The sequence below is a fragment of the Chryseomicrobium imtechense genome (assembly GCF_041475995.1).
GTDB classification, from domain to species: domain Bacteria; phylum Bacillota; class Bacilli; order Bacillales_A; family Planococcaceae; genus Chryseomicrobium; species Chryseomicrobium aureum.
On record NZ_JBGOBM010000009.1, the window covers coordinates 1 to 56475 of the forward strand.

Annotated in this window: 59 protein-coding genes and 1 riboswitch (1 of these 60 only partly in view); of the genes, 26 read left to right on the plus strand and 33 right to left on the minus strand. The window is 41.6% G+C overall.

Translation table 11 applies throughout. The features are described 5' to 3' along the window. Positions 1-308: 308 nt before the first annotated feature. Positions 309-1172 (minus strand): nucleotidyltransferase-like protein, encoded by an 864-nt coding sequence (locus AB5N96_RS09500; protein WP_204591332.1) that lies wholly within the window; start codon positions 1170-1172, stop codon positions 309-311. A gap of 117 nt (positions 1173-1289) precedes the next feature. Between AB5N96_RS09500 and AB5N96_RS09505 the strand changes: the two genes are divergently transcribed. Next, positions 1290-1637 carry a YgzB family protein gene (locus AB5N96_RS09505; protein ID WP_204591329.1) on the plus strand — a complete coding sequence of 116 codons (348 nt, stop codon included), beginning with the start codon at positions 1290-1292 and terminating at the stop codon, positions 1635-1637. A 57-nt stretch (positions 1638-1694) separates the two neighbouring features. Here the strand turns inward: AB5N96_RS09505 and perR are convergent, their stop codons facing one another. The 3 genes from perR to bcp all read right to left on the minus strand — a co-directional run bounded on the left by perR (position 1695) and on the right by bcp (position 3640). Next, positions 1695-2117, minus strand: coding sequence for a peroxide-responsive transcriptional repressor PerR (gene perR / locus AB5N96_RS09510; protein ID WP_499705379.1), 423 nt, complete (start codon positions 2115-2117; stop codon positions 1695-1697). Between the two features lie 99 nt (positions 2118-2216). Then, positions 2217-3155, minus strand: a complete 939-nt coding sequence (locus AB5N96_RS09515) for a D-2-hydroxyacid dehydrogenase (protein ID WP_392455955.1) — start codon at positions 3153-3155, stop codon at positions 2217-2219. Then, positions 3152-3640, minus strand: coding sequence for a thioredoxin-dependent thiol peroxidase (gene bcp, locus AB5N96_RS09520; RefSeq protein WP_204591323.1), 489 nt, complete (start codon positions 3638-3640; stop codon positions 3152-3154). Before bcp ends, AB5N96_RS09515 begins: the two co-directional genes overlap by 4 nt. A 99-nt stretch (positions 3641-3739) precedes the next feature. Between bcp and AB5N96_RS09525 the strand changes: the two genes are divergently transcribed. Both AB5N96_RS09525 and AB5N96_RS09530 read left to right on the plus strand, forming a co-directional pair. Then, positions 3740-5032, plus strand: coding sequence for a glutamate-1-semialdehyde 2,1-aminomutase (locus AB5N96_RS09525; protein WP_392455953.1), 1293 nt, complete (start codon positions 3740-3742; stop codon positions 5030-5032). A gap of 17 nt (positions 5033-5049) precedes the next feature. Next, a complete protein-coding gene (locus tag AB5N96_RS09530; RefSeq protein WP_204591319.1) occupies positions 5050-6123 on the plus strand; it encodes an aromatic acid exporter family protein in 1074 nt (357 codons plus the stop codon). 26 nt (positions 6124-6149) lie between these two features. Here AB5N96_RS09530 and nikC read toward each other — a convergent pair whose 3' ends face one another. The 8 genes from nikC to mutY form a co-directional block, all read right to left on the minus strand. After that, positions 6150-7001, minus strand: a complete 852-nt coding sequence (nikC, locus tag AB5N96_RS09535) for a nickel transporter permease (RefSeq protein ID WP_420837251.1) — start codon at positions 6999-7001, stop codon at positions 6150-6152. Between the two features lie 66 nt (positions 7002-7067). Next, the gene (locus AB5N96_RS09540) at positions 7068-8072 is read right to left on the minus strand and encodes an ABC transporter permease subunit (RefSeq protein WP_204591314.1); all 1005 of its coding nucleotides are present in this window, start codon (positions 8070-8072) and stop codon (positions 7068-7070) included. An 80-nt stretch (positions 8073-8152) separates the two neighbouring features. Then, positions 8153-9790, minus strand: a complete 1638-nt coding sequence (locus AB5N96_RS09545; RefSeq protein ID WP_204591312.1) for an ABC transporter substrate-binding protein — start codon at positions 9788-9790, stop codon at positions 8153-8155. Next, on the minus strand, positions 9780-10793 hold the full coding sequence (locus AB5N96_RS09550; RefSeq protein ID WP_204591310.1) for an ABC transporter ATP-binding protein: 1014 nt from the start codon (positions 10791-10793) through the stop codon (positions 9780-9782). The genes AB5N96_RS09545 and AB5N96_RS09550 overlap by 11 nt, the downstream gene beginning before the upstream one ends. Beyond that, the gene (locus tag AB5N96_RS09555) at positions 10768-11787 is read right to left on the minus strand and encodes an ABC transporter ATP-binding protein (RefSeq protein ID WP_204591308.1); all 1020 of its coding nucleotides are present in this window, start codon (positions 11785-11787) and stop codon (positions 10768-10770) included. Before AB5N96_RS09555 ends, AB5N96_RS09550 begins: the two co-directional genes overlap by 26 nt. A gap of 191 nt (positions 11788-11978) precedes the next feature. After that, positions 11979-13724: an ABC transporter ATP-binding protein gene (locus AB5N96_RS09560; RefSeq protein WP_204591306.1), complete on the minus strand. Its 1746-nt coding sequence runs from the start codon at positions 13722-13724 to the stop codon at positions 11979-11981. Positions 13725-13779: 55 nt separating this feature from the next. Further along, positions 13780-14325: a nucleoside tri-diphosphate phosphatase gene (gene ntdP / locus AB5N96_RS09565; RefSeq protein WP_204591304.1), complete on the minus strand. Its 546-nt coding sequence runs from the start codon at positions 14323-14325 to the stop codon at positions 13780-13782. Between the two features lie 119 nt (positions 14326-14444). Beyond that, a complete protein-coding gene (gene mutY / locus AB5N96_RS09570; RefSeq protein ID WP_204591302.1) occupies positions 14445-15476 on the minus strand; it encodes an A/G-specific adenine glycosylase in 1032 nt (343 codons plus the stop codon). Positions 15477-15595: 119 nt separating this feature from the next. On the opposite strand from mutY, the gene AB5N96_RS09575 reads away from it, so the two are divergent. Then, on the plus strand, positions 15596-16582 hold the full coding sequence (locus tag AB5N96_RS09575) for a metal-dependent hydrolase (protein WP_204591300.1): 987 nt from the start codon (positions 15596-15598) through the stop codon (positions 16580-16582). 26 nt (positions 16583-16608) lie between these two features. Here the strand turns inward: AB5N96_RS09575 and AB5N96_RS09580 are convergent, their stop codons facing one another. Continuing rightward, positions 16609-16926: a YfhH family protein gene (locus tag AB5N96_RS09580; RefSeq protein WP_204591298.1), complete on the minus strand. Its 318-nt coding sequence runs from the start codon at positions 16924-16926 to the stop codon at positions 16609-16611. After that, complete coding sequence (recX, locus tag AB5N96_RS09585) at positions 16919-17725, minus strand: recombination regulator RecX (protein ID WP_499705381.1); 807 nt, start codon at positions 17723-17725, stop codon at positions 16919-16921. Before recX ends, AB5N96_RS09580 begins: the two co-directional genes overlap by 8 nt. A 78-nt stretch (positions 17726-17803) precedes the next feature. On the opposite strand from recX, the gene AB5N96_RS09590 reads away from it, so the two are divergent. The 4 genes from AB5N96_RS09590 to rlmD all read left to right on the plus strand — a co-directional run bounded on the left by AB5N96_RS09590 (position 17804) and on the right by rlmD (position 20523). Further along, positions 17804-18703 (plus strand): TIGR01777 family oxidoreductase, encoded by a 900-nt coding sequence (locus tag AB5N96_RS09590; protein ID WP_204591294.1) that lies wholly within the window; start codon positions 17804-17806, stop codon positions 18701-18703. A gap of 80 nt (positions 18704-18783) precedes the next feature. Beyond that, the gene (locus AB5N96_RS09595; protein WP_338032474.1) at positions 18784-18885 is read left to right on the plus strand and encodes a polysaccharide deacetylase family protein; all 102 of its coding nucleotides are present in this window, start codon (positions 18784-18786) and stop codon (positions 18883-18885) included. Beyond that, positions 18873-19103 (plus strand): polysaccharide deacetylase family protein, encoded by a 231-nt coding sequence (locus tag AB5N96_RS09600; protein ID WP_239584967.1) that lies wholly within the window; start codon positions 18873-18875, stop codon positions 19101-19103. The genes AB5N96_RS09595 and AB5N96_RS09600 overlap by 13 nt, the downstream gene beginning before the upstream one ends. 49 nt (positions 19104-19152) lie before the next feature. Then, on the plus strand, positions 19153-20523 hold the full coding sequence (gene rlmD, locus AB5N96_RS09605; RefSeq protein ID WP_204591292.1) for a 23S rRNA (uracil(1939)-C(5))-methyltransferase RlmD: 1371 nt from the start codon (positions 19153-19155) through the stop codon (positions 20521-20523). A 221-nt stretch (positions 20524-20744) separates the two neighbouring features. On the opposite strand, the gene AB5N96_RS09610 is transcribed toward rlmD, so the two are convergent. Next, a complete protein-coding gene (locus AB5N96_RS09610) occupies positions 20745-21902 on the minus strand; it encodes an MFS transporter (protein WP_392455940.1) in 1158 nt (385 codons plus the stop codon). A gap of 362 nt (positions 21903-22264) precedes the next feature. Here AB5N96_RS09610 and AB5N96_RS09615 point away from each other — a divergent pair, with 362 nt between their 5' ends. The 3 genes from AB5N96_RS09615 (at position 22265) to AB5N96_RS09625 (ending at position 26026) form a co-directional block, all read left to right on the plus strand. Continuing rightward, the gene (locus AB5N96_RS09615) at positions 22265-22450 is read left to right on the plus strand and encodes an SE1561 family protein (RefSeq protein WP_204591288.1); all 186 of its coding nucleotides are present in this window, start codon (positions 22265-22267) and stop codon (positions 22448-22450) included. 73 nt (positions 22451-22523) lie between these two features. Further along, complete coding sequence (locus AB5N96_RS09620; RefSeq protein ID WP_204591286.1) at positions 22524-24053, plus strand: fumarate hydratase; 1530 nt, start codon at positions 22524-22526, stop codon at positions 24051-24053. A gap of 101 nt (positions 24054-24154) precedes the next feature. Beyond that, complete coding sequence (locus AB5N96_RS09625; RefSeq protein ID WP_204591284.1) at positions 24155-26026, plus strand: heavy metal translocating P-type ATPase; 1872 nt, start codon at positions 24155-24157, stop codon at positions 26024-26026. Positions 26027-26084: 58 nt separating this feature from the next. On the opposite strand, the gene AB5N96_RS09630 is transcribed toward AB5N96_RS09625, so the two are convergent. Continuing rightward, positions 26085-27050, minus strand: a complete 966-nt coding sequence (locus AB5N96_RS09630) for a YihY/virulence factor BrkB family protein (RefSeq protein WP_204591282.1) — start codon at positions 27048-27050, stop codon at positions 26085-26087. Positions 27051-27070: 20 nt separating this feature from the next. Beyond that, entirely contained in the window at positions 27071-27526 is a 456-nt protein-coding gene (locus tag AB5N96_RS09635) for a YtxH domain-containing protein (protein WP_204591280.1), read from the minus strand. A gap of 196 nt (positions 27527-27722) precedes the next feature. Here AB5N96_RS09635 and AB5N96_RS09640 point away from each other — a divergent pair, with 196 nt between their 5' ends. Together AB5N96_RS09640 and AB5N96_RS09645 are read left to right on the plus strand one after the other, a co-directional pair. Then, complete coding sequence (locus tag AB5N96_RS09640) at positions 27723-29075, plus strand: alanine/glycine:cation symporter family protein (RefSeq protein ID WP_204591278.1); 1353 nt, start codon at positions 27723-27725, stop codon at positions 29073-29075. Between the two features lie 62 nt (positions 29076-29137). After that, the gene (locus AB5N96_RS09645; protein WP_204591276.1) at positions 29138-29359 is read left to right on the plus strand and encodes a DUF1128 domain-containing protein; all 222 of its coding nucleotides are present in this window, start codon (positions 29138-29140) and stop codon (positions 29357-29359) included. Positions 29360-29391: 32 nt separating this feature from the next. On the opposite strand, the gene AB5N96_RS09650 is transcribed toward AB5N96_RS09645, so the two are convergent. Both AB5N96_RS09650 and AB5N96_RS09655 read right to left on the minus strand, forming a co-directional pair. Continuing rightward, the gene (locus AB5N96_RS09650) at positions 29392-30303 is read right to left on the minus strand and encodes a pseudouridine-5'-phosphate glycosidase (RefSeq protein WP_499705382.1); all 912 of its coding nucleotides are present in this window, start codon (positions 30301-30303) and stop codon (positions 29392-29394) included. Next, positions 30300-31397: a PfkB family carbohydrate kinase gene (locus tag AB5N96_RS09655; RefSeq protein WP_204591274.1), complete on the minus strand. Its 1098-nt coding sequence runs from the start codon at positions 31395-31397 to the stop codon at positions 30300-30302. The genes AB5N96_RS09650 and AB5N96_RS09655 overlap by 4 nt, the downstream gene beginning before the upstream one ends. Positions 31398-31554: 157 nt before the next feature. On the opposite strand from AB5N96_RS09655, the gene AB5N96_RS09660 reads away from it, so the two are divergent. The 4 genes from AB5N96_RS09660 (at position 31555) to AB5N96_RS09675 (ending at position 34869) form a co-directional block, all read left to right on the plus strand. Continuing rightward, complete coding sequence (locus AB5N96_RS09660; RefSeq protein WP_499705383.1) at positions 31555-32784, plus strand: aminopeptidase; 1230 nt, start codon at positions 31555-31557, stop codon at positions 32782-32784. A 79-nt stretch (positions 32785-32863) separates the two neighbouring features. Next, a complete protein-coding gene (locus AB5N96_RS09665) occupies positions 32864-33001 on the plus strand; it encodes a hypothetical protein (protein WP_204591273.1) in 138 nt (45 codons plus the stop codon). Between the two features lie 239 nt (positions 33002-33240). Continuing rightward, positions 33241-34248, plus strand: coding sequence for a rod-share determining protein MreBH (gene mreBH / locus AB5N96_RS09670; RefSeq protein ID WP_499705384.1), 1008 nt, complete (start codon positions 33241-33243; stop codon positions 34246-34248). A gap of 57 nt (positions 34249-34305) precedes the next feature. After that, positions 34306-34869, plus strand: a complete 564-nt coding sequence (locus tag AB5N96_RS09675; RefSeq protein ID WP_204591271.1) for a beta-class carbonic anhydrase — start codon at positions 34306-34308, stop codon at positions 34867-34869. A 13-nt stretch (positions 34870-34882) separates the two neighbouring features. Here the strand turns inward: AB5N96_RS09675 and AB5N96_RS09680 are convergent, their stop codons facing one another. Next, entirely contained in the window at positions 34883-35467 is a 585-nt protein-coding gene (locus tag AB5N96_RS09680; protein ID WP_204591269.1) for a GNAT family N-acetyltransferase, read from the minus strand. Between the two features lie 14 nt (positions 35468-35481). Beyond that, the gene (locus AB5N96_RS09685) at positions 35482-37272 is read right to left on the minus strand and encodes a M3 family oligoendopeptidase (protein WP_499705385.1); all 1791 of its coding nucleotides are present in this window, start codon (positions 37270-37272) and stop codon (positions 35482-35484) included. 170 nt (positions 37273-37442) lie between these two features. Here AB5N96_RS09685 and AB5N96_RS09690 point away from each other — a divergent pair, with 170 nt between their 5' ends. Further along, complete coding sequence (locus AB5N96_RS09690; protein ID WP_499705387.1) at positions 37443-38153, plus strand: TspO/MBR family protein; 711 nt, start codon at positions 37443-37445, stop codon at positions 38151-38153. Between the two features lie 218 nt (positions 38154-38371). Here AB5N96_RS09690 and map read toward each other — a convergent pair whose 3' ends face one another. After that, positions 38372-39121, minus strand: coding sequence for a type I methionyl aminopeptidase (gene map / locus AB5N96_RS09695; RefSeq protein ID WP_204591265.1), 750 nt, complete (start codon positions 39119-39121; stop codon positions 38372-38374). 46 nt (positions 39122-39167) lie between these two features. Then, the gene (thiT, locus tag AB5N96_RS09700) at positions 39168-39749 is read right to left on the minus strand and encodes an energy-coupled thiamine transporter ThiT (protein ID WP_204591264.1); all 582 of its coding nucleotides are present in this window, start codon (positions 39747-39749) and stop codon (positions 39168-39170) included. A gap of 86 nt (positions 39750-39835) precedes the next feature. Further along, positions 39836-39926, minus strand: a riboswitch (TPP riboswitch). 68 nt (positions 39927-39994) lie between these two features. On the opposite strand from thiT, the gene AB5N96_RS09705 reads away from it, so the two are divergent. Further along, positions 39995-41074 carry a M20 family metallopeptidase gene (locus AB5N96_RS09705; protein WP_499705388.1) on the plus strand — a complete coding sequence of 360 codons (1080 nt, stop codon included), beginning with the start codon at positions 39995-39997 and terminating at the stop codon, positions 41072-41074. A gap of 57 nt (positions 41075-41131) precedes the next feature. Further along, positions 41132-41233, plus strand: a complete 102-nt coding sequence (yxzF, locus tag AB5N96_RS09710; RefSeq protein WP_499705389.1) for a small protein YxzF — start codon at positions 41132-41134, stop codon at positions 41231-41233. Positions 41234-41461: 228 nt separating this feature from the next. Here yxzF and AB5N96_RS09715 read toward each other — a convergent pair whose 3' ends face one another. From AB5N96_RS09715 to AB5N96_RS09730, 4 genes are all read right to left on the minus strand, one after another. Further along, positions 41462-42337: an SGNH/GDSL hydrolase family protein gene (locus AB5N96_RS09715; protein WP_499705390.1), complete on the minus strand. Its 876-nt coding sequence runs from the start codon at positions 42335-42337 to the stop codon at positions 41462-41464. Positions 42338-42355: 18 nt separating this feature from the next. Continuing rightward, positions 42356-43582, minus strand: coding sequence for an aminopeptidase (locus AB5N96_RS09720; protein WP_499705392.1), 1227 nt, complete (start codon positions 43580-43582; stop codon positions 42356-42358). Next, the gene (locus AB5N96_RS09725) at positions 43579-44733 is read right to left on the minus strand and encodes a DEAD/DEAH box helicase (protein ID WP_499705393.1); all 1155 of its coding nucleotides are present in this window, start codon (positions 44731-44733) and stop codon (positions 43579-43581) included. The genes AB5N96_RS09720 and AB5N96_RS09725 overlap by 4 nt, the downstream gene beginning before the upstream one ends. A 77-nt stretch (positions 44734-44810) precedes the next feature. Then, positions 44811-44972: a Fur-regulated basic protein FbpA gene (locus tag AB5N96_RS09730; RefSeq protein WP_499705394.1), complete on the minus strand. Its 162-nt coding sequence runs from the start codon at positions 44970-44972 to the stop codon at positions 44811-44813. Between the two features lie 85 nt (positions 44973-45057). Here AB5N96_RS09730 and AB5N96_RS09735 point away from each other — a divergent pair, with 85 nt between their 5' ends. Next, positions 45058-45843 carry an HAD family hydrolase gene (locus AB5N96_RS09735; RefSeq protein WP_499705395.1) on the plus strand — a complete coding sequence of 262 codons (786 nt, stop codon included), beginning with the start codon at positions 45058-45060 and terminating at the stop codon, positions 45841-45843. A gap of 255 nt (positions 45844-46098) precedes the next feature. Here AB5N96_RS09735 and serA read toward each other — a convergent pair whose 3' ends face one another. Both serA and AB5N96_RS09745 read right to left on the minus strand, forming a co-directional pair. After that, a complete protein-coding gene (serA, locus tag AB5N96_RS09740) occupies positions 46099-47682 on the minus strand; it encodes a phosphoglycerate dehydrogenase (protein WP_204591253.1) in 1584 nt (527 codons plus the stop codon). Next, the gene (locus AB5N96_RS09745) at positions 47675-48835 is read right to left on the minus strand and encodes a pyridoxal-phosphate-dependent aminotransferase family protein (RefSeq protein WP_499705396.1); all 1161 of its coding nucleotides are present in this window, start codon (positions 48833-48835) and stop codon (positions 47675-47677) included. Before AB5N96_RS09745 ends, serA begins: the two co-directional genes overlap by 8 nt. 450 nt (positions 48836-49285) lie before the next feature. On the opposite strand from AB5N96_RS09745, the gene AB5N96_RS09750 reads away from it, so the two are divergent. Both AB5N96_RS09750 and AB5N96_RS09755 read left to right on the plus strand, forming a co-directional pair. Continuing rightward, complete coding sequence (locus AB5N96_RS09750) at positions 49286-50638, plus strand: aspartate kinase (RefSeq protein WP_499705397.1); 1353 nt, start codon at positions 49286-49288, stop codon at positions 50636-50638. A 333-nt stretch (positions 50639-50971) separates the two neighbouring features. After that, positions 50972-51790 carry a YihY/virulence factor BrkB family protein gene (locus tag AB5N96_RS09755; RefSeq protein ID WP_204591250.1) on the plus strand — a complete coding sequence of 273 codons (819 nt, stop codon included), beginning with the start codon at positions 50972-50974 and terminating at the stop codon, positions 51788-51790. Positions 51791-51865: 75 nt separating this feature from the next. Here AB5N96_RS09755 and AB5N96_RS09760 read toward each other — a convergent pair whose 3' ends face one another. From AB5N96_RS09760 to AB5N96_RS09770, 3 genes are read right to left on the minus strand one after another with little or no spacing between them, the layout of a single operon-like run. Then, positions 51866-52183 (minus strand): YbjQ family protein, encoded by a 318-nt coding sequence (locus AB5N96_RS09760; RefSeq protein ID WP_499705398.1) that lies wholly within the window; start codon positions 52181-52183, stop codon positions 51866-51868. A gap of 52 nt (positions 52184-52235) precedes the next feature. Next, entirely contained in the window at positions 52236-52526 is a 291-nt protein-coding gene (locus tag AB5N96_RS09765) for a hypothetical protein (protein WP_204591249.1), read from the minus strand. Further along, positions 52516-53562, minus strand: a complete 1047-nt coding sequence (locus AB5N96_RS09770) for an NAD(P)/FAD-dependent oxidoreductase (RefSeq protein ID WP_499705399.1) — start codon at positions 53560-53562, stop codon at positions 52516-52518. The genes AB5N96_RS09765 and AB5N96_RS09770 overlap by 11 nt, the downstream gene beginning before the upstream one ends. Positions 53563-53686: 124 nt before the next feature. Between AB5N96_RS09770 and ypfJ the strand changes: the two genes are divergently transcribed. The 3 genes from ypfJ (at position 53687) to AB5N96_RS09785 (ending at position 56140) form a co-directional block, all read left to right on the plus strand. Further along, positions 53687-54523, plus strand: a complete 837-nt coding sequence (ypfJ, locus tag AB5N96_RS09775; protein WP_499705400.1) for a KPN_02809 family neutral zinc metallopeptidase — start codon at positions 53687-53689, stop codon at positions 54521-54523. 102 nt (positions 54524-54625) lie between these two features. After that, positions 54626-55477 (plus strand): diaminopimelate epimerase, encoded by an 852-nt coding sequence (gene dapF / locus AB5N96_RS09780; protein ID WP_499705401.1) that lies wholly within the window; start codon positions 54626-54628, stop codon positions 55475-55477. A 117-nt stretch (positions 55478-55594) separates the two neighbouring features. After that, positions 55595-56140 (plus strand): 3D domain-containing protein, encoded by a 546-nt coding sequence (locus AB5N96_RS09785; RefSeq protein ID WP_204591240.1) that lies wholly within the window; start codon positions 55595-55597, stop codon positions 56138-56140. A 33-nt stretch (positions 56141-56173) separates the two neighbouring features. Here AB5N96_RS09785 and AB5N96_RS09790 read toward each other — a convergent pair whose 3' ends face one another. Then, positions 56174-56475, minus strand: partial view of an LLM class flavin-dependent oxidoreductase gene (locus tag AB5N96_RS09790; protein ID WP_204591790.1) — the 3' portion only. It continues 694 nt past the right edge of the window; the window shows 302 of its 996 coding nt (coding positions 695-996); its start codon lies beyond the right edge, outside the window — the gene reads right to left on this strand; it ends in the stop codon at positions 56174-56176.

Sequence of the window (56475 nt, forward strand, 5' to 3'; positions counted from 1 at the left end):
CGTCACGCACACCCAACGGGGGTCGGGGCGGTGACGCTCTATCTTGACGTCTTGCATGTTCAGTTTTCAATGTTCATTTTGTGTGTCACTCGTTTTGGCGACTTCTCTACTTTATCAGTTGAGCTTATATGAGTCAACTGTTTTTTTTAGAAGTTTTTTTCGAATGTTATATAAGCTGTAGTGCTCGTTTGATTCGTTATTGCCTTAGCGACGTGTATCATCATAACTTATATTCAAACATAACGTCAACTGTTTTTTTAAAATAATTTAAAGGTGGCTCAAGCATATAACCTGAGCCCTTGTTAATACTAGACTACACGATAATATCTATGCATAATTTGCGAACTTTTCGTTTGATGTTCTTCTATAAAGATGATTCCTTTTTCAACTAAAAATTCAATATAGACCTCTAAGTCCGTCGAATAATTCTTCAACTCTGCTTGTTCATGGATCTCTTGAATAGACCAATACGGTTTCTGTGCTAATACTTCTTGTATATGCAGAGCTGCTTCTTTCGTGCGGGAATGTATAAGGAAATCACTTGCTAAAAACAAAAGTTCTACTCGTTTTTGTAATGGCTCTGAACTTGAAACCAATTCATCATAGAGTTTATAAATTGCTGGGTCCAGGACTTTCACTTGTTTCCAGACCAGTACCTCTGGATGCATGCCACGCTCAAATATTGCTAGTCTTGCTAGATGATGTAGTGAATCGACTAGTTCGGTGTATGCATCTAAGTAATTTTGTTGATCGTAAAAAACTTTGCCTTCCAAATATCTACGGGTAAGGCGAGCGAACTCAATTCCCATGCGAATTTTTCTTCCACGCTCAGGAAATTCATCGAGTTCCTTCTTTAAGTGTGTAATAAATTCATTTCGATCAAATAAAATGCGGCTGTTTAATAACCAATCCACTAACTTTGGGTTTTTGCCAAGAGTCAGCCATTTTTGCAGCTGCTTCTCTGTAATTGTATGAAGAGCAGCTTTTTGATTGTGATAGGAATAATGTTTTGTGAAGATAGGTCGCTCTGCGTCTTTTGTAATGACAAGTAAGATGGAATCAAACGTGTCTGTTAACGGACTTACCTTTTCTTTCTTTTGAATATGTAAAATCCCTAATGTGTTGGGGTCGCTTGCACGCTCTTGATAGATTGGTCTAAGTAAAGCTTCCATCGTTCCACTCCTTCTCGGCTTGAACCTTGTTATGCATTAAATTCTACATTGAATGCGTAAGTCCTTCTTTCTCCTGCAAATTATGCTATAGTATTAGGTGAAATTAGGAGGGTAATCATGGCGCCATATAAAAATAAGATCAATAAGATTCGTTCATTTGCACTTGCTTTAATATTTATTGGGTTTATCATCATGTACGGAGCAATCTTCTTCAGAGAAAACCCGATTCTTGTCACTATTTTTATGCTTCTTGGATTGCTAGCCATTTTAGGTAGCGTAGTTGTTTACGGTTGGATCGGTTTGTTGTCCACTCGAGCTGTTCAAGTAGTTTGCCCAAACTGTGGTAAACACACAAAAGTTTTAGGTCGTGTAGATTTATGTATGTATTGCAATGAGCCTCTTACTCTTGACCCTTCACTAGAAGGAAAAGAATTTAGTCAAGATTACAATAAGAAGAGTGAATAAAAGAAACTACCGTGGACGAATCGTCACGGTAGTTTTTTATTGTACATTTTTCGATTGTCATTTACAACTTGGACACTTTCCGTAAACTTCAAGTCGATGAGATTCTACTTCAAATCCAGTAATGTGCGAAGCCAGTTGCTCTACTTCATCCAATCCCGGGTAATGGAAGTCGACGATTTTTCCGCAGCTTGTACAAATCATGTGATAATGGTCGTTGGTAACGAAATCAAAACGACTAGAACTATCACCGTATGTTAACTCTTTTACAAGTCCAGATTCTCTAAAAACACGAAGGTTATTATAAACAGTGGCTACACTCATGCTCGGGAATTTACTCTCGAGAGCACGGTAGATATCATCAGCAGTTGGGTGCGTCATGGACTGGATTATATATTCCAAAATAGCATGGCGCTGGGGTGTTATGCGAACACCTGTTGACTTCAGTGTATCTAAGGCATCACGCAAATGCACTTCGGTCATAGTCGGCACCTCTTTCAGATTCATTCTTACATTAGAATTGTTATTCTTAATTATAAGAAGAAACTAACAGCAGTGTCAACTGATTCACTACGTCAAGCCTTAGTAGCCTAGCTTTAAATCGACTTGATTTTCTAAATCACTTTCACCTTGTTCCCATTTAATCAAATTACGTGAGAAAATCTCCAATGCTCTTTCAACATAATAATCTGAATGACTCGAGACATGCGGTGAGATTGTGACATTATCTTGTGACCAAAGTGGACTTTCTTTAGGAAGTGGCTCAATCTCAAATACGTCGAGGACAGCATGCCGAATCCAGCCATTTTCTAAAGCTTCCACAAGAACAGCCTCATCAGCTACATCACCGCGCCCAAAGTTCATAAAGATTGGATTTGCTTTCATAGCTTTGAAATGACTCTTTGTCAGCGCATGCTTTGTATCAGCCGTACTCGGGAGTAATGAGAGTACGATATCCGCATCCTCTAGTTCTTCGACAAGGTTTTGAAATGGAACGGTCTTGTGCGCACTATCCACTTCTCTTCCACTTCGGTTGCAGCCTACCACAGTAACGCCGAAAGCAGAGAGCAGTCGTGCCACCTCTTCTCCGATTGCTCCAGGTCCAATAATGACCGCTTTGCTGCCTTTTAATTCACGAGACCCCTTTGGCCTTCTCCATTCTTTTTCAACGGTCAATTGATAGATGGCCGGTAAGTTGCGATAGAGCGCCAATATGTGGCCGAGAATTGATTCTGCCATTGGAGTTTTGTGAATACCACGCGCATTGGTAACTACAATTCCCTTTTCAGAGAGTTTTTCAAGCGGCATCTTTTCAATACCCGCAGATGCCACACTGATCCACTTCAAATTGTGTTTTTCATCAAGGTCACTCTCTTTCACATCCTCGCCGTATGTTACCCATACATCGGTTGACGTTGTTGGCTTTTGCCCTTTCTGAAAAACAAAGTCATGCTGCGGATTTTGTTCTTGTAAGCCTTGTTGAATCGTCGGTTTTGGCTCAAATGTAAATAAAATGTTCATGCGTTCTCCTTCTGCGACTCTTCAAGAGTTTTTTGAACTTCTTCAACGTGGCCTGGGACTTTTACTTTGCGCCATTCTTTGACGACTTCACCAGTAGGGGCAATTAAGAATGTGGAACGTTCAATACCATAAAACTCTTTACCGTACATCATCTTTTTCTTCCACACGCCATAAGCTTCAGCCGCTTCGGCATCCGCATCTACTAAGAGCGAAAATGGTAAGTCATTTTTCGCAATAAAGTTTTGGTGCTTTTTGGCGCTGTCTGTGCTCACACCAATGACTTTTGCATTTAATTCTTGAAACTCAGGGAATCGATCACGAAAATCACACGCTTGCGTCGTGCATCCAGGTGTTGAGTCACGTGGATAGAAATACAACACTACGTAGTGTTTTCCTTTGTAATCTTCTAGTGATACGGTCGTGCCATTTTCATCTGGTAAAGATACGGATGGTGCTTGTAAACCTTCTAAGTTTTCTACAGTCATCTTGATCCCTCCTATTTGCTTTTTAGGATAGCATAGAGTTCTTGTTGTTCCTATTAAAGTTGTCTACAATAAGGGGGAACACTTAGAGGAGGAATATCCATGAATCGAACACAATCAGAAAAACTGCATAATGAAGCAGTTACTCATATAGTAGGAGGGGTCAATAGCCCATCGCGCTCCTATAAAGCAGTTGGAGGTGGCGCACCTACAGTGATGGCGAAAGCGCAAGGTGCATACTTTTATGATGTCGATGGCAATAAGTACATCGACTATTTGGCAGCATACGGACCCATCATCACAGGTCATGCGCACCCACATATCACACAAGCACTTACAACAGCAGCCCAAAATGGATTGCTGTACGGCACACCGACAGAACACGAGATCAAATTTGCGAAGATGTTGAAAGAAGCCATCCCTTCGATGGATAAAGTCCGTTTCACGAACTCGGGCACAGAAGCTGTGATGACGACAATCCGTGTGGCTCGTGCATATACAGGTCGCATAAAGATGTTGAAATTTGCTGGTTGTTACCATGGTCACTCAGATCTTGTATTGGTCGCTGCAGGTTCTGGACCGGCAACACTTGGGACGCCGGATTCAGCTGGTGTACCTAAATCGATCGCCGAAGAAGTCATCACTGTACCTTTTAATGATCCAGAACGTTTTATAGAAGCAATGGACAAATGGGGCGATGAATTAGCTGGTATCTTAGTAGAGCCGATTGTCGGGAATTTTGGTATGGTCGAACCGAACCCTGGATTCTTAGAAGTTGTTCACACGCACGCGAAAAAGCATGGCACACTTGTCATTTACGATGAAGTGATAACGGCATTCCGTTTCCACTACGGTGCCGCTTCTACTCTCCTTGGATTTGAACCAGATTTAACAGCATTAGGAAAAATCATTGGTGGAGGCTTACCAATCGGAGCTTACGGTGGAAAGAAAGAAGTAATGGAACAAGTAGCACCTAATGGTCCAGCGTACCAAGCTGGAACGATGGCCGGAAATCCCGCGTCTATTCAAACAGGGATCGCATGTCTAGAAGTTCTTCGTGCGCCTGGGGTTTATGAGGAACTCGACCGTCTAGGTAAACTTTTGGAAGATGGAATTCTTGCTGCTGCGAAACAACACCAAATTACGATAACAGTGAATCGTATTAGAGGAGCCCTTTCCATCTACTTTACAGATGAAAAGGTTGAAAATTATGAGCAAGCAGAAGCTTCGGATGGCGAGCAGTTCGCACACTTCTTCCGCTTGATGCTCGAGCAAGGCATCAACCTAGCACCCTCAAAGTACGAAGCTTGGTTTGTTACGACTGCTCATACGGAACAAGATATTGAAGAAACAGTAAAAGCTGTGAATCATGCATTTGAAAAAATGGCTCAGTAAAAGGAGTGTGATGCCTAGTGAAACTAGGTGCACGTGTATTTAAAACCGGGATCGCTATAGCGCTTGCCCTTTATATTGCTGATCTACTTGCGCTACCTGTGCCGATCTTTGCAGGTATCGCGGCCATTTTTGCTGTACAGCCGTCGATCTATCGCTCATATATGACTGTTTTTGAACAGATTCAATCGAATTTGATCGGAGCGGCGTTTGCCGTGACGTTCGCTATGCTCTTTGGTAATTCGTTTTTCATGGTTGGTTTGACGACGATCATAGCCATCTCGGTCATGTTAAAACTAAAGCTACAGAAGACGATTCCGCTTGCACTTGTTACCATCATTGCGGTGATGGAAATTCAAGGCGATGATTTCCTTATTGCTGCCATGTTTCGGATAGCCACAATTGGTGTAGGTGTATTGTCTGCCTTCGCGGTGAACCTTGTCTTTATTCCTCCAAAATACGAGACAAGACTGTTCACGAAAATCAGCACCACGCAGGATGAAATCATTCGCTGGATTCGAATCGGTATTCGTCATGCTGCAGACCATCAATCACTTAAACAAGCTGTCACATCAATAGAAGAGCAACTCGTCAAAATCGATCAGCTATTTTTACTCTTCAAAGAAGAACGTGGTTATACGAAAAAAGCGAAGTATGCTAAAGGAAGAAAACTTGTCATCTATCGTGAACTTATTACGACGTCTTATAAGAGTTTATATGTCATCCGGCGTTTATCTGCGTATGAGCATGACATCATGCAATTGCCAGACCATTTTCACATGATGATTCAAGAACGCTTGGATACACTTCTGACGTACCATGAACATCTGCATTTAAAGTTTATTGGACGATTGAAACCTGATCAATTGGAATGGATCAATGATGATCACTTTATTAAGCGCCATGAGGTGATGGAGATTTTCATGACACAAATCTACGAAACAAAACGAGATGAAGATTTCTCAACCTATCATTTATTGCATCTGCTGTCTGCGATTTTGACATATGAAGAACACCTCGAACACTTAGATACTTTGATCAGTTCCTATCAGACGTACCACGGGGACGAGATTGATGTGAAAGTTGAACTATAAAAAGCTGCCATCGCTGGCAGCTTTTTTTATGTTTTCATTTTCGGATCAAGTGCATCTCGTAGACCATCACCCATTAAGTTAAAACCAAGAACGGTCAGCATAATGGCTACACCTGGGAAAATCATCGTCCAAGGAGCATTTCGCAAATAATTTCTTGCATCCGCAAGCATCTTGCCCCATTCCGGAGCTGGCGCTTGTGCACCAAGACCTAAGAAGCCAAGTGCAGCGGCTTCGATAATCGCAGAGGCGACGGCAAGTGTACCTGCTACAATAACCGGTGCCAACGAGTTTGGAAGAATATGCGATATCAAAATTCGGAAGTCTTTCATACCGATTGCTCTTGCTGATGTAATGTACTCTTCTTGTTTAACAGTCAGTACTTTGGAGCGAATCAATCGACCAAAGTTCGGAATGTTGATGATTGCAATCGCAATCAAAGCGTTCACTAAAGAAGGACCTAATACTGAAACAACAGCGATTGCAAGCAAGATACTCGGAAACGCGAGCATGATGTCAAAGACACGTGAGATGATTGTGTCTACCCATTTTCCGTAGTACCCGGCAATAATACCAAGCGCGCTCCCTACAATTACTGAACCAATTACAGAAAAGAATCCAACACCAAGAGAAATACGAGCCCCTAGAATAACACGAGAAAAAATGTCGCGTCCAAAATCATCTGTCCCAAACCAGTATTGACTAGAAGGAGATTTCAATCGTTCCGTTAACTTTTGATCATTTATACCTTCTGGTGCAATCCATGGGCCAAAAATCGCTAGTAAGATAAAGAAAAAGACAATCACACTTCCAACAAGAGCTATCTTGTTTTTACGGAAATTCTTCCAAGCATCACGCCATGGACCCGTTTCACGTTCCATTTGCACTTCCTGCTCTGCAGGCACTAAATTTTTCGGATCTGGAGTCGTCATAAAATATCCTCCTTTCTAGTCATATTTGATTCGTGGATCAATCAAGCCGTATAAAATATCAACAATCAGGTTGATCATAACGAAAATGAAAGCAATGATTAAAATACCAGATTGAATTACAGGGTAATCCCGGAACTGAATCGCTTCATATACATAGCGCCCAATTCCTGGCCAAGAAAATATGGTTTCCGTTAAAATCGCCCCACCTAAAAGTAGACCCATTTGAAGACCGATAACAGTTAATACTGGGATAACTGCATTTTTCAATGCATGCTTGTATACAACCCAGAACATTTTTTGACCTTTTGCACGCGCTGTACGGATGTAATCAGAGCGCATGACCTCTAACATACTAGAGCGTGTCATCCGTGCAATGATGGCCATTGGTATTGTAGCAAGCGCAATACCTGGTAATACTAGATGACGCAGAACTTGACCCAACTGATCAAAACGACCTTGCATGATTGTATCGAGTATGTAAAAACCAGATTGTGCGCTGATCGGATTTCGCACATCCTCTCGACCAGATGTTGGGAACCAACCTAACTCGATAGCAAAAATCCATTGTTCCATTAAACCTAACCAGAAAATCGGCATGGATACTCCAACAAGTGCAAGTACCATGGCAGTGTAATCAAACCATGAGTTCTGGAACCATGCAGAGATAATTCCAGCATTCACTCCGATAATTACGGCAATTAAGATGGCAAAGAAAGCCAGTTCAAATGTCGCAGCCAGATAAGGCCATACCTCTTCAGCTACAGGCTGTTTTGTTCGTAAGGATTCCCCTAAGTCGCCTTGGAGCAATCCTCCAAGGTATTCAAAGTATTGAATATACCAGGGATTATCTAATCCGAGCTTTGCTCGTAATGCTTCGACTGCTTCTTTAGAAGCCAATTGACCTAAAATGACTTGAGCAGGATCTCCGGGTATTGCACGAATGATCATAAATACTACGAACGTCATTCCGAGCAAAACTGGGATTAACTGTAATAAGCGTCTACCAATATAATTGACCACGCTCTTCACCTCTTCCCCTTTAGTAAAACGTCATAAAAAGAGAGGGAAATCTCGAAGATTCCCCTCATCCTCTCAGCATATTATTCGAAATCAACAGTGTGCAGTTTGTCAGAACCTGTTGGGTGTGGTGTAAACCCAGTAAGTTCAGCTTTCCCTGCTAGTAACGGTGTAGAGTGAGCAAGTGGAACCCAAGGAGCATCCTCATGGATGATTTCTTGTGCTTGCATGTACAATTCGTTACGTGTATTTTCGTCAACTTCAGATTGCGCTGCGATTAAAAGTTCATGTAATTCTTCGTTGTCATAGTATGTGTAGTTGTTGCTTCCGATGTTGTCTCCATCAAGAAGTACGTATAGGAAGTTATCAGCGTCACCATTGTCACCCGTCCAACCTAACATGAACGCATCTGCTTCTCCGTTACGTGCTTTTTCAAGGTAAGTAGCCCACTCGAATGACACGATTTCAGCAGTGATTCCAACGTCTGCTAAGTTTTTCTGCATAACTTCAGCAACTTTCATACCATCTGGCATATATGGACGTGGTACAGGCATTGCCCATAGTTCCATCTCAAATCCATCTGGTAGACCTGCTTCAGCAAGTAGCTCTTTTGCACGTTCTGGATCATAGTCATAACCTTCGATTTGATCGTTGTATCCAGAGATACTTGGTGGCATTGGGTTCACAGCCACTTCTGCACGACCTTCAAAGAATGCATCCACGATTGCTTGTTTGTCAATTGCATGGTTCATCGCTTGACGAACTAATACATTGTCAAATGGAGGACGCGTGTTTGTTAAACCAAGGTAACCAACGTTCATAGATGGACGCTCGAACAATTGAAGTGCAGCATCTCCTTCAATTGAAGCTCCGTCTGATGGGTTTACACCATCTGCTAAATCAATTTCACCCGTAAGTAATGCGTTAAGACGAGCTGAGTTGTCCGGAATTGCGCGGAATACAACGCGATCAAGTTTCGGGAACCCTTCTTGCCAGTAATCTTCGAACTTCTCGATTGTGATCGAGTCATTGCGCTTCCACTCTACAAATTTGAATGGTCCAGTACCGACTGGCTCATCTCCAAATGCATCGCCAGCTGCTTCAAATGCTGTTGGTGACCCCATACCGAATGGGCTCATTGCGATGTTCTTTAAGAATGGTGCTTGTGGACGCTTCAGCTTGAATGTCACTGTGAACTCATCATCTGCAGTAACAGATTCGATTACGTGACCTTCTTCATCACCAAATCCACCGAACATCGATTTGTAATAGTAGTACTTATCTGCTGTACCTGAAGACCAGCGATCAAAGTTTGCTACAACAGCTTCTGCATTGAAATCAGTGCCGTCATGGAATTTCACGCCTTCTTCAAGCATGAACGTATACGTCAATCCGTCGTCAGAGACAGTCCACTCTTTTGCAAGACCTGGGTTGATTGTCGTATCTTGCTCACCAAAGTTTACAAGCGTTTCAAAAACGTTTTGTGTAACTTTGAAAGACTCTCCATCCGTTACAGCGATTGGGTCAAGGCTGACCGAATCTCCCCCACGACCAAAGATTAATACTTTTGGTTCGCCTGATTCTTCATTCGTGCCTTCTTCATTGTTTCCTTCTTCATTGTTGCCTTCTGAGCCTTGTTCATCCGAGCTACAAGCTGCTAAGAAGAGCATCATGATCAATCCGAAGAACAACAGGAACGACCAAATTTTCTTATTTCTCATTAAGACCCCTCCACGATTTTTTATCTATCATGTCTGCATCATATAAATGACACGCAACATAATGACCTGGTTTGACTTCCTCGAGTTGAGGAACGACTTGCTTACACTGTTCCTTTGCAAATGGACAGCGTGTATGGAATGTGCACCCACTTGGCGGATTCGAAGGACTCGGGATATCTCCTTCTAACAAGATTTCTTCCCGCGTAAAGTTCGGGTCTGGTACAGGTACAGCTGAGAGTAGTGCTTTTGTATAGGGGTGAAGCGGGTCTGCGTAAAGATTCTCACTCGACGCAAGTTCCACCATCTTTCCTAAGTACATCACACCAACTCGATCACTGATATGCCGAACAACGCCTAAGTCATGCGCGATGAAAATATACGTCAATTTCAACTCTCGTTGCAGTTTTTGCATCAAATTGAGCACCTGAGCTTGAATCGATACGTCGAGAGCGGAGACAGGTTCATCTGCAATGATCAGTTTTGGATTGGTCATCAATGCGCGTGCGATCCCAATACGTTGGCGCTGTCCCCCACTAAATTGGTGAGGATAACGCTTAGCGTGATAACTACTGAGTCCTACTATTTCTAAAAAGTCTTTCACCATTTTCTTACGGGATTTCGTATCACCAATGTTGTGAACAATGAGTGGCTCCATCAAAATCTTTTCCACTGTGTGACGTGGATTCAAAGACGCATAGGGATCTTGGAACACCATTTGGATTTCTCGACGTGCTTTACGCATTTCTTGTGCGGACAATGTCGTAAGTTCTTGTCCATCAAAGGTTACTTTTCCTTCTGTCGGTTCCAGAAGGCGCATGAGCATCCGTCCCGTAGTGGACTTCCCACATCCTGATTCTCCAACAATGCCAAGTGTTTCTCCTTCATTCACATAGAAAGAAACGTCATCCACTGCTTTGACATGCCCCGTCGTCTTTCCGAACAGGCCATTTTTTACTGGGAAATATTTTTTAAGCCCTTCAACTTTCAACAATGGCTCTGTCATGATTAGCTACCTCCTCCGTGTCGTATAAGAAACAGCGTGTCTTATGTTCAGCTGCTGTTTGGTATAGAGGAGGTGATTCCACAGTACAGCGACCAAATACTTCCGAGCAACGCGCTGCGAAACGACAGCCTTCTTTGATAGAACCAGGTTTTGGTACGTTACCTGGAATCGAGTACAGGGACTGCTTTTTGAAACGCATATCCGGTACCGAAGCAAGAAGACCCTTTGTATACGGATGCTCTGGGTTTGTGAAAATCTTTTCAACCGGTCCTTCTTCTACCACTTTACCTGCATACATGACGACAACACGTTCACACGTTTCAGCTACTACGCCTAAATCATGTGTAATGAGGATGATCGCCGTGTTTAAACGTGTGTTTAAGTCTTTCATCAACTTCAGAATTTGTGCTTGAATCGTCACGTCGAGTGCCGTAGTCGGTTCATCAGCAATCAATACTTTCGGATCACAGACTAGGGCCATGGCAATCATCACACGTTGTCTCATTCCGCCAGACAATTGATGCGGATAATCTTTCATCAATTCTTCTGCACGAGGAAGACCTACAAGTTTCAACATTTCTACTGCCCGAGCATGTGCTTGTTTTTTAGACCAGCCTTTTTTATGTAGGAGAACTGCTTCTTTCATTTGGCTTCCAATCGTAAAAAGTGGATTTAACGATGTCATGGGTTCTTGGAAAATCATCGCAATTTCATTTCCACGTATACTTCTCATTTTCTTGTCATTGTATTTTGAAATGTCTGTGCCGTTGTAAAGAATCTCACCTGAAGTGATTTTTCCTGGAGGTGAAGGAATCAGTCCCATTACAGATAAACTGGTTACACTTTTTCCACTTCCCGACTCTCCAACGATTCCTAGGATTTCTCCTTCACGAACTTCGAAATCTACATAATCGACTGAAGGAATAACTCCGTCGTCTGTGAAGAAAGATGTTTGAAGGTTTTTGACTTCTAGGACAGCTTTGCGTTTTGTCATGATGCGCCCCTCTCCACTATCTGAAAATTCTTTATTAAATGAATTTTATGTAATTATTATTTTACACAAGAAATCCTTCCTTGCAATCACTTTTTTTATAAATAAATTATATTTAAAAAGCTATACTAATATTTTCGTTTAAAATAAAAAAACCAATGCGTTTACTCTACTTTAAGTAAACGCACTGGTTTCTAGTCTTCTAATTGTTGCACTTGGAATAAGTTATAGTAAGCACCTTGCTTTTTCATCAATTGAGCGTGAGTTCCTGATTCGGTAATTTGACCATGTTCGACGACCAGAATTTGATCCGCGTGTGTAATCGTAGATAGACGATGCGCGACCACTAAAGTTGTTCGATCCTTCGCGAGTCGCTCTAACGAGTCTTGAATGAGTGCTTCGCTCTCTAAATCGAGTGCAGAAGTTGCTTCGTCTAAAACCAAAATGCGTGGATCCTTCAAAAAGACACGTGCAATAGCGATTCGTTGCTTTTGTCCACCTGACAGTTTGACGCCTCTTTCCCCAACTGTTGTATCATAGCCGTTTGGCAGACCCATGATGAAATCATGTGCATTTGCTGCTTTAGCTGCTGCAATAATTTCTTCATCTGTCGCTTTTGGATTTCCCATCGCGATATTCATTTTAATAGAATCACTGAACAATAAGGAATCTTGCAGAACAAGTCCTATTTGCTTTCGGAGAGACTCTATCGTAACATCGCGAATATCCGTGCCATCTAAGCGAATTGCACCATCCGTCACGTCGTAGAAACGTGGGAGCAAACTAATGATTGTCGACTTTCCACCACCACTCATCCCAACAAATGCGACAGTTTCCCCTGGATGGATGGTAAAGTTGATACCACGCAATACAGGCGTTCCTTCTTCTTCATACTGGAAATAAACATTTTGAAAAGAAAGTTCCCCGTTAGCCTTATCTAGTGTTTTTGCACCTGGTCGATCTTGTACCTCATAGCCCTCATCCATCAATTCAAACATCCTGTCCATCGAGGCAATGGATTGTGTTAGTGTCGTCGATGAGTTGACCAGTCGACGCAGTGGGCTATAGAGTCTTTCAATATAGGCTACGAATGCTGCCATTGTTCCGACTGAAAGGTCACCAGTAATTGCTTCGTAACCAGCGTAAGCAATGACAAGTAGTGGGGCCACATCTGTAATGGTGTTGACGACTGCAAAAGCTTTTGCATTCCACTTTGTCTGGTCCATCGCCTTGTCTAAAAATTCCCCATTTGCTTCGTCAAAATTTCTTTGTTCATGCTGCTCGAGTGTGAATGTTTTGATGACACTCATCCCTTGAACACGTTCATGTAAGTAACTTTGAACGCCTGCTAGAGCTTGAGAGCGTTGTCGTGTGAGATCTCTTAGTCGACCAAAGAAATATTTGACGCTGAACGCATAAAACGGGAATGCAATAAGCGTGACGAGCGTTAATTTCACATTGAGTGTCAACATTATTCCAATAGCAATCAAAATTGTTGCAAGGTCCAGCCATACATTCATTAACCCAATCACAACAAAGTTCTTTGTTTGCTCGACATCATTGATTACACGCGAGATGACTTCACCGGCACGTGTGTTGGCATAGTATTTCAAGCTCAACTTTTGCAGATGGTCGAATAATTTTTCCCGGATATCAAATAAAATCTTGTTACTCACGTATTGCGCAAGATATTGTCTATAGTATTCAATCGGTGGCCGTACGAGGAAGAAAACTAGTGCGGTTCCTCCTAACCAATAAAATAACAGACGCAACTTCTCGGCATCTGACATGTTTCCGCCAATGATATCATCGATAACAATTTTAATAAGAATAGGGATGAAAAGCGGGATGGCAAACTTTATGATTCCGATGAAGATCGTAATGGCAATTTGCCAATTGTACGGTTTTACAAACTGCATATAGCGTTTAATTACATCCATGCTGTCACTCCTTTCTGTAAGCAAGACGAAACCTGCTGCTAGAATAGCAACAGGTTTAGTCAGGTTTGCGGATTTCCTTATGAAGTTGATAGCGTGCTGTCCAAGCATCAATAAAGTCGGGTGCGAACGGACCTTTCCGTTGCTGTATCCAGTTCTTTAAAGTCTGGATTGTACGCTTTAAAATGATATCAATCTCGTCAGGGTAGTCCATCTCTTTCTTGTGTTGCTCATACTCGTCTTCATCTAAGAGTGTGTACGATTGATCTGGAAATACTTTCATATCCAGATCGTAATCAATGTACTTCAACATTTTGTCTTCATAGACGAATGGCGAACTTAAATTGATGTAGTAATATACTCCATCTTCACGCAACATGCAAATAATATTGAACCAGTACTCGGCATGGTAGTAGCAGATCGACGGTTCACGCGTCACCCATGTCCTTCCATCCGATTCCGTCACTAATGTTCGATCATTTGCAGCTATGACAATATTTTTTGTCCCTTTCAGCACCATCGTCTCATGCCAGACACGATGAATATTGCCATTATGTTTATAGCTGTGAATCTGGATCATTTCTCCTTCCACCGGAATAGTCATGATGTAGCCACCTTCTCAAATGACAAGCTGAAAAACCTATCTAATTTATCTGTGATGTTTCACATTATAACAATACTAGAAGGAAAAAAGTAGTATAACAGTAGCCTTGTCAAAATTTCTTATTCAGCAAGATTTCTCATTTTCTGTATGGGAACTGGAAGCGGAAGCTGATTCAACTCCTCTTCTGTCACCCAGCGACCCGCAAACTTTTCGGCGTCTTTCACTTCAACCTTACCTACAAAGACTTCAATCTCCCATTTTAAGTGACTAAATAGATGCGTGACTTCTCCAACTTTCTCGACTTCCAACCACGTGATGCCATACAGATCCGCCCAATTTGTCTGATTCGTTTCGATAAGAGGATACTGCCATAGTTTCGCAAGCAGCCCTTCTTCCCTTTGCTCGACCAACCACTTGCCGTCTGAACGTTTCAGCATATAGCCATTGTATGTGATTTTTTTCACTTTCGATTTTTTACTTTTAATAGGAAGAGAGTCAGTTTTCCCCTGTTCAAATGCAGCGCATTGCTCTCGTACAGGACATAGTAAACACTTCGGTTTCCCCGGTGTGCAAATTGTTGCACCAAGTTCCATAACTCCTTGATTGAATGAAGACGGATCTTCCTTGTCAATAATCATCATAATTAAGTCTTCGAAAATCTTTTTTGCTTTCGGTTTTGCGATATCTTCTTCTATTGCATAGAGACGACTTAACACACGCATAACATTTCCATCTACTGCATGCTCTGGGACACCATAAGCAATACTAAGAATAGCACCTGCTGTGTAAGGTCCGATCCCTCGAATCGCACTGATTTGCTCACGTGTATTTGGAACTTTAGCATCGTAAAGTTCGATTACTTCTTTGACACCTTGCTGCAAATTTCTTGCGCGAGAGTAATAGCCGAGTCCCTCCCATAATTTCAGCAATTCTTCTTCCTCCGCATTTGCGAGGTCATGCATCGTTGGAAAAGCTTTAGTGAAGCGATTATAGTACGGAATAACTGTATCCACCCGTGTTTGTTGAAGCATGACTTCCGAAATCCAAATATGATAAGGATCGGTAGTATGTCGCCACGGCAAATCTCGTTTTTCTTTTAGATACCACTTAACAAGATTTTGTTGAATCTCTTTTCCTTTTTGATCAAGCATTGTGTTCCTTCCTTTCGGATTACATTTGATGAGAAAAGGGTAAAGTCAATGTGCTAGGCATCTGAGTAATTTTCTTATATTCTAGTATCAATCCATTTATAAAGGAGGGTGACGTTTGCATGGACACTGGTACACACATCGTGATGGGTATTGCCCTCGGAGGATTGGCCACAATTGATCCGGTCGTCGCAAACCACTCTGTAACATTCACCGCGGTCCTTGCGGGAACAATTATTGGTTCACAGGCACCTGACATAGACACTGTATTAAAACTTCGGAACAATGCGGTTTATATTCGACATCATCGAGGAGCCACTCACTCCATTCCTGCAGTGATCACTTGGCCCCTATTGATTACACTCGGACTAAGCTTCATCTTTCCATCTGCTGACATGCTACATGTCTGGCTCTGGACGTTCTTGGCAGTCTTTCTTCATGTTTTTGTAGATATCTTCAACTCATATGGAACGCAAGCACTCCGTCCGATTTCAAATCAGTGGGTCGCGCTTGGGGTAATCAATACATTTGATCCCATTATTTTTGGAATTCATATTATAGGATTGCTGACATGGGCTTTGGGAGCAAATCCTGTAATCACCTTTTTAATCATGTATGCGATTATCATTGTTTATTACATCGTTCGTTTTCAAGTACAAGCAGCCGTTCGACATGCTGTGAAATTAAAAATACCAAATGCCGAACGAATTATCATTTCCCCAACTATGCGTTTTTATCAGTGGCGCATTGCGGCGATTGATGGCAATCACTACTATGTAGGACGCGCTTACGGACGGAATATTACGATATATGACAAGTTCGAGCGTCAGCCACTTCCGGAAAATAAAATTGTCCGCGCTGCACTTAAAGATAAAAATATTGATGCCTTTCTCTCGTTCTCCCCTATTTACCGATGGGAAGTCACAAAACACGAAGAAGTGCATGAAGTACGTTTTATCGACCTACGTTACCGTAGCAATGATTATTATCCTTTTGTTGCAGTTGCACACTTGAACAGTGAGCTAGAAATCGTGAACTCTTATACAGGTTGGATATTCAGTGAAGATAAATTGCATAAAAAACTTGATTTTAACTTGGATGAATCATGAAAGTAACCTCTAGCGTTTGCTAGAGGTTACTTTACTTTTTCAAGCATTGAAATTGGCAAAGCTTCTTCAAAACGTTCTCCGCCTAGTCGGTATCCCCATGCAAAACGTCCTTTTAAATACTCCACTTTAAAGTAGACTCCTGGGTCTCCTTCTATTTTATACAACTCACCCGGAATGATAGATTTAGGATCAATCAAGTATGCTTGAGCCATTTTTGCTTTGCGTTCGTACACTGCGTATTCATTTACAATACCGAGTTGCTCTGCTTTTCGGGATTTTTCTTTTAGGTTTGCGATTTCCTGTCGCAATTCTTGCTCGTTCATCTGACTATATTTCTTATCCATCTTCTTGCTCCTTCATATCTATAAATTGATCAATAATTTCTAATGGAAAGCCTTTTCCGTAAAGTTGTTGCTTCACTTTTTGGCGTCTTTCACGCCCGTTGTATTTTGCTGACACTTTACGCCATGCCTTCTCGCCTTGATCTTGTAACTTTGCATCCCATTCATCTGTGACGAGTTCATCTTCTAATCGGCTTATTACAGATTTTCCAATATGAAAAGGATAGCCTTTGCGCGCTAGGAGATCTTGGATTTTCTTTTTTTGTTGGGATGGCGTGAGTTTTTGGGCGGAACGTAATGTTTTTTCCGCAAGGGCCATGGCTACTTCTATCTGATCCTCTTCCGTGTACGTGTCGAGAACTTGTTGACGTGTGTCTTCATCAATACCTTTTTGTTTTAAAGACTGTCTGATTGCGTTCGGTCCCTTCTTAGATGAATTCTTTTCAGTAGACAATAACGCTTTCGAGAATGCTTCATCATTTAAGTAGTTGTAATCATGTAATTTTTTGATTGCTTCAAGTGCTACAGACTCTCCGTAACCCGAGTCGAGTAATTTCTTCTTTACTTCTTGTTCACTTCGCATACGAAAACTTAAATAATTGAGTGCTGCACTAAATGCCTTTCGCACTTCATCTTCATAAACCATGTCATCCATTTCAAAGTCTGCAACGACCTTACCTTTAGTGATTTGATGCTGAATGAGTACACTTTCATCCACGCTAAATGCATATTCTTCATCTAAATAAATATTATAACGGTCTTGATGTCTTTTCTGACGTGTAATCTTTGTGATGACTGGCATATTTTCAGCTCCTCAGGTTCATCTACGAGATTTTAGGGTAACTTCTATAGTATCATACAAAAAAAAGGAGGTCATTCGATGAAGTTTGCAATTACGGGTGGCACAGGCTTTGTAGGGAAAGAACTAACAAATTTGCTACTTTCTCAAGGTCATCAAGTGTTTATTCTTACACGCTCCGATAAAAAAAGTGATTCATCTATCACGTTTGTCAAATGGCTTACAGAAGGCGCAACGCCTGAAACAGAATTAGAAGGTATTGATGGGATTATCAACCTTGCAGGCACTTCAATTAACGAGGGTCGCTGGACGGATGATCAGAAAAAGAAAATCTATGAAAGTCGCATGGAGGCAACTGATGAAGTGCTCCGGATTATCGAAACTCTTTCAGTGAAACCATCTGTTCTCGTGAATGCTTCCGCAATAGGAATTTATCCTAGCTCTAAGCACAAAACATATACAGAAGATTCACCTGAACGAGCAGATGACTTTTTAGCCAAAACCGTTGAGGACTGGGAAAAGAAAGCTAAAAAGGCTGAACAACATGGTGTTCGTGTAGCCTGTGCTCGATTTGGTGTCATTTTAGGAAAAGACGAAGGTGCTCTCCCACTTATGGCATTACCTTATAAATTATTTGTCGGTGGCAAAGTAGGTTCAGGGAGACAATGGCTTTCATGGGTACATGTAAAAGACGTGGCAAATGCGATTTATTTCGCACTTACTACAGATGAGCTCTCGGGTGCTTTCAATGTAACCGCACCACGACCACTTCGAAACGATGATTTTGGAAAAGTACTTGGGACAGTCTTACATAGACCTCACTTAGTACCTGTCCCAGGTGTCGCTCTAAAAGCGGCTCTAGGTGAAAAAAGTCAGCTTGTGCTTGAAGGTCAACAAGTCATTCCAGAAGTCTTGTTGCAACATGGATTTAAATTTGAGTTTCCAACAGCACAAGAAGCCCTTAAGAATATTTACGGATAATTGAGATTTATGAGCACACCCTACTTTAAAAAGGGTGTGTTTTATTTTGCGTATCGTGCATATAAAGTGGTGAAAAAACAATTTACTTAACATTCGATAATGGCTATGAAAACGGCCAGACAACTTCTATTTTAGACACGTTGAAAGAACACGACATATCTTTTGGTCGATGGCGATTGTAGATTGGCATCAAGACCGTAGGCGCGGCAAAGATGTAGTCGTAAAAGAGTTAGTTGATCAGTTACACCCCGGTGCCATTGTATTGTTGCATACAGTAACACAAGACAACTCGGATGCTTTGCCTGAATTTATTGCTGAAGCAAAACGTCTCGGTTACACATTCAAAGAATTAGATGAATTGCGCAAACAGTCCGTGAATACGCCCATCTCTTTCCATTGACTTCTCTCGTCCTGTATAATGAGGACATACTAAGAAGGACGTGAAGTGAATGAGTGAAAATGTAACAATTAAGATCGGGCAAGAGTTCCCGCTAACAATCAAACGACTCGGTATCAACGGTGAAGGGGTTGGATTCTTCAAAAAGCATGTAGTGTTCGTTCCAGGAGCACTTCCTGGAGAAGTCATTACAGCCCATGTAACAGAAGTGCAACGCCGCTTTGCAACTGCAAAAATCAAGCAGATCCGCGAAAAATCTGAAGACCGCGTGACTCCTCCTTGTCCGGTTTATGACGCTTGCGGAGGGTGCCAACTTCAACATATGACGTATACCCGGCAGCTTGTTGAAAAACGTGATATCGTTCTCCAAGCGCTAGAACGCTACTCACCAGATGTGACGGAGGAACTTGTCAAACCGACTATCGGAATGGAAGATCCTTGGCATTACCGGAATAAGAGTCAATTCCAAGTACGTCAAAAAGGTGCGAAAGTGATGGCTGGTTTATTTGCAGCCGGTTCAAATTTCTTAGTCGATATCGATGACTGTCTCGTGCAACAACCGGAAACTACAAAGATCACAAACGAAATCAAAGCATTTATTGAGCAGTACAAGATCCCTGTTTACGATGACAAAGACCCACAAGGCATCATCCGTTCAATCGTTGTTCGTAAAGGAATCGAAAGCGGCCAGATTCAAGTGACACTCATTACAACAAAAAAGAAATTCCCGCACAAAGAAGAATTGACACAGGCTATCACTAAAATGAATGCTTCCATTGTCTCAATCAGTCAAAACATCAATGCAGACCGAACAAGTTTGATTTTTGGTGAAACTACGTTTAACTTATGGGGTAAGGAAACAATGGTTGAAATATTAGACGGTCTTGTATTCGACCTATCCGCTCGTGCTTTCTTCCAATTGAATCCCGTACAAACCGTTCACCTTTATAACGAAGTGAAAAAAGCCGCTCATCTGACGGGTACTGAAAATGTTGTAGATGCTTATTGTGGCGTTGGCACAATTGGCCTTTGGTTAGCAGGTGACGCAAAAGAAGTACGCGGTATGGACATCGTTCCGGAAGCTATTTCAGATGCGAAGAAAAATGCGGCCCGTAACAACCGGAAAAACACACAATTTGTCGTGGGAACTCCTGAAGAGTGGGTTTCAAAGTGGCAAAAAGAAGGATTTGCGATCGATGTTTTAACAGCTGACCCACCTCGTACCGGTCTTGATAGCGAATTGATGGATGTTATTTTACGTACGAAACCGAAACGCTTCGTGTACACGTCTTGTAATCCTTCCACTCTAGCTAAAGACCTAGCGCGTCTAACAAAAAAATATTCAGTGGTTTCCATTCAGCCAGTCGATATGTTCCCACAAACTTCTCAAATCGAGTGTGTGGTAGAGCTGGTCTTAAACTAAACTAAAATCCGTCTTGTCTCTCTGTTTGAGGAACAAGACGGATTTTTAGTTTCCAAATCATTGATACAATTACAATCAAGAGATTAATTTATGCATTGATAAAGTTGAGTGGAGTGAAGGGGCTGACTCCAGTGGGAGTAAAGTCGGAACGTGAGACCCCGCAGGAGCCTGCGACGAGGAGGCTCACGCCGCGCCCTCGGAAAGCAGCCCCTTAACGGAACTCAACTTGATACTGGCACAGGCTTTCGCAACGCAATCGGAAGCATAATCAAAAGTAATAACCCGGATACCAACCACAAAAAACTAATCGAAGAAGTAAATTGCAAGAACAGTCCCCCTGCAAAAGGACCTGTTAATGAGCCTACACTAAACGCAATTCCACAAAGTAAATTGCCTGTCGGCAGCAATGCCTTCGGAGTCAAATCTGTCATGTAAGCAATTCCTAAAGAAAACATGGAACCAACAAACAACCCTGCTACAAAGAATGAAATGATAATGGCTATGACGTATGTCTCGAACAAACCGCCGATAAAGAAGGCTGTCGCCCCTCCCGCCAATAAAATTACAAGCATCGGACGTCGACCAAAACGATCACTCAAAGCACCGAGTGGCAACTGACTTACAACGCCTCCGATTGAAAATGCCGCTAAGATGATGGAGACATTCGCCACTTCGATACCTTGTCTCAAACTATAGACCGGAAAAATTGCGTGAAGACTAGATTCTAAAAAGCCGTAACTTAATGGGGGCAGGAAAGCCACCCATGCAATGACAAATGAAGCTTTAAATCGTCCGGCGGAGGATAAAGACTTTGTCGTATAGGTTTCAGGGAAATCATTTTTTAAAAAGAACACAAACGACCATGCAATCAAACAAAGAACCGACGAAACAACAAACGGCAACCCTTCATGGATGGAGACAAGAGGAACTAGAAGGGGTCCTACTGCAAAACCTAAACCGAATGATAAACCATAAAGTGCAATATTCTTTCCTAATCGGTCTTTCGGAGACGTACTAGTAATCCATGTCTGAGTCGAAAAATGAAGAGCATGATCTCCAATACCAATTAACAAACGAAGGACAAACCAAAACAATACACTCTTCCACAAGGGGAAAAGTGCTAGAGAAATAATAACGAGTAGTCCACCAACTAAAATGATTGGTTTATACCCCCATTTTCGAAGTGGTGCCTCCATAAATGGAGAGACTAACAAAGTTCCGATATAAAGGCCTGTTGCACTCAAACCGTTTAATGTAGCATTCACTCCATCCTGTTCAAAGATGATGGAAATTAAGGGGAGTAACATCCCCTGTGAAAATCCGGATATGGCAACAATCAATACTAATATGTAAAAACGCTGGCGTGTTGTAATTGTCATAGATATAGCCTCTTTCTTTCTATTCACTTTCACCAGTCTAGCACGGAAATGCACACAACAAAAGACCTCGACAGTCTGCATCACTGTTGAGGTCTTTTATACGTCTTTAACTACCTTATTTTGTTTCATAACTGCATTTAACGGCTACTATCCAGCCGGTGAAATGTCTGAACCGCCTCCTAACGTTGTTGGTTTTCGACAGGTTCACTACGGCCTCCTTCCTAGTAGAGATTACAGTAACTTTATCACAAAGTAAAAGTTATGTAAATATTCAAAATAGATAAATTATTAAAACACTTCTATCCTCCTATCTTTTTCCCAACGATTCGGGTATAGTATAAGTGCTGAAGGAGGTGTCTCAGATGGGAAACCAAGTGACCAATCAAGAGCAACAAGTCCGCTATCTGAAGGACCGTCTCAATATGTTCTTACAAGTTCTTGACTCAATTGAGCCCGAATCGACAAAAGTAGAAGATATCGATCGCTTAATTCAAATGATGGATGATTTAGAACTAAAGATGGATCAATTCAAAAAAACACAAGAGTAGCTTAGCTACTCTTTTTTTCATGTTCACAGAAAGGTATACTTAAAGTAATACCTCATATAAGGGAGAATCAATTATGTACACTGAAAATCTTGAAAAAAGTATTTATACGTTAATCACAGAGACAAGTACGAACCTTCCAAAAGACGTCCGTCGTGCCATCGCTAAAGCGAAGAAAGCTGAAAACGCTGGAACACGTGCAGCAATGAGTTTAGATACAATTGCGAACAATATTCAAATGGCAGACGACAACGTCTCCCCTATCTGTCAAGATACTGGGTTACCAACTTTTAAAATCAAAACACCAATCGGGGTCAATCAACTAGAAATCAAAGCAGCAATCAAACGTGCAATCGCAGCGGCTACAAATGATGCGAAGCTTCGCCCAAACTCAGTCGACTCTCTAACTGGAGAAAATAGTGGAGACAACTTGGGTGCTGGTGTACCTGTGATGAAATTTGAACAATGGGAAAATGACTACATTGAAATGAAGCTCATCTTAAAGGGTGGCGGTTGTGAAAATAAGAACATCCAATACAGCCTACCTGCTGAACTCGAAGGCCTAGGCCGTGCAGGACGAGATTTAGATGGAATACGTAAATGTATCCTCCACTCTGTGTATCAAGCACAAGGACAAGGATGTTCTGCTGGCTTTATCGGTGTTGGAATTGGCGGAGATCGTTCGTCTGGATATGACCTTGCAAAAGAACAATTATTCCGTTCTGTTGAAGATGTAAATCCGGATGCCAAACTTGCTGAGCTAGAGGACTATATTGTTGAAAAAGCGAACACACTAGGTATCGGTACAATGGGCTTCGGCGGAGAAGCTACTTTGTTAGGATGTAAAATTGGGGTTATGCATCGTATTCCTGCAAGCTTCTATGTATCGGTAGCTTATAACTGTTGGGCGTATCGCCGTATGGCAATTGATATCTCTCCGGCAACTGGTGAAATTACTAACTGGCACTATCAGGACGGCGAGAAAATTGAATTTAAACAACAAGAAACTATTGAAGAAGAAGTGAAAGAAGTAGTGCGCTTAGAAGCACCTATTACTGAAGAGAAAATCCGCTCATTAAAAGTTGGTGACGTTGTCTCAATTTCAGGGCGTATGTACACAGGCCGCGATGCTATTCACCATCATTTAATGAGTCATGATGCACCCGTCGACCTTGACGGCCAAATCATTTATCACTGTGGCCCAGTGATGCAAAAAGATGCGGAAGGCAATTGGCACGTTCGTGCAGCTGGCCCTACTACGTCGATTCGTGAAGAACCTTATCAAGGAGACATCATGAAGAAATTTGGTATTCGTGCTGTCATTGGTAAAGGTGGTATGGGGCCTAAAACGCTAGCTGCCCTAGAAGAGCACGGCGGTGTTTATTTAAATGCAATTGGCGGAGCCGCTCAGTACTATGCGGATTGTATCAAAGGTGTAGACGGTGTCGACTTAATGGAATTTGGTATTCCTGAAGCCATGTGGCACTTACGTGTAGAGGAATTTACAGCTGTTGTTACAATGGACTCTCACGGAAACAGTCTTCATGCAGATGTCGATAAGTCATCATTAGAAAAACTAGCACTTCATAAAGAACGCGTATTTTAATTTAGGTGGGAGGGATTTTCAGAAATGAAGATCCCTTTTGTTGCATTTTCTCTTAATTAGAATTATTATAAAGTAATAATAATTTTAAGGACGGTGCGCATATGCTACATAGATTGTCTCCTCACATCGAATTAATCAATGCATTGGTTTCAGGCCTCTTGATTTTAACAGGATGGATATTATCAAGAAATGACTTGAACACGGCGTCCGTCATCGTGTTTCTTTTTGCGTTTGCGATTGGTGGTTACTTTAAAGCAAAAGAAGGAATTGAAAAAACCGTAAAGGATCGAAAACTAAATGTAGAACTGCTTATGATTTTGGCTGCAGTTGGATCTTCCATTATCGGGTATTGGGCAGAGGGAGCGATTTTAATCTTCATCTTCTCATTAAGTGGAGCTTTAGAGACGTACACAATGAATAAAAGTAAAAAAGAAATTGCCGCTCTTGTAAATATGCAACCAGATCAGGCATGGAAACTTGATGGATCGAATATCCCTCACCTAGTGGATGTAGACTCTTTACAATTAGGGGATCGCATACTCATCAAGCCCGGTGAAAAGATTCCAGCAGATGCAAAAGTTATTGATGGTGTGTCTTCAGTTGATGAGGCAGCTATCTCTGGTGAACCCATTCCTGTTACAAAACAAGTGGGCAGTGAAATCTTTTCCGGGACAGTGAATGGCAGTGGTGTATTGACTGCAGAAGTTATAAAAGAAAACGCAGATTCCCTTTTCCAAAAAATCATTGCGCTTGTTCAAGCTGCTCAAAACGAAAAGTCTCCTTCTCAACAGTTTATTGAGCGTTTTGAAGGGACATATGTAAAAGTAGTATTAATTACTGTTGGTTTCATGCTCTTCCTTCCTCACTACCTAGTTGGATGGGATTGGTCGACAACTTTTTATCGTGCCATGGTGCTTCTTGTAGTAGCATCCCCTTGTGCTGTTGTCGCTTCCATCATGCCAGCGACGTTGGCTTCTATTTCGAATGGTGCACGGAATGGAATATTAGTAAAAGGGGGTAGCCATTTAGAGAGTTTAACAAAACTCACTGCTATAGCATTTGATAAGACTGGTACACTCACTAGGGGAAAACCCGAAGTGACGGACTTCATTACACGACCCGATGTGGATGAGAAAAAAACGCTTCAAATTCTAGCATCCATTGAGGACAAATCTAATCATCCTCTAGCTGTAGCAATTACAAACTATGCAAAAAATCAAGGAGTCTCCCCTACTCTTCAGTTAGATGTCCAAGATGTCACAGGTTTTGGTATGAGTGGAGTAATGAATGGAGCGACCTATAAAGTGGGTAAACCCGATTTTGTAGGGCGTGAAGAAGCATTTTCTTTTGCAGGAAGAATTTCAGAGTCATTGGCGTCTGAAGGAAAGACTGTTACCTATATACGTGACGATCAAGGCATTTTAGCATTAATTGCATTAAAAGATCAGGTCAGACCTGAAGCAAAAGAAACTATTGCTCGACTTAAAAAGCTAGGGATCACCACAATTATGTTGACTGGCGATAATGCGAAAACTGCTGAAACGATTGCAAAAGAAGCAGGAATCGATGAATTTGTAGCAGAATGTTTACCTGAAACAAAAGTCACTGAATTGAAGAAATTAAAAGAGAAATATCCTTATGTGGGGATGGTTGGAGATGGAATCAATGACGCTCCAGCACTCGCAACCGCTACAACTGGTTTTGCGATGGGCGATGGAACTGATGTAGCATTAGAAACAGCAGATGTCGTGTTGATGAAAAATGAACTCACAAAACTCTCTTACTCTGTCGAACTCTCACGCAAAATGCAACGGATCGTAAAACAAAATTTAGCTTTCTCAATCGCTGTCATAGCTCTTTTAATTATTTCGAATTTCTTACAAATAGTAAACTTGCCACTAGGTGTAATTGGACATGAAGGGTCCACTATTTTAGTAATAGTAAATGGATTACGCATGTTAAAAAGTTTGTGAAATAAAAAAACAGCTAGTTCTCTAGGGTTAACCTGAGAGAGCTAGCTGTTTTTTTAGTCTATACTTGCTTAGCATCTAATCGTTCTCTTCTCTCTTGCATGACCGCGTTAATTTGTCCACCAATCATCAAAATCGTTCCTGAGAAGTAAAGCCACATCATCAGTACAATAATTGCACCTAAACTTCCATATGTAGCTGTATAATTTGCAAAATTACTAACATAGAAAGAAAATGCTAAAGATACGATGATCCATCCCACTGTGGCGAATAAACCACCTGGAATGACACTCTTTAAATACAGTTTTGCATTTGGGACAAGCCAGTAAAGAGCTGTCAGAACCAAGAAAATAATAAACGGAGGAATGATAAAGCGTATGCTATTCCACACGGTTAAGAACATGTCATCTAAGCCCAAAAACGAGAACAAAAATACCCCTATTTGTTCACCAAAAATCGGCAGAAGCAATGCAATAACGAATAACCCGATAATTAGAATCGTAAATAGTACTGAAAGTCCTCTTACAATGAAAAAGGGTCTAGATTCTTCTAAACCATATGATTTATTGAGTGATTTCATTATAGCATTGACACCATTGGAAGCAGACCAAATCGTTCCCAAAATACCGAGTGATAATAATCCACCATTCCGGTTTTGCAAAACCTCTGTTAACGTCCCTTCAAGTAACCCGTACACATCTGCTGGTGCATATTCCCTCAAAAACTGAAATAGTTGATCTTCTGGCAAATTTAAAAAAGGAAGTAGAGTAACCATAAAGATTAGTAAAGGAAATAATGAGAGTAAGAAAAAGAATGCTAGTTGTGCACCTAATGCTGTAACATCCGACCTTTGGATATGTTGAAGAAGATCTTGAAAAAATCCTTTTAACGTAGTCGGGTCATAGGTTTCTGTAGTTTTCTTTTCCTTATTCTTACCAAACTTCATAAAGGTTAATTTCTCTTTCCAGTCCGTTGCTCTTGATGAAGGTTCTTCATTGTTATTCTGATTTTTTGGAGTCTCCTCCATTTGCATCACATCCTCATGAATTAGCCATTCTTTTTTTCGTTTTCACCATACTTTTCAGCATATTCTGGAGTTTGTTGTTGCATATGTGGATCATGTGATGCTTCTTGTTCTTGTATTGCTTCATTTGATGCTTCAGAAATCATTTCTTTATATTCTTCTTTTGAAGAACTAAATGTATCTTTTGTTTCTGAAAATAACGTTTGAACTTGAGGGGCAATCTGCTTGACTTCATTTACTTGAGAAGAAAGATACTGTGCATCTTGAGATAATTTTTCGTATAGAGATTTGTAATGATTAATTTTCATTTCAATATCATGTTTTAAAATTTCACGATTTTCACTGTAGTATCGTGCTCTCTCCTGCGCAGATCGTGCACGAGTTTTCATAACTTCACGCGTTTGACGATCCAGTAAGCTAATAGCAGCTCCTGCTAATGCTCCAAATAAAATACCTTTAGAAAATTTACTTTGTCCCATTTAGAACGCCTCCAAAATCATTATTTATTTCATAATATAATCTATTATACCCTTAGACAAATTCAACGAAACGACTAGATTCAAAAAAATTGTCTTGACTAGAGTGCAGAATTTTATGAATATTAGTTATATGTACGGCATCTACTATATAGGAGGATAGTTGCTTTATTGAAAGATACAACAAAGGGGGATACATATGGACGCAATCTATGATGTTTTAGGTGCAATTTCTGACGTGGTTTGGGGACCACCATTGTTAATCTTAATTGTAGGTACAGGTATTTATTTAACATTTCGTTTAGGACTTTTACAAATTTTCATGTTACCTGCAGCATTGAAGCAAACTTTCTCTAAAAAGCACGATAAGACCGCTCAGGGAGATATCTCTCAATTCCAGGCGTTAACCACTGCACTTGCTGCTACTGTAGGTACAGGTAATATCGTAGGGGTTGCAACTGCAATCGTTCTTGGGGGACCTGGTGCTGTTTTTTGGATGTGGCTGTCAGCCGTATTCGGAATGGCGACAAAATATGGTGAAGCGGTACTCGCTGTAAAATACCGTGTGAAAGATGCCAATGGTGAAATGGCTGGAGGCCCGATGTACTACTTAGAACACGGGTTGAAGCAAAAATGGTTAGCTGTCCTATTCGCGATTTTCGGAGCTCTTGCAGCATTCGGTATCGGTAATGGTACACAATCGAACTCCGTTGCAAATGTTGTGAACAATACGTTTAACGTTCCAAACTGGGTAACCGGCCTTGTTCTAATGGTATTTGCGGCTTTAGTTATTATCGGCGGTATTAAATCCATCGGTAAAGTAACTTCTGTATTCGTACCAGTTATGGCTGTGTTCTATGTATTTAGTGGGCTTTTGATTATGATTCTTAATGTTACGGAAGTTCCAGGTGCTGTTATGACAATCATCGAAATGGCATTCTCGACTGAGGCTGCTGCAGGTGGTGCTATCGGTGCTGCAATCCGTTACGGGGTAGCTCGCGGTGTCTTCTCAAATGAAGCTGGACTAGGATCTGCTCCGATTGCGGCTGCCGCTGCTAAGACAGACTTACCTGGTCGTCAAGGTTTAATCTCGATGACGCAAGTATTCTTTGATACAATCATCATCTGTTCAATCACGGGTATCACAATCGTTATGTCTGGTCTTTACACAACTACGGATCAAGCTGGTGCTGGAACACTTACATCTAATGCATTTGGTTATTTCTTAGGTGATGTTGGACCAATCATTGTTGCAATTGGTTTGATTTTCTTTGCATCTTCTACAATTTTAGGATGGGCGTATTATGGAGAGAAGTGTTTCCAATACTTATTTAAAAATCCATCATTACTAATTGTTTACCGTTTGTTGTTTATAGCAATGGTATTTGTAGGATCTGTCATTTCTCTAGATTTGATTTGGACGTTCTCTGACGTTGCAAACGGGATGATGGCGATTCCTAACTTAATCGGTTTACTCGGATTATCTGGAGTAATTGCCTATGAGACGAAGTTAATTCGTGAAAAATTAAAAGAAGAAAAAGCACAGGCTTAGTCTATTGACAACCATCTCATAGCGTGGAATGATAGATGGATGAACGAGAAAGGCGGTACAGTATGGATCTCACTCAACCATCTAAAGAAAACATCACGTATATGATCAATGCAATCAAAGATAAGCTACGAATGGTCAATGTGGATGCAATGAAAGCTGAAGATTTTACAGCCTCTGAATATGAGGACTTGTGTTATCTTTATGAAATGGTTTCAAAGCGTGACTCATTCAGTCCAAGTGAAATGCAAGCAATCGCTTCAGAGCTTGGAAATTTACGAAACTAAAAACAGGCGCCCTCAAGAGGGCTGCCTGTTTTTTAGTTAGTGCTATAGGCCTTTGCGATTTCTGCACCAACACGCGCATTGTTCATAACAAGAGCGATATTAGCTTCTAAAGATTTTCCTTCTGTTAACTCTTTCACTTTGCCAAGCAGGAATGGTGTTACATCTTTCCCTTTCACTCCTTGTGCTTCTGCTTGTTGGAGCGCATCTTCAATGATCGCTGTAATTTCCTTTTCATCTAATGATGACTCATCCGGAATCGGATTTGCAATCACTGCTCCACCTTGTAGTCCCATTCCCCACTTCATTTTGAGCATTTCCGCTACTTGTTCTGGAGAATCGACACGAAAGTTTGATTTGAACTGGCTAGTCGCTGAATAGAAAGCCGGGAATGCATCCGTTCCGTACCCGACTACTGGTACACCTTTTGTTTCTAGGTACTCAAGAGTTAAACCAATGTCTAAGATTGATTTTGCACCTGCACAAATGACCGCTACATTCGTTTGCGCTAGCTCTTCAAGGTCCGCTGAAATATCCATTGTCGTTTCGGCTCCACGGTGAACCCCGCCAATACCACCAGTAACAAATACTTGAATACCCGCAAGTTCTGCACAAATCATTGTTGTTGCAACTGTTGTTGCGCCAATTTCTTTTTCCGATAATACATAAGCTAAATCACGACGTGATGTTTTTCGTACATTCTGACTTGTTGCAAGAAGCTCTAAGTCTTCATCTGTTAAACCAATTTTAATGCGTCCGTCCATTAGTGCAATTGTTGCAGGCACTGCTCCGTTTTCACGGATGACTTGCTCCACTTCTTTGGCCATCTTTACGTTTTCCGGGTACGGCATACCGTGCGAAATAATTGTGGACTCTAGAGCGACTACTGCTTTACCGCTTTCTAATGCCTCTTTGACCTCTTGTGTGTAATCTACTAAATGCTTCATTTTAATTCCTCCATTTCTTTTATTAAACCTTCTTCTGTGAGTTCTGGTCGTACTGTGTAATTTGACTCTAACGTCTTTGTTGCATTTAACAGCCCTGCTTTTAATGCCGGTTCTATCGTTCCAGTTTTGAGCCAACAATGCAATGTAGCCGCGACAAATGAATCTCCTGCCCCAGTAACATCTACAACCTGCTTAGGCTTCATCGCAGACATTTTCTCTACTTTATCGTTTTCTGAGTAAGAAATACCGTTCTCTCCGTTGGTGATGACTGTTTTACGAATGCCGCGCTCTTGAAGTACTTGATGGGCTTTTTTGAGAGACTTTTGATCATTTATTTGAAGACTTGTAACGAGTTCTGCTTCCCCATGATTGCAGATTAACCACTCTACACCCGATAAATCCTCCGGTAGATTTTTCATCTTTGGTCCAGAGACTGGAACGATGGCAACCGGAACTTTATATCGCTTGGCTAAGTGAAGCAATGTCGTAATAGAATCTTTTTCAATATTCAAGTCGATTACAATAAGACTGGCATTTGGGAACAGGTTTTCATTCTGTAAAATCCACTCCGGTGTAATGGACTTATAAATTTCCATATCGGCAAGTGCAAGTTGCATCTCCCCTTGTTGATCAAGTATCGCTGTATAGGTTCCTGTTCGTTCATTTTCACTCTGAAGACAATAGTGCATGTCTGCCCACTGGGCGGTCTTCTCACGAAGGAATTCAAACTCTAAATCTTTTCCAGCTGCACTCAATAGTTTAACTTCATGGCCAAGTCTCCCTAAGTTCTCCGCTATATTGCGCGCTACTCCTCCAGCCGTCTGATAACTAGTAACAGGGTTTGAAGTATGAAAGACGAGTTGATCTTTGACAATCATTTTTCTATCGATGTTCATACCACCAAAAACTAAAATCGAATTCGTTTCCGCCAGTACATAGGCACGTCCCTTGATGGCACCACTTTTTGTTAATCCGGAAATTAAATTTGCTATAGATGGCCTAGACAAGTGAAGTTTTTCTGCAAGTTCTACTTGACTGGCATAAGGATTAGTTCGAATTAAATCGAGTAACTGAAGTTCTTTTTCTGTATACATGATTTCACCACCCTTTTAAACATTTGTTTATATAATAAACTATTGTTTAAAAAATAGCAAGCGTTGTCATTGTTTAATTAAATTAAATCTAGACCGTTGCACAGATTCCCTTTAACCTGCTATTCTTAAACTAGTCTTGAATTTAAGGAGGAACATCATGTCATTTGATAAATTACTTGAAAATTATGCAGCACTCGCTGTTGAGATCGGTGTGAATATTCAACCTGGTCAATATCTTTACATTGCAGCTTCTACAGATACGCTGGAGTTCACGCGTGCTGTAACAAAAAAGGCTTACGAAGTAGGGGCAAAACAAGTCTTTGTTGACCTTTCTGATGATCAATTGGCACGTATACGCTACGAACATGCTCCAGCAGACTCTTTCGACTTCTTCCCTGAGTGGAAAGTTATGGAGCGTGAACAACTCGCAGAAAAAGGCGCTGCATTCATGAACATCGTTTCGCAAAGTCCCGATTTATTAAAAGGAATTGACTCAACAAAGATCGCGACTTTCCAAAAGACAGCTGGTAAGGCCCTTTCAAACTATCGTCAGTATGTCCAATCTGATAAAATCAGCTGGACAGTGATTGCCGCTCCATCACAAGGCTGGGCAGCTAAAGTATTCCCAGATGCACCTTCAGAAAAGCAAGTGGATTTATTATGGGAAGCCATATTTAAAGCCGTACGTGCAGATCAAGCAGACCCGGTTCAAGCATGGGCAGATCATGATAAGACGCTTCATGAAAAAGTCGACTATCTGAACAATAAGAAGTATAAATCGCTTCATTACACTGCACCAGGAACGGATTTAACAATTGATCTACCTACTGGTCACTTATGGGCAGGAGCAAGTAGCACAAATGAAAAAGGCGAAAGCTTTATGGCTAATATGCCTACAGAAGAAGTTTTTACTGTGCCACATAAAGACGGTGTGAATGGCTTTGTGTCGAGTACGAAACCACTCAGCTATGGTGGAAATATTATAGATGACTTCAAGCTGACATTTGAAAATGGCCGTATTACGCAAGTAGAGGCAAAAGAAGGAGAAGAGGTACTGAAAAAACTAGTTGAAACTGACGAAGGCTCTCATCGCCTAGGTGAAGTCGCACTAGTCCCACACGATTCACCGATTTCAAACTCGAACATTCTCTTCTACAACACATTGTTTGATGAAAATGCATCGAACCATTTAGCAATCGGTTCAGCGTATGCTTTCTGTTTAGAAGGCGGAAAAACTATGTCGCAAGAAGAATTGGCAGAGCACGGTCTAAATGAGAGTATTACACATGTTGACTTTATGATCGGTTCAGACGAAATGGCGATTGATGGCATCCTTGAAGACGGAACAAAAGAAGCGATTTTCCGTAAAGGAAATTGGGCATTTTAATCTGTTCACATTTGTGACCTACCTTTTTGATCTAAAATCATGTATACTACATGTAGAATCTCAGAAGAGGTGAAAAACCATGGGTCTATTTTTAGCAACGGTTTTTGGTTTTCTAACTGTCATGGGTATCGCGGGTTCTGTAATGATGTATTACTTTAATACAGCAATGGATTCGCACGATGCAGAGAAAATCGATCCACGTCCAGAGCATTACTAAAAGAGCTGATTTTTCAGCTCTTTTTTTCATGTCATGAACTTACTTTTCATTTACAATTGCGTAACAAAACATTTACGGAACTATGAATTTCCACTCCTAATGCCTTACATTTTAAGCTCTAGGTATGTCTTTTCTCCTCTTTTTTATCGCAACCATTGAAACACTCCATTATTTGCCAAGTGAACTAACCCTCCCCTTCTTATATAATAGGAACGTCTTAGAAAGAGGAGGATGTCACTATGTTCCAAAACATTCAAATTGGTATTGATCTAGGTACTGCCAATACGTTAGTTTATTCAAATACAAAAGGTATTATATTAAATGAGCCTACAGTAGTAGCGATAGATAAAAACACGGGTTCGATAGTTGCGTTTGGAGAACAAGCCAAAAAAATGATTGGTAAAACACCCAAGTCTATTGAAATTATTCGTCCTTTACGTGAAGGTGTGATTGCTGATTTTGAACGAACGACTCAATTATTGAAACTCATTATGGAGCAAGCGAGTAAGAAACTCGGAACCGCTTTACGAAAACCTACCGTTGCAATCTGCACTCCATCTGGAGCTACTTCAGTTGAACGTCGTGCAATTGAAGATGCAGCGCGTCAAAGCGGTGCCAAAGAAGTATATTTAGTAGAAGAGCCTGTTGCCGCTGCAATTGGATCCGACCTTCCAGTTCACGAACCTGTCGCAAGTATGATCGTGGATATCGGTGGTGGAACAACAGAAGTTGGCATCATCTCATTTGGTGGAGTGGTTGCATCCAATACTACAAAAGCTGCGGGAGACAGTATGAATGAAGCCATTATCATGTACGTACGCAAACAGTACAACATCTTAATCGGTGAGCCAACTGCAGAAGAAATTAAACATGAGATTGGCCATGCACTCGTGCCTCATGAAGTAGAGCAATTAACTGTTACAGGTCGTGATGTCGTTACAGGCCTTCCTAAATCCGTCACTTTGTCTTCTGATGAAATCCAAGAAGTGTTGCGGGAATCTCTGGAGACTATCCTTGAAGCAATCCGTGCTACATTAGAAGTATGTCCTCCTGAACTCTCAGGTGATATCGTAGATCACGGTGTCGTCTTGACAGGTGGAGGCGCACTATTAAAAGACATCAGTGAGTGGTTGAGTACTGTTATCGATGTGCCTGTGAATTTGGCACCAGAGCCTTTACATGCAGTTGTCATTGGTACAGGTAAAACGGTTATGCCTAAATTTAAGCGCGTAAAAGCTGCAAAATAATTCGCCAAACACTCCTTTCTTCTAGTATACTAATGATGAAGAAGGGAGTGTTTTTTTATGTCTAATTTACACGAAATTTTAGCTTATAATGAAAGCTTCGTTCGCAACAAAGAGTATGAACCTTATGCAACAACGAAATTCCCGAACAAAAAAATGGTGATTCTTTCCTGTATGGATACTCGCTTAGTTGAGCTTTTACCAAAATCACTGAATATCCAAAATGGAGACGTGAAAATTGTTAAAAGTGCAGGTGCTATCATCAATCACCCATTCGGCGGTATTATGCGTAGTTTATTAGTAGCTGTGTATGCCCTTCAAGCAGAGGAAATCTTTGTAATTGGTCACCATGATTGCGGGATGGCTTCTGTAGATCCGAATGCAATGATTGATTCAATGATAGGTCGTGGTGTAGATGCCTCTACAGTCGATATTTTAACCAATGCTGGTGTCAATGTACATGAATGGTTAGAAGGCTTCGACAATGTTGCGGATAGTGTGCAACACAGTGTGGATATGATTAAAAACCATCCACTTTTAATACCAACAATCAAAGTCCATGGCTTGATTATTGATCCTGCGACAGGCAAATTAGACCTTGTCCATGACGGAACAAAAGACTAATCAAAAAGACTCGTCACGTGGACGAGTCTTTTTGTTTTGCATAGTGTCGTGCTTGAAAATCTGTTTTCGTCTGAGCAAATAATAAATGATCCATCCAATTGCCGTTGATATAGAGCAGTTGATTGAGATATCCCTCTTCATAAAAGCCCGTTTTCTTTAACAAATGGACAGACGGCTCATTGTATGGAGATACATATGCTTCGACTCGGTTTAGCTGAACCTGACTAAACGCAAACTCTGAGACCAATTGAATGGCTTCTTGAGCATAGCCTTTACCAATCTCTTGTTGATCAATCGCATAGCCAATCATTCCGCTTAGAAAAGGCATTCTTTTGATACTATACAAAGAAATGGTCCCCACAAGCTTGAAGGTGTCTTTCGTGTAAATGCCAAAGCTGTATTCGCGTTGCTCCTTCATTAACTTTAGGGTTTCTCGTATCTTTTCCCGTTGAATGATGGCTGTATAATACGAGTCTCTATGGACAGGTTCAAATCGGCCCCAGTAGTCTTTGTTGTCTCGAACAAGCTGAGCGAGAATTGCTGCATCACTTAATTGAAACGTCTTACAGATACAGCGCTGTCCATCTAATCGAATCATCTACATTCCTCCTGTTACACGAGGCTTAAGAATTCCTCAACATCTGCGTGACAAAGAGCGATGCCTTTTGCCCAGAAGTCTTTTTTCGTGATATCTTCATTTAAATGCTTTTTCGCTAAATCTTCAACCGACATGATTGCTGTATCACGAAGTAAAGCAATATACTTTTCTTCAAATGAAGAACCTTCTTCTTTTGCTTTTGCATAAATGGAAAGGCTGAATAAGTATCCAAACGTATACGGGAAGTTGTAGAATGGTACACCTGTAATGTAAAAATGCAACTTCGATGCCCAGAAGTGTGGGTGCGTATCTGCAAGTGCCCCTGCATAAGCCTCTTGTTGGGCTTCTGCCATCAGTTCATTCAAACGGCTACTTGCTACAATCCCTTTTTTACGCTCTTCATAGAAACGTGTTTCAAATAGGAAGCGCGAATGAATATTCATGAAGAATGCGACACTACGTTGAATTTTGTCTTCAAGCAGAGCTGCTTTCTCTTCTTTTGAAGTCGCTTCTGCAACAGCCGCATCTGCAACAATCATTTCAGCAAACGTGGATGCCGTCTCTGCTACACCCATAGCGTATTGACGATTCAACCAATGAACTGGTCGCAATGCATACGAATGGAAAGCGTGACCGAGTTCATGGGCAAGTGTCGATACATTCGACATCGAACCGCTATATGTCATAAAGATACGTGACTCTTGTGATACAGGCATCCCTGTACAAAAACCACCCGGACGTTTGTTGTCACGGTCTTCTGCTTCAATCCAGCCATTTTCAAATGCATGGCGAGAAAATGACTCAAGCTCAGGACCAAATTGTTTAAAATGCTTAAGAATGAACTCAGCACCTTGTTGATAATCCATAGTTTTTGCAGATTCACCAATCGGCGCATCCATATCATGCCAATGGATTTTTTCAGTACCCAAAAGTTTTGCTTTTTTCGTTAAATACTTTACGAAAGGTTCTTTTCCGTCTGTAATCGCGCCCCACATTGCGTCTAACGTTTCCTGACTCATGCGATTGATTGAAAGCGGCTCATCTAGCACATCATTCCAACCGCGTTTTTTGTAAACAGCTAGACGGTAACCAGCTAAATGATTCAATGTTTTAGCAAAGAATTCTTCTTTTTCTTCAAATGCTTTTTCTAAAGCTTCTTTTACTGCTTTACGAACTTCTGGATTTTCATGAGAGTATAGATTGCTTGCTTGCCCAATTGAAAGCTTCTTTTCAACACCTTCTACTGTGACAGCAACCTTCATGTCAGCAATTAGTAGATCATAAAGCTGACCCCATCCTTGATACCCATCGACGCCTAAAGAAGTGATCAGTGCCTCTTCTTCTTGCGATAATTTTTTTGCCGCTTTTTCACGCCATTCATTTAAAATAAATTCGAATTCGTTTAATTCTTCAGAAGCTATAAGTTCTGTCCAAACCGATTCATCTGTTTTAGACCACTTCTGTTGTATCGTCATCAGGATTGTGCCAAGACGAGCACCTAAGCTACTAACCTGCCCTTGTAATAATGCTGCTTTTTTGTCAGTTGTATCTTGGGCTAAGAAACAACCAATCGTCGCTCCTGCTTCTGATAAGTTCGTTGCAACATCTTTCAGTTGTTCGATGATATCACGCATTGCTTTAGATTCAGAAGCCGATTGCGGAGTTTCTAGACTAGCGAGCTGTGATTCAAACGCTTCAATCTTAGCCTCAACTTGCTCTAAATGGCTTGCTAATTGTGGAGAATCTGATCCTCCTGGAAAAAATGTGTCAAGATCCCATACAAGTGGGTATGTAGTTACTGTCATAGTTATTCCCCTTTCATTTCGTCTCCCTAAGTATATCATGAAAGGCTTTAATTTTCTCAACATTTCAATCATTCTTACTTGTTCACAAAGGGTTCAATTCTAATTTCCAAGTAACACCTGTATACTAGTAACTAGAAAAAGGAGGGATTATTATTTTAAAGCTTATTTTAATGGGACTCGGTCTCGCTGCAACAATTGCGATAAATGCGCTTGCGAATATCCTTCCAATCAACGGTCAAACTACTGGTGAGATTTCAAACCGACTTCCGGTCCTATTTACACCCGCAGGTTATGTATTTTCTATCTGGAGCGTAATTTACATTCTGTTAGTGATTTGGATTGGTTACCAAGTCGTACTACGAAAAAGAGGCACTGAGCCTAGCTGGAAACGGACTGGTCTGTTCTTGGCTAGTTGTGTATTTAATTGTGCATGGATTTTGACATGGCATTATGAATACTTTTTAGTGACCCTTGTCATGATGGTAGGTCTAGTAACTGTATTGGCGCTGTTATACGTGACATATCCAAGAAAAGGATCTGACTGGAAAGAGCGTGGTCCGCTATCAGTGTATTTAGGATGGGTGAATGTAGCTCTTGTAGCCAATATTTCTTACGTGTTGACGTACTATGAATGGAACGGTTTTGGACTATCTGACCAATTATGGACAGTATTTGTGCTGACTTTCGCCACAGCATTAGCTCTGCATTTCCGCTATCACTACTATGACCGAATTATGCAGTTGGTGTTCATTTGGGCGTTTATTGGCATCGCCGTAAGATTAGGTTTTGATGAGTTGCTCGTATCTGCTGCTGCTTTGTTTTTAAGTGCGGTCTTAGTGGCAGGAATTTTCTATCTGAATAAACCGCTTAGAAAGCCTTAAGCTCATGTTAATAGAAGTTGAGACAAACTGATTCGTATAAAGAAATAGTTGAAATCTCAAAATTGAAAAGTGGGTAGGGGTGACTCCAGCGGGATTTAAAGCGGAAGCTGAGACCTTCGCTCAGCCCGCGCCCGCGGAACGCTTCCCCTACACACCCAACACCATAAAAAAAGGAGTTACTCAATTTATGAGAAACTCCTTTTCTTTATCATTTTTTCTCAATCAAGCTTTGTTAAGATGAGTGGCGCATCTTTTGTTACCACAATCGTATGCTCGACTTGAGCTACTAATGATCGATCAGGTGTGACAAATGTCCAGCCGTCTCCAAGTTCCATGATGGACTCTGCTTTTTGAGAGATAAATGGTTCAACTGCTAATACCATTCCCTCTTTTAATATTGTTGGCTCCCATGCATCATAATAGTTCAAAATGTGTTGGGGCGCCTCGTGCAACGAGCGACCTACGCCATGACCTGTCAAGTTCATAATGACTGTAAGACCGTTTGATTTTGCTTCACGTTCAACAGCCTTACCGATTTGGTTCAACTTTGCGCCAGCTTTCACTTTCAACATTGCACGATCAAATGCTTGTTGTGCCACATCGATTAACTTTTGCTTTTCTTCATCGGCTTGTCCAAGGACAAAAGAAATTCCTGTATCCGCATAAAATCCATCACACTTACCAGAAACATCTATGTTCACAAGGTCACCTTCTTGTAAAATGCGACTTCCCGGAATACCATGAGCAACCTCTTCATTGACACTAATGCATGTATGTCCTGGAAAATCATACTCTGCAATCGGTGCCGAGACAGCGCCTTTTTCTTCAAAAAGCTTTGCACCGATTTCATCTAATTCTTTTGTCGTCATCCCTGGTTTCGCAGCGTCCTTCATCGTGTCACGAATCTCTGCAACAATGCGACTTATCTTTTTCAATCCTTCTAACTCTTGTGGTGTTTGAATAATCATGTGTTCGAACCCTTTCTTCTTTGACTACCTGCTATCATAGCACATTTTATACCGATTGAGGCATTACAAGGCGCGGTGCTTTTACAAGTAGTACTGTACAAATGAAAGCAGCAAAGACGAGAACAACACTCATGTATGTTGCATTATAGATTAAAGAATATAAGACGACATTTTGATCCCCTGCAAACTCTCCAAAAAAGAAAATCCCACTAAGTACATGCACAATATACCGTAATACTGCAGCAAGAATAGAACCCAATAGTACCGCCCGGACCATGCCACTTTGCTTATTTTGTTGATATGCACGTAAAAAAGCGGGTCGGAATAGGCCTGCGAAACCTGCTACCATGAAAGCCAAGAAGTAATCCATAAACACTTGAATAATGACGATTTCAAAACTAAGTGGCGCAAAGTAGACATTTCCAGTTGCGAGTTGCAACAACCCGATTAATAAACCTGTGATCAGTCCCGCTAAAACTCCTCTTCTGAAAGCAATCAAAATGATTGGGACCAATACAAATGTAACACTTCCCCCTTGCGGCATTCCAAATCCAATTCTGTCCAAAACAAATCCAAGGGCAGCCAATAAAGCAATTTCAATCATGATGATGATTTTTTGATTTCTCATGAATTTCTCCATTTCCTGTTACCTTACCTGCAAGAATGGGTAAACAATAAAAAAATGACCTCTGGACAGAGCCAGACGTCATAAACATCAGTTTCTATCCACATCCCTACGCAAGTATGAACTTCCAGGTTCGAAGGGTACTGTCTCAGCCGCTAAGCGACGCCCCTTGTGGTAACAATTATTTAGTTGCCCTCATTCTACTTTATTACGAACAATTAATCAACTGACCTGAAAGGATGATTGAAATGATTGATTTAGTCCAGGATTTAATTCGCATACCAAGTGATACGCAAGAGGGTGCAAATAGCGCTCTTGAGTTTTCAGCAAAATGGTTAGAAGACCATGGTGTAGAAGTGACTATTTTAGAAAATGAAGGCTATAAAATGTTGGTTGCTGAGCTTGGACAAGGCGATGAAACGATTATTTGGAATGGACATTTAGATATTGTTCCAGGAAAAAAAGAACAATTTGAACCGTATATAGAAGGCGACAAGATTTTCGGACGCGGCTCTGCAGATATGAAAGGTGGCTGTGCTGCCATGATGGCTGCATTTGTGGGTATTTCAAAGCACGCAGATCGTTTAACGAAAAAAGTCCAACTCCATTTAGTGACAGATGAAGAAACGGGTGGCTCGAAAACATCAAAATACCTCGTGCAGCAAGGCTACACTGGTGATTTTGTGGTCTGTGGTGAACCAACGTTCTTAAAAATCGGCTTACAGGCAAAAGGTATTTCTCAATTTTTCATTACATTCCACGGCAAAGGGGCGCACGGCTCTCGTCCTTGGGAAGGAGATAATGCCATTTTACAATCCCACCGATTCCACCAATTGCTTCTCGAGCAAGAATGGACAAAGGAGAGTTCGGAATTTTATGAGCACTCTTCCATCAATTTAGCACGAATTCAGGCGGGAGATCGATTTAATATGGTTCCGGATACGTGTGAAGTTGGTTATGACATTCGTTTTATTCCTGGACAAACTGTCGAATTTGTAGAAGAGCAATTAACGGCTATTTTGACAGAGCATTTTCCTAATGCAGAGATTCGACGCAGAGGAATTTCGCCTGCTGTCACAACTAAACGTGAAGACCCTCGCGTAATGCAGTTAGTAGACATCATGAAGGATGAGACAGAAATCATGGGTCAACATGGTTCTGCTGACACAAGACATTACGCCGTAACTGGTGCCGGTGCTATTGAGTTTGGTCCTGCTGGTGGCGATTGGCACGGTCCTGGTGAGTATGTTTCCATTGCTTCTATGGAACGTTATCGAGATATCTTGATGGAATTCGCTTACTATACTGGCGTGGCTGAACAGGTTTAATGAGTGTAATGCTGGGGTATTTTATCAGTAACATGATATTCATTAGGAGAGATGACAATGAGAAAGTCTAATTTATTGAAATCAGCAATTAAGTGGGCACCTATAGTGTACCCAATTGTAAGAAAGTTTTTAAATTCACGTAAGGCAACTAAAAAGTAGTAATTTTTATAAAAAGCATTTAAAAAGTACCTTCTCTTTAACAATAAAAGAGAGGGTACTTTTTTTAGTTGAGGCGAGTTGAGTGGAGTTCCGGGGCTGCTTTCCGAGGGCGCGGCGTGAGCCTCCCTCGTCGCAGGCTCCTGCGGGGTCTCACGTTCCGACTTTAATCCCACTGGAGTCAACCCCTACACGCCCCTCAACTTAGAAAATTTGCTATCAAAATTTTTATTAGATATACGGGATGATCTCTGCAAGTGCAAGGCCGTGCGGTGTGTGTGCACGAGCTTGGTCTCTTGATTCTTCCTCGGATTGTTGTTCTTGAGCAGCTTGAATTTCCTCAAAACTTAAAGGATTTGGTTGCGGCATTTCAAATGGTGAGACAGTCAAGTTTGGATTGACCGTGTCAAAAAAACTGTTTGCGATTTGACGATACCCTTCTTGCGTTGGATGCACATCCGCTGGGTTTGGAACGAAACTCTTTAAGTCAGTATTCATTCGGTCTTCCACTGATACGAATGTTGCACCGTTTGCTTGTGCGGTTTGCTCTAAGATTTGGTTGAGTCGATTTAATTCTTTGGCTGTTCCCTGCTTTTGAAACTCCGCAACATGTGGATACGCAAAATAATACCCTACTACATAGACTTCTGCGTTCGGTGCTACAGTTTCAAGGTCTTGAAGCAGTCCTTCGAGTGACTTGCGTGCTTGATTGAGCGCAAAATTCGCTTGTTGCTGTTGGTAAGAAAGGGTGCCTAGTTCTGGATTTGCGGTCACGATTCGTAGTAAATCATTCGCACCTGCTGAAATCGTAATGAGTGTAGCGGAAGCTAATAACTCCTGCGCTTCATCAGATTGAATCGATTCACGCACTTGTTCAGTCGTGAATCCTGGAAATGCTAGGTCTTTTGAAAATGCCAGCAACTGCCCATTGCGCGCTAACTCTGCAGCAATAAGATCCGTATATCCTTGATCTATTTCTCGATTTGGCGTTTGACCTGCTGCTATTGAATCACCAAGTGCTACATAGATTGTTTGAGCACTTGCAAATGCCGGAAGTGATACAGATAGAACAAGCACTGAGACAATAGAAACTATCCATTTCTTCATATGCGTTTCTCCCTTCACTTACGCCCAATTCCCATTGCGGAAAATTGGTTCACGACTACCATCTTCTAAAATTCCATCAATCGTCATGTCGCTTGTACCAATCATAAAATCTTCATGGACGATAGACACATTCGCACCTTTTTCAAGTAATTGCTCTTCCGTTAAGCCTTTCCCACCTTGAATGGTTGTTGGATAAGCTTCACCTAATGCAAAATGATTGGATGCATTTTCATCAAACAAAGTATTGTAGAAAATCGTATTGCTATTAGAAATTGGTGAGTCAAATGGGACGAGGGCCACTTCCCCTAGGTAAGCAGCATTTTCATCTGTTGTTAGTAACTCATTCAATAACTCTCCACCTTGTTGCGCAGTAGACTCTATTACCTTTCCATCTTTAAACGTCAGTTTAAATCCATCGATGCGATTTCCTTGGTAGATAAACGGCTTCGAGTTCGTCACGTAGCCATCCACACGCATGCGGTCTGGTAATGTGTAAACTTCTTCTGTCGGCATGTTCGCAATGAATGCAACACCGTCACTATTGACACTGCTTCCACTCATCCAAATATGGTCTTTCGGTAACCCTACAACGATATCTGTGTCCGTTGCTTGATAATGAAGCGCTGTGTAGTTGCGACTATTTAAATAAGCAGCTCGGTCATTGAGTTGTTCAATATGTGCTTTCCATTGTTCGACTGCAGTCCCTTGCCCCACACGTACCACTTCAAAAATCTTATTCCATAACGCTTCAATCGCCTCTTGTTCGGAGACCTCTGGATACACTTTATTCGCCCATTTCCCAGAAGGTACTGCGGCAATACTCCATGTAATTTCATCGTTCATAACAGCTTTTCGGTAGCGCTTCAAAAGAGCTGACGACGCTTTTTGATACCGGCTGATTTTTGTTGCGGGAATCCCTTCAAGTAAATCTGGATCCTCTGCGTCAATCCACAGCAAGGCTCCTTTTCGATCAATCAACTCATCACGCTGAGCTGCTACCCACTTTGGAACATCGTCGAACGAAGCATCTGGTGCTTGCTCGTAGAATGCGCGCGTGATGGTGTTATCACTAAATTGAACATCAACATGGCTAGCTCCGGCTTTATAGGCTTGTTTGACTACAAGTTGAGCAAACTCAACTGAATCAAGAGTTGTATGGATTTGAACATACTGGCTAGGTTGGACATTGAGTCCCACTTGAACGATTAAATCTGCGTATTCTGCAAGATTGTCATGGAAAGTCATCGTTTGTTCTTTCCTTTCTCAACTGTCTTAGAGTTCCCGATTTCTAAACGACCTGCTCCCCAAACGACTTGAGTAGGCTTTGATGGGAAATCTTTCGAAAGCTTTTTGTAGAATTTTTCGTCTTTGTATTCTAAGAACGTGACAACTGTTCCATCTTTCCCAGCGCGACCTGTTCGACCTGACCGGTGCAGGTAATGTTCGATTGATTGTGGAACATCGACATGAATGACGTGTGTGACATCTTGTATATCTAGTCCTCGTGCGGCTACATCCGTTGTAATCAATAATTTCACGACACCTTTTTTCAAGTCATCGAGTGCTTTTCGGCGTTCGTCTTTTTTCATAGCGCCGTGCAGTGCAGCAATGGGTGCATCGCGGAACAACAATTTCTCCTCTTTCATCATCAGCTGGTCTAAGCTATTGATAAATGCAAGACCCTTCATATTTGGAAGATGGCTAAATTTACGTAAAAGCTCCGTTTTGTCACGTCGATCCACTTTCAAAAAGTGATGCTCCACTTTTCCAACTGCGGGAAGTTCAGATGCCTCGACTTTGATTGTATGTGGGTTGTTCAGAACGCGTTCTGCCACAAGTTCAATCTCATCTGTAATCGTCGCAGATAAAATTACTAGTTGTTTTTCAACTGCAGCATCAATAATAGAACGCACTGTGCTACGATGTTCGCGACTGAGTAGTTGGTCAGCCTCATCTAATACCAAATGCCGAACTTCATGCATTTTGAGTTTTCGATTTTTTACAAGTTCATTCAATCGACCAGGTGTTCCAACAACGATTGTTGGCTTTTTCTTTAACTTATCGACTTGGCGTTGCATGTTTGCACCGCCAATTAATTGAGCCACTGTCACGTCTGTTCCTTCTGTCCACTTACGCAACACGTCAATAATCTGCATGCCAAGCTCTTGGGATGGTACCATAATAACTGCTTGAATGTGTGGTTTTTTCCCATCAACTAGTTGCAATAAGGGTAGGACAAATGCTAACGTCTTCCCTGTACCTGTTGGGGATTCTGCTACAATATCTTCTCCCGCTAAAAATAGTGGAATTAATTTGCTCTGTATGGGCATCTCTTGTGAGAAATTTTCATTTTTCCATTTCGTTTGCCAAATGGCATCTAATTGTTGAATTGTCATTCTAACACCTCTTCTTTTCTATCCTCTAGTTTACCATAGGTCAACAAAAAAAAGCCCTCTAGGAGATGGGCTTTTGTCTAGGCCGTTTCTTGGCTCGCAGTATAAAGTTTCAGTAATTCATATAAGGATAATTCGAACAGTTGACGGCCATCGACTTTGTAAATCCCTTGATCAATTAAACGCTGCAATAATTCGTCCCGGCGCAGTTCGGTCATTGAGTTTTTCTTGATGCTGTTCACTTGGAACACTCCTTTAATAATTAGTGCACTAACCTGTACCCTTGTTTGCGGTACAATAAACAAAAAAGGAATTCTGGGAGGTTCTATGAAAAAAGTTATTTTGTTCGATTTAGATGATACTTTGCTGTGGGATAAACGCAGTGTGGAAGAAGCGCTTCAAAACACCTGCTCTGATGTGTTTCCAGAGAATGCGGAGAAATTGCTTCAAGCAATTCTAGATACTGCCCCTGGTGTCTATTCCACTTATCCTTTTTATGACTTCACACAAAAGATTGGCATCAATCCCTTTGAAGGATTATGGGGAACATTTCCCGATGAGACATTTGATTTCCCTGTAATGGGGGAGTTGATTGGGGACTATCAATTTCAGGCATGGCATCAGGCATTCCAGCGTTTAGGAATTCACGATGAAGCGATTGCGCAGAAAGCGGTTAAGACATTTAAGTCTTATCGACTTGCTTCTCCTTATTTGTATGATGAGACGCTAGAAGTTCTTGAAGAATTGTCTTCGAAGTACCGCTTAGGCCTTTTGACAAATGGTGCACCGAGTCTTCAGGAGACGAAGCTTGAATTGACACCAGAGTTGAGTCCTTATTTCCAGCATATTGTCATTTCAGGAGCGGTCGGGATCGGCAAGCCGGATCAGACACCGTTTCAAGAGCTTTTATCTCGCTTCGAAGTTGGGTTAGAGGATGCGATTATGGTGGGCGATAATTTAAAGACGGATATTTTAGGAGCTGCTTCTTTAGGGATGGAATCAATATGGATTAATCATCACGGATTAGAAATTCCAGAATCTCCAAAGCCGACCTATACAGTTGCAAGGCTTTCTGGAGTTTTAGATATTTTTGATAAGTTGAACAGACTTTAGTACGTTAAGTTCTGTTACGGGCTGCTTTCCGATGGCGCGGCGTGAGCCTCCTTAGTAATAAGTGCCTGTCACCAAATGGAATGCATTACCAAATGGTGACAGGCACTTTATTTTCCTTATTCTTGTCACTGAGCGGGCGTTCATCTACCGAAAATGAGATTTATTCTACCCAAATCGGGATTTATTCTACCCAAATCAGGATTTATTCTACCGAAGTCGTTTTATGGAAACTAATTTTCGTCTTAGAACAATTCTCTAAAGCTCGATTGCAATGACGTCCTCAATATCTGCAAGGGTCTTTAACTTCTCGACACTTTTTGCTTTTACGTGTTTATCGACGGTTAGCATCATAATCGCTGCACCGCCACGTTCAGCACGTCCCACCTGCATCGTTGCGATATTAATTCGCTCTTCGGCTAAAGACATGCCCACACGACCAATTGCGCCTGGTTGATCTTTATGGCGAATGAACACGAGATGCGCTTCTAATGGTACATCGACGATAAACTCATCGACGCGAACTATTCGAGCGCCGAGTCCATTTAACAATGTACCGGATACTTTACGCATCTCCGCTTTCGTTAGAACTTCTACCGTAATTAAACTTGTGAACCCTTTTGTCTGAGACGTTTTTTGCTCGATGACTGTGATGCCTAAGCGATCGGCAAACAGTTTCGCATTGACTTCATTGACCGATTCCCCTAAACGACTTCTTAAAAATCCTTTTAAAACATTGCGCGTGATTGGTGTTACATCAATATCTTGCAGTTCCCCAGAATAAACAACTCGGAACTCTTCGATCAGTCCATTTGCTAAATCTTGAACAAATGATCCGAGCTTTTCGCCTAGCTGTAAATAGGGCTCCACTTTCTTCAATACATCTTTCGGAACAGCAGACAAGTTCACAGGATTCTTTACCGCTTGCCCATTGAAATAGCGCACAACGTCATCACACACATCGACAGCAACAACTTCTTGCGCTTCAACTGTGCTGGCACCGAGGTGAGGTGTCGCAATAACTTGCGGAAGGGTCAACAGTTTATGATCAACAAACGGCTCCACTTCAAAAACGTCAAGAGCCACACCTGCCACTTTACCACTCTGGATGGCGTCATATAGAGCGTCCTCATCAATAATTCCCCCACGAGCACAGTTGATCAGTTGTACACCTGGCTTCATTTTTTCAAACGCAGCTCGGTTCAGTAAATGTTTTGTCTCTTTCACTAAAGGTGTATGGACTGTGATAAAGTCGGCGACTTGAATGACTTCATCTACCGTTCCCATCGTGACGCCTAACTTTTCCGCTTTTTCTAAAGTTAAAAAGGGATCGTAAGCAACTACTTTCATACGCTGACCTTTTGCACGTTGGGCTACTTCCGCTCCAATACGACCTAGTCCGATGACGCCGAGAGTCTTGCCTTTTAACTCCACTCCAATGAATGACTTTCGGTCCCACTGTTTGTTTTTCAGTGCATGAAACGCTTGCGGAATGTTTCGTGCAAGTGCCATCAACATCGCGATGGAGTGTTCAGCAGCCGAATTTGTGTTCCCGTCAGGTGCATTGACGACCAAGATTCCTTGTTCTGTAGCTGCTTGTAAGTCAATGTTGTCGACACCCACTCCTGCTCTTCCAATAATTTTCAAGCGGGTCGCCGCATGAATGACAGCTGCATCAATAGTCGTTTGGCTTCGGACTAAAAGTGCGTCATAGTTTCCCACTTTATCAAGAAGTTCTTCTTTTGAGAGGTTCGTCAATACGTCAACCTGGCTTGTCGGGTTCTCACGAAGAGGTTTCAGCCCTTCTTCAGAAAGTGGATCACAGATCAATACTTTAAACATGAACATGTCCTCCTATAAGTGTGTTTTGTGCTGCAACAGTTCCGTGTCCAGCCGGAAATGCATGGCCTAGGTCTCTAAGAACTACTTCTAACGCACTGATGACCAATAAAATATCTGCAGTTGAGCAGTAGCCCATGTGCCCAATGCGAAGTACAGTTTCTTTTTGATGTCCTTGCCCGCCAGCAATCCGAATACCAAATCGTTGAGTGAGTTGTTTTCGGACGAGTTTCCCCTCGATTCCTGGAACGCTAAATGCCGTTACGGTCGGAGAAGCAAAGTCGTCTTCTGCCAATAGCTCTAGATTCATTGATACTAAAGCTGCACGTGTCATGTCGCGTAATTGGAGGTGTCGGTTGACGACTCCTTCCATCGATTCTTGTTCAACCAGTCGAATAACTTCCTGTAATCCATATAAAAGAGACGTAGCTGGGGTGAATGGTGTAGAAAATTCACGCGTTGCTTTCTCATATTTCAATAAGTCTAGATAAAAACGAGGACGTGGACTGGCTTTCATCTTTTGTCTAGCAATTTCGCTAGATGCTACAAACATAAGTCCCCCTGGCAACATAAATGCTTTTTGAGAACCTGTCACAACGACATCTAGCTGCCACTCATCCATTTTTAGTTCGGCCCCTCCTATACAAGAAACGCCATCGACAATAACGAGTGCGTCAGACTTTTCGTGAACGAGTTTGGAAATTTTAGCAATCGGATTCAAAACTGAAGTCGAGGTCTCACAATACGTTACAAAAACTGCTGCACAATCGGGATGCTCGGATAAAGTTACTTCTAGTTTGTTAAGATCAACAGCTTTCCCCCACTGTTCCTCTAGTACGATTGTTTCGATTTGATAACTTTTACAGATTGAAACGAAGCGCTCTCCAAATGCACCGGTCACACATACGATAACTTTCTCACCAGGTGCGACTATATTAACAACTGCAGCTTCAAGACCCGACGTCCCGCTTCCTGCCACCACTGAGACATGTTGTACTGTTCCAAAGATAGTTTGCAAGCCAGGTTGAACGGAGGCTAAAAGTTCTGCCGTCTCAGGGTCCCGATGCCCAATCATTGGTTGCTGCATTGCTCGTTGAACACTTGGCGGAATTGGTGTAGGACCTGGAATGCGTAAAATCAGTTGATTCGTTTCCATCTGCTCATCTCCTCAAATAAATTTCCTTCAGACAATTGAAAAAAGCTCTTCACACCTTGTCCTCTGACAAGGGGCGAAGAGCTTTGCTCACGCGGTACCACCCTCATTTACTGACTACTCTCAGTATCTTAATGAAAGAAGGTAACGACTTCTAATCGGACAGACATTTCCGTCTGCCTATTTAGGAGTGGAATCGAAAAAGTGCGGGCTGGTTTTCACCGACCACCAGCTCTCTGCGGCACGCTACTTAATCAACATGGCTCCATCAAAATAGTTGGCTGTATCTGAAGTTATCCTAAGTCTATCAACGATTTTTTTATTGTCAATACATTCAGGCTACTTGTAAACGCTATCATGAAAAATAATTTTATTGACTTCTAATTTTAGTGATTGTACACTCATAACATTCATTTGTTTTTTGTGAGAATACATTCATAAGGAGTGGACAGCGTGATAGTCTGTAAATTCGGAGGCACATCGATGGCGGATGCTGCCCAATTCTACCAAGTTAAAAAAGTAATCGAACAAGATCCAAGACGACAAATCATTGTAGTGTCAGCTCCTGGAAAACGATTTCCGAGTGATCAAAAGGTGACGGATTTATTGATCCAATCCTTTTATGAACAAACTCCCGAAGCTTCTAGACGAGTCATCGAACGATTTTCAGCGATTCAAAGTCAACTTGGTCTTCCAGAGGAATTACTAACTGACGTGATAAATGAACTTCAAAAAAGGGTATCTTCAACAGACGGGGAACTTTCAGAACGTCTGGATGCTGTAAAAGCCATCGGAGAAGAATTTAGTGCGCGTTTTTTAGCAGCTTTTTTACAAAGTCAAGGCGTTCAAGCTGTTTTTGCAGACCCAAGGGACATCGGGATTGTTATGACGTCACCTCCTGAACGGGCAACCCTACATGAAGACTCCTATGCACGGTTAAAAGCGCTAAATGAATCATCTGTCATTCACATCGTGCCTGGTTTTTATGGCTATACAATAAATGGGAAACTTCGCACGTTTGAACGTGGAGGCTCGGATATCACAGGTTCAATTCTTGCAGCAGCTGTTGGAGCAGAACTTTATGAGAATTTCACAGATGTCGACTTTGTTTATGCTGCCAATCCAAATATCATAGAAAATCCGATACAAGTTGAAGAAATTACATTCCGCGAAATGCGCGAGCTGTCGTATGCAGGTTTTACAGTCATTCATGACGAGGCATTAATGCCTGTGTACCGAAAACAAATTCCAGTCGCGATTAAAAATACGAATAATCCTCTTGCACCGGGCACAAAGATTGTGGGATTCCGACCTCTAACTGAACGCCCAGTTACAGGTCTCACAGCTGATCAAGGATTCTCCATTTTGTATGTGAGCAAATATTTGATGAACCGAGAGCTGGGGTTTGGACGAAAGTTACTCCAAATCATTGAAGAAGAAGGAATATCCTATGAGCACACACCTTCTGGCCTTGATGACATATCCGTAATCATTCGCAGCCATTACCTTGATGCGCGCAAAGAACAACGTATCGTCAATCGCGTGCTTCAGGAACTTGGTGCAGAAGTAGCTTACTTCCGGCACGGGTTATCAATGATTGTGCTCGTTGGGGAAGGTATGCGGAACTCGACAGGTCTAGCTGCACGCGCCACTGCAGCTATCTCAGCAACGGGTGCCAATATCGAGATGATCAATCAAGGTTCTTCAGAGGTAAGTTTAGTATTTGGTGTGTTAGAAGAAGATCAAGTTAAGATTGTACGTGCCCTTTATAATGCCTTCTTTTTACCTGCCAAGGTGAAATCTTGACAGAACATTTATTCCATGATAAGATAGTAAAGTTAAATGGTAAGACTATTGAGTTGAATCTGGCATTCTGCTCATGTTTTTGAAGATGCTTATTCTTTACTGGCGCGGCTATGGGGCCGCAATGACGAAAAAGTAGGTAGGGTTTTCGTTGCTTAAGTTAGAAGACACCAGTAGAACAACTTCCGCGGCAATTGAGGTTTTTATTTTTATTCAATTTAATCGTTTCACCATACTAGAGGGGCATGTCACTTAGACATGCCCCTCGTCTAATTTATTGCGTAAATTACCACGTCCTGCTAGTGTATAGCCTATAATTCGAAAAAGGTGAACTCTATGAAAGTATATGTACATAGCGCAAAGACGGCTCTTGCTCGATTCTTTACAGAGCGCTACTATGATCAGGCAGCACAGACCGCCTATTATTTGATGCTATCCATTTTCCCGTTTTTATTATTTGTTTTATCCCTGCTGAGTTTCTTATCCATCAATTTAGATTCTTTACTTTCTTTTATTGAACCCTACGCGCCCGGCAACACTTACGGATTTATTGAGGACAATGTGTTACGGATTTTGGAAGGCAATCAAGGCGGCGTATTATCCGTCAGTTTGATTTCAGCGTTTTGGTTAGCAAGTATGGCTGTCCAGTCACTTGCCCGAAGCTTTGCAGCTGCTTATTCAAAAGAAACAGCTATTCCTTTTTGGCGTACTTTGTTGCAAGACCTCGGTGTTACTGCAATTTTCATGATTATGATCCCTGTTTCTTTGTTTGTACCCATTGTTGAAAAAGGAATTCTATGGTTTGTAGCTCAAGCTGGTGAACTGGAAACCTGGTCTTTTTGGCTTACGATTTGGCCAGTGCTTAGATGGATTATCGGTAGTTTGTTTTTATTTTTGTTCTTTCTCTTCTTTTATTCCATTCTTCCAAAACAACGTCTGAAGATTCGTACGCTCGTTCCGGGTGCGGTGTTCACGACTATCACTTGGCAGTTCATCTCGTGGTTCTACGGCCAAGTGGTAGGCTATGTGTCGTATACACAAATTTATGGTCAACTTGCCGGGATCATCATTTTGATGATTTGGTTGTACTTATCAGCAGCCGTGTTATTGATTGGTGGTCTTATCAATGCGCAAACTTATATGCGAAAAAGCTAAGATTTCGTCCACACAAAAACAGCAGCTCCTCTGTGTACTTTGAGAGAAGAGCTGCTGTTTTTTTGTTGGTGGAGTTTACTTTTCAAACGTAACAGCAGTGCCCGTCGCGATGCACATCATCATACCTTCACGCAACGTTTCAAAATCTAGATCGACCGCAATGACAGCGTCCGCTCCTAACTGGCTCGCCTTCACTTTCATTTCCTCAATCGCAATTTGGCGTCCTTCTGATAACTTGTTTTCATAGGCAGAACTACGTCCACCAACAATATCCGTTACTGTTGCAAACAAATCACGTACTACGTTGGCCCCCATGATTGCTTCACCTGTTACAATTCCGTGGTACACGGCAATCTTCTTACCTTCAATTGTATTCGTTGTCGTTACTAACATTTTATCCATTCCTCCTTCTTTCTAGTTGTTACGAAAGAAGATAGAAAAAGTTTCACCTCGTGTATTTCTCCAAATAATTTTCAGCGAATCGCAAGGCTTGTGACGGGTCATCTTTCACACGATAACTAAACATCCCTTGAAAAGTGTGAAGATACAAAAGCCCTTCCCCACTCGAAAACGGTTTATAGGAGATATCATGTACCTGTTTCCATGTGTACTTACGTATCTCACAGGATACCCCGTGTTCGGTCAGATGAATAAATTCTTCTGTCTCTTTTTTTTGTTGCATATAATAAAAATCAATTTCCCGATGAACTTTGTAATAGGCCAGTTTAACGGTCACCGTCTCCCTCCTTCCAGGTAAATTTTGAAAGATCTAGTTGCGTCTCTTTCCCTGAAACCCAATGACTAATTTCTTTGCCGAGCAGCGGCCCCGCTGTCAGTCCGGAAGAACCAAGACCATTGACAACAAAAAGTGAATCATTGATTTGTTCCACTATTGGTAAAAAATTTGGTGTATACGGACGCAATCCAACTGCCATTGACAACTCTTTCAGTTCTTGACCAGGAAAATACATCTCGGCAAGCTTCATTAATTCTTCCTGTGCTTCTTTAGTAGGCGATACATCAAATGAAGTCGTATCTTCATGTGTAGTGCCAAGTGCAAATCGACCATTTCCAAACGATACGATGTAATGCGTTTTGAGTCCCATCACTACAGGAAACGTGTCATCTGATTCAATTGTAAAGTGAAGAAGTTGCGCTTTTTGATGGGACACGGGTATGTTTTGTTGGTACTCGTTCCCCCATGCGCCTGCACAATAAATCGTCAGATCAGCAGAAGGTTCAGGAGGAGATGAAACTTGATTCCACTCCCCACCAAGCTTTTCTACCGCAACTTGTAAAACGTCTCGCAGTTGCTTTCCGTTTACCATAGAGGCCCCGCTTAGATAGAGCGACGGGAATTCAGTCGTCAGCATTGGAAATTTTGCTTGTTGCTGGGCCTTCGTCAAATATGTGAGCTCCCCCATTTCCGGAGCTTCTGCTTGTTTATCAGTAATACGCTTGAATGCTTTTGGTAAAACTTCCTCGTCTTTAAAAAATAAAATAGCTCCTGATTTACGGTGACCCGTACGTTCACCCGTCAATGATTCGAGCTCTTGAATAAACTCTGGGTAATAGGCTGCCCCTAACCTAACAAGTTGATACCATACCTTGTTTCGGCGCTGAGAGACCCAAGGAGAAATAATGCCCGCAGATACGCACGTTGCCTGCCCCTGATCTTCTCGGTCATAAACCGTTACTTCATGACCTTCTTTTAATAGATGATAGGCAATTGAAGCTCCGGCGATTCCGCCTCCAATAACTTGTATTCGCATGAAATCCCTCCTGTTGTCAGTATAAAGCAAAATCCCCTTCAAAAAAACTTTGCCGTCTTTGTCTAAAGTTGCTGTCACGGGGGAATAGTAAAGTACAATTTGATAGTAGAAATGAGGGACACCTATGAAATGGCAAGGGCGTACGAGAAGTACAAATGTTGAAGACAGACGAGGAATGGGCGGAAAAGGTATCGCTGGGATTGGTGGAGGATTAGGATTGATTATTGCCTTAATCTTCGCCTTTGTAAGTGGAGACCCTGGAGTCATTCTTGATCAAGTAAGTAGCAATCAAGCATCTGTTCCAGCACAGACGACAGCCATGGAGGACGAAGCGAAAGAATTTGTATCGGTTGTATTAGCAGATACAGAGCGGATTTGGTCGCAAATTTTTGAAGAAAACGGCATGGAATACGTAGAACCAACACTCGTACTTTATTCGGGAAGCGTGCAATCTGCATGTGGGGCTGCAGGAGCATCTGTTGGGCCCTTCTATTGTCCAGCAGATTACAAACTGTACATCGATTTAAGTTTTTACGAAGAATTGTCTACAAAATATAATGCACCTGGAGACTTTGCGATGGCTTATGTAGTCGCCCATGAAGTTGGTCACCACGTTCAAACGCTCTTAGGCACTACCGATAAAGTGATGCCTCTTCGCCAGCGATTATCAGAGGAAGAATTTAATAAATATCTGGTCCGTTTTGAACTTCAAGCCGATTACTTCTCAGGAGTATGGGCGCACCATGCAGATGGGCTAGGATATCTAGAAGATGGCGATATTGAAGAAGCTCTAGCTGCTGCAAGTGCTGTAGGGGATGACACTTTACAAAAACGGGCACAAGGCTATGTAGTAGAAGAAAGCTTCACACATGGAACTTCAGAGCAGCGTATGACTTGGTTTAGAAAAGGCTACGAAACAGGAACGATTCAAGGTGGGGACACATTCAATAGTGGTCCTTAAGGAAATAAAATCCAATCCATACGGGTTGGATTTTTTGGTTTCCTAACCGGATCATTTCGTCTACAATGAGGAAACAGAATGTGGGAATAAGGGGGATCTAAAATGAAACTTGAGTTCACAAAAATGCAGGGTGCAGGCAATGACTACATTTATATCAATGGATTTGAAACTACACTTTCACAAGATACTGCAACACGCCTTGCCCATCAACTTTCCAATCGGAATTTTGGAATTGGTGCAGACGGCCTGGTCATTATTGACCCGGTGGATGGCGCAGACGCTAAAATGCGCATGTACAATGCGGATGGCAGTGAAGGAAAAATGTGTGGAAACGCGATTCGGTGCGTAGCAAAATACATGTATGATCATGGTATTGTGACGAAAGAAAAAGTTGTTATTGATACATTAAGCGGAAAAAAAGCAATTGATTTGGTGATTGAAAATAATTTTGTGTCAGAAGCAACTGTAGACATGGGAGCTGCCAATTTTGTACTTTCGGAAATTCCAGTGAAAAGTGCTGAGGCAGAATGGATTGATTATACTTTCACAACATCGATTGGAGACTATCAAGTAACGGCAGTGAGCATGGGGAATCCTCATCTTGTAACCTTCCTTGATGAAATTCATGATTTGAATCTAACGGTCATTGGACCCGTATTTGAACATCATCCCGCTTTCCCAGAGCGAATCAATACTGAATTTGTAGTGGTCCACTCCTCTACTGAATTATCTATGCGCGTTTGGGAACGCGGATCCGGTGAAACGATGGCATGCGGAACTGGTGCATGTGCTGTAGTGGCAGCTGCTGTTCGCAACGGACATAGCCCCGCTGGAGAATGGATAACAGTCCATCTACTAGGTGGAGATTTAGCGATTTTATACAATGATGAAACAGTTTTGATGAGAGGTCCAGCTGTAGAGGTGTATAAAGGTTCCATTGAATTAGTCGTTTAGAACTACAAATGTCATAAAATGATTTATTTTTGTAAACAAAAAACGTGTAAATTGTAATGTGAATGTAATGTTCAATTGCTATGATACTTCTATCTTAATCAGATAGGGGTAGAGAACTTGAAAAAGATTCTTAGCACACTGGTCCTGGTTTTTGTACTATTCATTTCAACTACAGCAGCATCAGCTTCGACTGGCACATATACAGTAAAAAAAGGGGATACGCTTTATCGTATCGCTGTGAATCATAAGACAACAGTTTCTAATTTGAAGTCTTGGAACAATTTAAAATCAGACACAATCAAAATTAATCAAAAGTTACATGTTAAGAAACCAGCAACAAAAAAAGTTTCACGCTCCACTAGCAATGAAGTGGTTAAAGAGTTTTATGTAACATCTACTGCTTACACTGCTTATTGCAAAGGCTGTTCAGGCATAACAAAGACTGGAATCAATCTTCGCAAAAACCCACATTTAAAAGTAATTGCAGTAGATCCTAAAGTAATTCCACTCGGAACTAAAGTTCACGTAGAGGGTTATGGGTATGCAATCGCTGGCGATACAGGAAGTGCAATCAAAGGAAATAAAATTGATGTATTTATGCCTTCTACTTCCCAAGCACTCAACTGGGGACGCAAAACAGTTAAAATTAAAATCATTAAATAAAAATGCATTGGCAGAGTTGGCCAATGCATTTTTTTAATGTGAAGCGCGCATGGTCAGTTCCATAGACCGCAATCGCTTTTCTAGATCATAAATGGGAGTACTGATCATCAGTTCTTTTACTTGTGTTTTTTGTATAAACGCCTGTAGTTGCTCACGAACCGTATTTTCTGACCCGACAATTCGTGCGCTCACTGTGCGCTCTACCATCATCTGTTCCGAACTCGACCAGTCAAGCTCTTCTACTGCAATCGGTGGACGCATTTTATGTTTATGGCCACGCACGATACTCAAAAACTGTTGGATTAAAGTTGTACTCAGTTTTTCTGCTTCCTCAT

Excerpts from the sequence above, each read along its gene's own strand:
- AB5N96_RS09675 (WP_204591271.1), top strand. The coding sequence starts at position 34,306 with ATGTCTAATTTACACGAAATTTTAGCTTATAATGAAAGCTTCGTTCGC.
- AB5N96_RS09580 (WP_204591298.1), bottom strand. The coding sequence starts at position 16,926 with ATGGATAAGAAATATAGTCAGATGAACGAGCAAGAATTGCGACAGGAA.
- AB5N96_RS09500 (WP_204591332.1), bottom strand. The coding sequence starts at position 1,172 with ATGGAAGCTTTACTTAGACCAATCTATCAAGAGCGTGCAAGCGACCCC.
- AB5N96_RS09575 (WP_204591300.1), top strand. The coding sequence starts at position 15,596 with ATGGACACTGGTACACACATCGTGATGGGTATTGCCCTCGGAGGATTG.
- AB5N96_RS09720 (WP_499705392.1), bottom strand. The coding sequence starts at position 43,582 with ATGACTTTCCATGACAATCTTGCAGAATACGCAGATTTAATCGTTCAA.
- AB5N96_RS09645 (WP_204591276.1), top strand. The coding sequence starts at position 29,138 with ATGGATCTCACTCAACCATCTAAAGAAAACATCACGTATATGATCAAT.
- yxzF (WP_499705389.1), top strand. The coding sequence starts at position 41,132 with ATGAGAAAGTCTAATTTATTGAAATCAGCAATTAAGTGGGCACCTATA.
- AB5N96_RS09725 (WP_499705393.1), bottom strand. The coding sequence starts at position 44,733 with ATGACAATTCAACAATTAGATGCCATTTGGCAAACGAAATGGAAAAAT.
- AB5N96_RS09680 (WP_204591269.1), bottom strand. The coding sequence starts at position 35,467 with ATGATTCGATTAGATGGACAGCGCTGTATCTGTAAGACGTTTCAATTA.
- AB5N96_RS09555 (WP_204591308.1), bottom strand. The coding sequence starts at position 11,787 with ATGACAAAACGCAAAGCTGTCCTAGAAGTCAAAAACCTTCAAACATCT.
- AB5N96_RS09625 (WP_204591284.1), top strand. The coding sequence starts at position 24,155 with ATGCTACATAGATTGTCTCCTCACATCGAATTAATCAATGCATTGGTT.
- AB5N96_RS09525 (WP_392455953.1), top strand. The coding sequence starts at position 3,740 with ATGAATCGAACACAATCAGAAAAACTGCATAATGAAGCAGTTACTCAT.
- AB5N96_RS09590 (WP_204591294.1), top strand. The coding sequence starts at position 17,804 with ATGAAGTTTGCAATTACGGGTGGCACAGGCTTTGTAGGGAAAGAACTA.
- AB5N96_RS09735 (WP_499705395.1), top strand. The coding sequence starts at position 45,058 with ATGAAAAAAGTTATTTTGTTCGATTTAGATGATACTTTGCTGTGGGAT.
- recX (WP_499705381.1), bottom strand. The coding sequence starts at position 17,725 with ATGCCAGTCATCACAAAGATTACACGTCAGAAAAGACATCAAGACCGT.
- thiT (WP_204591264.1), bottom strand. The coding sequence starts at position 39,749 with ATGAGAAATCAAAAAATCATCATCATGATTGAAATTGCTTTATTGGCT.
- bcp (WP_204591323.1), bottom strand. The coding sequence starts at position 3,640 with ATGACTGTAGAAAACTTAGAAGGTTTACAAGCACCATCCGTATCTTTA.
- AB5N96_RS09685 (WP_499705385.1), bottom strand. The coding sequence starts at position 37,272 with ATGACAGTAACTACATACCCACTTGTATGGGATCTTGACACATTTTTT.
- AB5N96_RS09635 (WP_204591280.1), bottom strand. The coding sequence starts at position 27,526 with ATGGGACAAAGTAAATTTTCTAAAGGTATTTTATTTGGAGCATTAGCA.
- nikC (WP_420837251.1), bottom strand. The coding sequence starts at position 7,001 with ATGGAACGTGAAACGGGTCCATGGCGTGATGCTTGGAAGAATTTCCGT.
- AB5N96_RS09545 (WP_204591312.1), bottom strand. The coding sequence starts at position 9,790 with ATGAGAAATAAGAAAATTTGGTCGTTCCTGTTGTTCTTCGGATTGATC.
- dapF (WP_499705401.1), top strand. The coding sequence starts at position 54,626 with ATGAAACTTGAGTTCACAAAAATGCAGGGTGCAGGCAATGACTACATT.
- mutY (WP_204591302.1), bottom strand. The coding sequence starts at position 15,476 with ATGCTTGATCAAAAAGGAAAAGAGATTCAACAAAATCTTGTTAAGTGG.
- AB5N96_RS09505 (WP_204591329.1), top strand. The coding sequence starts at position 1,290 with ATGGCGCCATATAAAAATAAGATCAATAAGATTCGTTCATTTGCACTT.
- AB5N96_RS09630 (WP_204591282.1), bottom strand. The coding sequence starts at position 27,050 with ATGGAGGAGACTCCAAAAAATCAGAATAACAATGAAGAACCTTCATCA.
- AB5N96_RS09755 (WP_204591250.1), top strand. The coding sequence starts at position 50,972 with ATGAAAGTATATGTACATAGCGCAAAGACGGCTCTTGCTCGATTCTTT.
- AB5N96_RS09515 (WP_392455955.1), bottom strand. The coding sequence starts at position 3,155 with ATGAACATTTTATTTACATTTGAGCCAAAACCGACGATTCAACAAGGC.
- AB5N96_RS09550 (WP_204591310.1), bottom strand. The coding sequence starts at position 10,793 with ATGACAGAGCCATTGTTGAAAGTTGAAGGGCTTAAAAAATATTTCCCA.
- AB5N96_RS09760 (WP_499705398.1), bottom strand. The coding sequence starts at position 52,183 with ATGTTAGTAACGACAACGAATACAATTGAAGGTAAGAAGATTGCCGTG.
- AB5N96_RS09615 (WP_204591288.1), top strand. The coding sequence starts at position 22,265 with ATGGGAAACCAAGTGACCAATCAAGAGCAACAAGTCCGCTATCTGAAG.
- rlmD (WP_204591292.1), top strand. The coding sequence starts at position 19,153 with ATGAGTGAAAATGTAACAATTAAGATCGGGCAAGAGTTCCCGCTAACA.
- AB5N96_RS09600 (WP_239584967.1), top strand. The coding sequence starts at position 18,873 with ATGGCGATTGTAGATTGGCATCAAGACCGTAGGCGCGGCAAAGATGTA.
- AB5N96_RS09660 (WP_499705383.1), top strand. The coding sequence starts at position 31,555 with ATGTCATTTGATAAATTACTTGAAAATTATGCAGCACTCGCTGTTGAG.
- AB5N96_RS09665 (WP_204591273.1), top strand. The coding sequence starts at position 32,864 with ATGGGTCTATTTTTAGCAACGGTTTTTGGTTTTCTAACTGTCATGGGT.
- AB5N96_RS09620 (WP_204591286.1), top strand. The coding sequence starts at position 22,524 with ATGTACACTGAAAATCTTGAAAAAAGTATTTATACGTTAATCACAGAG.
- AB5N96_RS09560 (WP_204591306.1), bottom strand. The coding sequence starts at position 13,724 with ATGGATGTAATTAAACGCTATATGCAGTTTGTAAAACCGTACAATTGG.
- AB5N96_RS09640 (WP_204591278.1), top strand. The coding sequence starts at position 27,723 with ATGGACGCAATCTATGATGTTTTAGGTGCAATTTCTGACGTGGTTTGG.
- ypfJ (WP_499705400.1), top strand. The coding sequence starts at position 53,687 with ATGAAATGGCAAGGGCGTACGAGAAGTACAAATGTTGAAGACAGACGA.
- AB5N96_RS09770 (WP_499705399.1), bottom strand. The coding sequence starts at position 53,562 with ATGCGAATACAAGTTATTGGAGGCGGAATCGCCGGAGCTTCAATTGCC.
- AB5N96_RS09610 (WP_392455940.1), bottom strand. The coding sequence starts at position 21,902 with ATGACAATTACAACACGCCAGCGTTTTTACATATTAGTATTGATTGTT.
- serA (WP_204591253.1), bottom strand. The coding sequence starts at position 47,682 with ATGTTTAAAGTATTGATCTGTGATCCACTTTCTGAAGAAGGGCTGAAA.
- map (WP_204591265.1), bottom strand. The coding sequence starts at position 39,121 with ATGATTATTCAAACACCACAAGAGTTAGAAGGATTGAAAAAGATAAGT.
- AB5N96_RS09690 (WP_499705387.1), top strand. The coding sequence starts at position 37,443 with ATGGGACTCGGTCTCGCTGCAACAATTGCGATAAATGCGCTTGCGAAT.
- mreBH (WP_499705384.1), top strand. The coding sequence starts at position 33,241 with ATGTTCCAAAACATTCAAATTGGTATTGATCTAGGTACTGCCAATACG.
- AB5N96_RS09715 (WP_499705390.1), bottom strand. The coding sequence starts at position 42,337 with ATGAAGAAATGGATAGTTTCTATTGTCTCAGTGCTTGTTCTATCTGTA.
- AB5N96_RS09650 (WP_499705382.1), bottom strand. The coding sequence starts at position 30,303 with ATGAAGCATTTAGTAGATTACACACAAGAGGTCAAAGAGGCATTAGAA.
- AB5N96_RS09705 (WP_499705388.1), top strand. The coding sequence starts at position 39,995 with ATGATTGATTTAGTCCAGGATTTAATTCGCATACCAAGTGATACGCAA.
- ntdP (WP_204591304.1), bottom strand. The coding sequence starts at position 14,325 with ATGACTATTCCGGTGGAAGGAGAAATGATCCAGATTCACAGCTATAAA.
- AB5N96_RS09655 (WP_204591274.1), bottom strand. The coding sequence starts at position 31,397 with ATGTATACAGAAAAAGAACTTCAGTTACTCGATTTAATTCGAACTAAT.
- AB5N96_RS09745 (WP_499705396.1), bottom strand. The coding sequence starts at position 48,835 with ATGGAAACGAATCAACTGATTTTACGCATTCCAGGTCCTACACCAATT.
- perR (WP_499705379.1), bottom strand. The coding sequence starts at position 2,117 with ATGACCGAAGTGCATTTGCGTGATGCCTTAGATACACTGAAGTCAACA.